Source organism: Halopolyspora algeriensis, assembly GCF_003337235.1.
GTDB lineage: Bacteria > Actinomycetota > Actinomycetes > Mycobacteriales > Pseudonocardiaceae > Haloactinomyces > Haloactinomyces algeriensis.
Genome location: NZ_QPJC01000013.1, coordinates 56,607 through 112,613 on the forward strand (window position 1 = coordinate 56,607; position 56,007 = coordinate 112,613).

Consider the following 56,007-nt stretch of genomic DNA (forward strand, 5'->3'; position numbering starts at 1 on the left):
CCCTGCACGATGCCGGGGCGCAGTGGGTCGGCTCCGCCGCCCCGACCGGGGTGGAACTGCTGGATGCGGTCACGGTGATGGACCGGTTGCGTTCCCCGGGAGGGTGCCCGTGGGACGCCGAGCAGACGCACGATTCGCTGCGCCAGTATCTCGTGGAGGAGACCTACGAGTTGCTGGACGCCCTGGAGCGCCGTGACCGCACGGCGCTGCGGGAGGAGTTGGGTGACGTGCTGCTGCAGGTGCTCTTCCACGCGCGGGTCGCCACCGAGGACGAGGCGGACCCGTTCACTGTGGACGAGGTGGCCGCGGAGCTGGTCAGCAAGCTCGTTTCGCGGCATCCCAACGTGTTCGCCGACGCGGAGGCCATCCACGATGCCGAGTCGCAGCACCTGCGTTGGGAGGAGCTCAAGCAGCAGCAGAAACGCCGCGAATCCAGTGTGGATGGTGTCGCCCTGGGGCAACCCGCCGTGGCACTGGCCGCCAAGCTCGCCCAGCGAGCCGGGCGCGCAGGAGTGCCCGCCGACCTGCTGCCGCGGCGCGAGGACACGGGTGGCGAGCTGTTCTCCACCGCAGCCCGGGCGAAGCTGGCCGGGCAGGATCCCGAGGACGCGCTGCGTGCCGTGGCGCTGCGCTTCGCCGAGCGGGTGCGCTCGGCCGAGTCCCGGGCGCGGCGAGCGGGCCGGAATCCCTCGAAGCTGTCGGAGGACGAGTGGCGCCGGTTCTGGGACGGATCCGGCGGCGAATCGGTCGATTCGGGCGTCCCGCCGGAGGTCGCTTCCGATGCGTGATCCACACTGATCTCCCGGTATGCACCGGTACTCGACAGTGCCGCCGGGTGTGGCGCGTGCGCGTGGGTGAATACCGCCCGCTCGACCGCAGCACGACGAGGATGCGGGCACACTGGGCGGTATCGAGGGTTTCGGGAACGGGGGATGCTCGTGTCACAGCAACCGGCAGGGCCGGGGCTTCGGCCGGGGCCGGTACTGGGCCTGGTGGCTCTGGTCGTACTGGTGCTCGTGGTGTGGAGTGCTGTCACCGGGCCGGTCGACGAATCCCCGTCGGGCGTCCCGGCCGACCTCCCGACGGCGGCGGCTCCGCCGGATCCCGGCGCCGAGCCGCCGAACATCCGGGTGTTCCCACCCGAGCAGGCGGAGGACAGCCCCGAGGGCAGGCCGCAGCGACAGCTGGAAGGGTGGGCCGCTCCGCTCTCCGAGGAGCTCGACATCCCGGAACCCGCGTTGGAGGCCTACGGATACGCCGCGAGCGTCCTGGAGACCACCCGTCCGGACTGCGGCCTGAGCTGGTCGGTCCTGGCCGGGATCGGTGCCGTCGAATCCCGGCACGGCCGCTACGGCGGTGCCGAACTCGACCGGACGGGACGGCCCAGCACTCCGATTCGGGGACTGCCCCTGGACGGCCGGGACGGTGTGAAGCTCATCCGGGACACCGACAACGGCACCCTCGACGGGGACACGACCTACGATCGAGCTGTCGGGCCCCTGCAGTTCATCCCGACGACCTGGGAGAAGTGGGGCGTCGACGCCGATGGCGACGGGGTCGCCGACCCCGACGACATCGACGACGCGGCGATGGCCGCCGGGGATTACCTGTGCGCCTCGGGGGGACATCTCCGCGATGCCGACCGGTTCTGGGACGCGCTGCTGACCTACAACGCGAGTCGCAGCTACGGCCAGGACGTTCTCGACCGCGCCGACCACTACGGTCGCAAGAGCCACCGGCTGTCCGCCAAGCGGTGACCCGCCGGGCAGCAGGTGCGTGACCGAGCGGTGATCCGTGACTCTTCGGCACCAGCGGGACGAACACGTAACCTGTTCGGGTGACGCAGCACACGCCGACGGAGTCCACCCCGACGGAATCCGCCCCGCCGACCGAGCCGGCCGCACGGAACACGCCGAAGCAGCTCCCCCCGCGCCTCACCGCAGTGCTGGCTGCCCTGGGACGTCTCGGGATCGCCGTGAGCCTGCTGGCGACGATGGTCGCCGCGGCCGGGGCCGTTTCCGTGCTCGGGCGTCCGGACGCGGCTCCGGTTGCCGGTCCACCTGCCAAGCAGGCACTCGAGCCCGCCCCGGTGCAACCCGGTTCCGCCGCGCCACCCGTGCAGAAACCCGTTCCCGCTCCCGAACCGCAGCAGCAGGACGACGTCGGGATCGGCCCGGTCCGGGAGTGGGCCAACAAGGTGGCCTCGGTGGTGGACATCCCCGCGCGGGCTCTCGTGTCCTACGTGCATGCCGATCTGGCCCTGAGCGAGCACCAGCCGGACTGCCGGATCTCCTGGGCGACGTTGGCCGGGATCGGCCGGGTCGAATCGGATCACGGTCGCTACGGGGGCAGGACGTTGGGGGAGGACGCCGTCCCGTCCCGGCCGATCATCGGGATCCCCCTGGACGGCGGGCCGAATGTGCGCGCCATCCGGGACACCGACGACGGTGCGCTCGACGGCGACCCGGTCTACGACCGTGCCGTGGGCCCGATGCAGTTCATCCCGTCGACCTGGGACAAGTGGGCCACCGACGGCAACGGGGACGGGGTGGGCGACCCGCAGAACCTGGACGATGCCGCCACGGCCGCCGCCCGTTACCTGTGCGCGGGCGAGCGCGACATGAGCACCGGACAGGGCTGGTGGTCCGGAGTGATGTCCTACAACAACTCCGTGGAGTACGCGCAGAAGGTGTACGCGCTGGCCGAGAGTTACGCCCGAGCCGGCAACCGCCGCCGGTAAGGGGGTGTGCGGGTTGGCTTGCGGAAGCGGTGCCGGTGGCGGAACCACGCTGTCGGCTCACTCGTGGGCGTTGGCCACTGCCAGGTGGGCGTTGATCTCCCCGAGTGCCTCCTGGTACGCGGGGTCGGGATACATCGTCGCGGCGAGCCGCACCTGCGTCTGCGCCTCGCTGAGCCTTCCCTGCCGCTGCAGGGTGCGCCCCAGCACCAGGCGCGCGTAGTGATCGGACGGGTCGAGTTCGATCACTCGGAGGAACGCGAGTTCGGCCCGCTGGAACTGGGCCGAGAACAGGTATGCCCGGCCCGCGAGCAACTGGACGCTCGGCTTGTCGGAGGCGATGTCGAGCACCGGCTCCAGGATTTGAAGAGCTTCCAGTGGTCGCCGCTGTGCTACCAACGATTCCGCTTTGCGGAACGCTTCCACGGTGCCTTCAGTGGTCATGGTCACCCCAACGTTACGTTCCGCCGCGGCGTTTCTCCACCGGCAACCGGGTGGTTCGCGGACCCGTGTGCGGCGTGGCGCGCAGTGCTCGGGAGATGAGGACCACGGAAAATCTCCGGTGAGCCCGGCGCGCGCGATGCCGGCCTCCCGTTAGGCTCGGAGACTGTCGTCGGGCGTGCGACCCGCTTTACCCGTTCCCGCCTGCCGGGCAGTCGGGACGGTTGCCGCGCCCGTAGTTCAAACGCTGGTTAGGAGCACACGTGGCGATCATCGAGCAGGTCGGCGCGCGCGAGGTGCTGGACTCGCGCGGCAACCCCACCGTCGAAGTCGAGGTGGCATTGGACGATGGCACGCTGACCCGCGCCGCGGTTCCTTCGGGCGCCTCGACCGGCGAGCACGAGGCCGTCGAACTGCGCGACGGTGATGCCGGCCGCTACGGCGGTAAGGGCGTGGAGAAGGCCGTCGCGGGAGTCCTGGACGAGATCGGCCCCGAGCTGACCGGTGTCGAGGCGATCGAGCAGCGCGTGGTGGATCAGAAACTCGTCGATCTCGACGGCACCCCGGACAAGTCCCGGCTCGGCGCGAACGCCGTCCTCGGTGTCTCCCTGGCGGTGGCCAAGGCCGCTGCCGAATCGACCGGTCTGGAGCTGTTCCGCTACGTGGGCGGGCCGAACGCGCACGTGCTGCCGGTGCCGATGATGAACATCCTCAACGGTGGTGCCCACGCCGACACCGGTGTGGACATCCAGGAGTTCATGATCGCCCCGGTGGGTGCCGACTCCTTCTCCGACGCGCTGCGCTGGGGTGCGGAGACCTACCAGGCCCTCAAGTCGGTGCTGAAGTCGAAGGGACTGCCGACCGGGCTCGGCGACGAGGGCGGCTTCGCCCCCGATCTGCCGAACAACCGGGAAGCGCTGGACCTGATCTCCACGGCGATCGACAAGGCCGGCTTCAAGCTGGGGCGCGACATCGTCTTCGCCCTGGACGCGGCCGCGACCGAGTTCTACTCCGACGGTGCCTACCACTTCGAGAAGTCCAAGCGCAGTGCCGAGCAGATGGTGGGCTACTACACGGAACTGCTCGACTCCTACCCGCTGGTGTCCTTGGAGGACCCGCTGTCCGAGAACGACTGGGACGGCTGGGTGCGGATGACCTCCGAGCTCGGCGAGCGGGTGCAGCTGGTCGGTGACGACCTGTTCGTGACCAACCCGGACCGGCTCGAAGAGGGCATCAACCGCCGTGCCGGAAACGCCCTGCTGGTCAAGGTCAACCAGATCGGCACGCTGTCGGAGACCCTGGATGCGGTGAGCCTGGCCACCTCCTGCGGTTACCGCAGTATGATGAGTCACCGTTCCGGGGAAACCGAGGACACCACGATCGCCGACCTGGCGGTGGCCACCAGCTGCGGCCAGATCAAGACCGGTGCTCCGGCCCGCAGCGAGCGGGTCGCCAAGTACAACCAGCTGCTGCGCATCGAGGAAACCCTCGGTGACGCGGCCCGCTACGCGGGGGAGCTGGCGTTCCCGAGGTTCACGTCGGAGGCCTGAAACCATGCCCAGCGGGCGCTCCGGTGATCGGCGCCGCCGCGCCGGCGCCGCACGGGGAAGGGGCAAGCGGCCGGGCGGGCAGGGTTCCGCCCGGCCGCGCTCCCTGCCCGGCACCGGCGGCGCGTTCAAGCTGTCGTCGACACGCCGTGCGGCGGTGCTGGCGCTCGTGGTGTGCGCGATGGCGTTGAGCGTGTCGGTGCCGTTGCGGACCTATCTCAGCCAGCAGGAGGAGTTGGCCATGCGGCAACAGCAGCAGGCCGAGCTCTCCCGCGATGTGCGGGAGCTGGTCGAGCGCAAGCAGCGGCTCTCCGACCCGGCGCGGATCGAGGCGGAGGCCCGCAAGCGTCTGGGGTACGTGCGCCCGGGGGAGACGCCGTACAAGGTGCACCTGCCCGAGCAGCAGGAGCGGCAGAATTCGAAGTCCGCACCGGAAACCGTGGAGAAACCCTGGTATCAGCAGCTCTGGCAGTCCCTGATCGGGAAGGGGTCGTGACGGTGTCCAGTGACGCGTGCACGGTTGGCGAGGCCGACCGGGCTGTGATCGAGCGCCAGCTGGGGCGGCCGCCGCGGGGACTGCGCGCGGTCGCGGCCCGCGACGCGGCCGGGGAACCGACCGTGGTGCAGACCAACCCGAAGCTGGAGGACGGCACCCCGTTCCCGACGCTGTACTACCTGACGTCGCCGCGCCTGGTCGCGCTGGTGTCCAGGTTGGAGTCCGAGGGACTCATGCGGGAGATGACCGACCGGCTCGCCGAGGACCCGGAACTGGCCGAGCGGTACCGCCGCGCGCACGAGGCCTACCTCGCAGAGCGGGATGCGATCGAGCCGCTCGGCACCGACGTGAGCGCGGGTGGAATGCCCGACCGCGTGAAGTGCCTGCACGTACACGTCGCGCACGCACTGGCGGCCGGGCCGGGCGTCAATCCCTTCGGCGACGAGGCGTTGGAGCTCATCGAGCACCGCCGACCTCCCGAGGCCGAGGCCTGAGCGGCGCGGACGGGCTCGCGTAGCCGCGCACGGCGGTTCACGCCCCGGGTGTCACCCGCCGGACCAGTGCCGCGGTGTCGACCCCGTCCGGGGCGGTGCCGAAGGTGTGCCCGGAGGAGTCGAGCCGTGTCGCGAGGAAGCCGTCGGCGACCTCGCCCGGTGCGTGCCGCAGCAGCAGGGACGCCTGCAGGGTGTGCGCGAGCAGCTCGGCCAGTTTCCGTGCCCGGTCGGGCCGGGGTGCCGACAGCTCCTCGCGCAGGCCCCGCACCGCCCGGTCGTAGCGGGCGTCGGCCCCGGCAGTGCTGTCCAGCTCCGCGAACAGGGCCTGCACGGAGGAAGGCTGCTTGTCGACGGCCCGCAGCGTGTCCAGCGCGGTGACGTTGCCCGAGCCCTCCCAGATCGACAGCAGCGGCGCTTCCCGGTACAGCCGCGGCATGCCGGACTCCTCGACGTAGCCGTTACCGCCGAGGCACTCGAGCGCTTCGGCGATGGCGGTCGGGGTGCGCTTGCAGACGGAGAACTTCGCGGCGGGCAGCGCCAGGCGCAGCAGCTCCAGCTCGGCGGTCTCGCCCCGTTGCCCCCGGTCCACGGCGGCGGCCAGCCGCATTCCCAGGGCGGTGGCGCCCTCGGACTCCAGCGCGAGGTCGGCGAGCACCGCCTGCATCAGCGGGGTGTCGGCGAGCACCTCGCCGAAGGCGCTGCGGTGGCCCACGTGGTGGGCGGCCTCGGACAGGGCGATGCGCAGGTTGGCCGACGAGCCGAGCACGCAGTCCATCCGGGTCATCGACACCATCTCGATGATGCTGCGCACGCCGCGGCCCTCTTCGCCGACCAGCCACCCGATCGCCCCGGTGTATTCGAGCTCGGCCGAGGCGTTGGACCTGTTGCCCAGCTTGTCCTTGAGCCGCTGCAGCCGGATCTCGTTGCGGGTGCCGTCGGGCAGCACGCGCGGCACCGCGAGGCAGCTCAAGCCCCCCGGTGTCTGCGCCAGCGTCAGGAACAGGTCGTTCATCGGTGCCGAGGTGAACCACTTGTGGCCGGTGATGCGGTAACTGCCGTCGCCGAGAGGTTCGCCCGTGGTGCTGTTGGCGCGCACGTCGGAACCGCCCTGCTTCTCGGTCATCGACATGCCCGCCAGCAGTCCCGCTTTGTCCGCGGGGGAGCGCAACCCGAAGTCGTAGGTTCCCGACAGCAGTCCCGGCTCGTAGTGCGCGGCGAGTTCGGGGCTGTTGCGCAGGGCCGGTACGGCGGCGAAGGTCATCGAGATCGGGCAGGCGTGCCCCGCCTCGGCCTGGGACCACAGGTAGAACCCGGCGGCGCGCCGCACGTGCGCTCCGGGCCCGGCGGTGGGGTCCCACGGTGCGGCGTGCAGACCGTGGGCGACCGCGCGTTCCATGAGCCAGTGCCAGGAGGGGTGGAACTCGACCTCGTCGATGCGGTGGCCGTAGCGGTCGTGGCTGTGCAGCACCGGTGGGTGCTCGTTGGCCAGCCTGCCGTGCTCGCGTGCCTGCGCGGACCCGGCCTGTCTGCCGAGTTCCGACAGCGCCGGGAGATGCCCGGACTCGCCGTGGTGGGCGAGGGCCTCCCGCAGTGCCGGGTCGCAGGCCACCGGATCGAAACCGTCCAGCGGTGGCGGCTGGTTGAACACCTCGTGCGTCCGTGCCGGGTGCCGGTCGGTCTCGGGCGAGTCGCCCGGTGCGTGGCGGGAATCCTCGGTGACCGTCATGCCCGCAGCGTAGGACATCTGGTTACCGAACAGTAGTGATGAGTTCCGGTCGCTTGCCGCAAGCGCCGTGAGAGCGGCTTCACCGGGCGAATCGACTCGCAGTGCGGTGCAATCCGGATACATCCGGTGTTCGCCGATGATCTGGGGGAGGGGCAGTGTCGGGACGAAGGCAAGCACGGCGGCTGCGGCGCGCGGCGATGCTGGCGCTCGCGTTGTGGCTGCCGGTGAGCCTGGCCGGTGCGGCTGGCACGGTGAACGGCTCGCTGACCCAGCAAAGCCTCGCCACCCGGATCCCGAACACGCTCGATGCCCTCGCCTCGAAGTTCGACCCGGAGGACCTCGGTGCCACCGGCACGCTGCCGGGTGCTGAGGCGCCCAGTCCCGAACTGCTTCGCGATGCCGCGAAGCCCCGGAAACTGGCCGGCGGCGCCGACGTGCTCGGGGAGTTGCCGTCCGGTTCGCTCGATATCCCGCGCCCCATGCTGCGGGCCTACAAAAGCGCGGCGGAGCGCCTTTCGACGACCCATCCCGGCTGCAGGCTGCACTGGTCGCTGGTCGCCTCGATCGGGCGGATCGAATCGGGACACGCCCGCTCCGGCCGGATCGACGCCCGGGGCACGACGGTGACGGCGATTCTCGGGCCACGCCTGTCCGGTGGTCCCGACGTCGCGGCGATCCCGGACACCGACGGCGGGATGCTCGACGGGGACCCGGTGTGGGATCGCGCGGTGGGGGCGATGCAGTTCATCCCGTCCACCTGGGCCCGGTACGGCGTCGATGGCAACGGCGACGGCGAGGCAGACCCGCACAACGTGCACGACGCGATCCGGACGGCGGGGCGCTATCTCTGCGCGGGCGGAGTGAACCTGCGGAACCCGGCCGACCGTGCCGGGGCCGTGTTTCGCTACAACCACTCCGATCGCTACGTGCGCACGGTGCTGATCTGGGCGGATGCCTACGCGGCCGGGGTGACCCCGTCCCCCGGCGCACTCGCGCCGGAAGTGGACCGGACCGAGGTGCTGGCCGGACATCGCCTGCCGGAACGGGAGCCGGTGCGGACGTTCGATCCGGAACCCGTGCCCTCACCGGGGTCGTCTGCCGCATCCCCGGAGCCGTCCGCGGCGGCTGCGCCGCTGCCGGAACCGCCTTCGACACCGCCGACTCCGGTACCGCCCACTGCGTCTCCCGTGCTGCCTGCAGCGCCTTCCTCGTCGAACGGGACGCCCGCTGCGCAGGCAACACCGCAGCGCTCGGCCGCGCACGGCTCGAAGCCGTCCGATCCGGCCATGCCCGGCCCGGTCACGCCGAGCGCTCCGGCTCCGTCCGGGTCAACCCCACCGAGCCCGAGCCCGTCCATGCCGCCGAGCACACCGAAGCTCCCGGCCGGCCCGGAACCATCGGGCAACTCGGAACCACCGAGCGGTCCGGAACCATCGACCAAACCACCGGCGTCGACCGGCCCGCCACCGACCGGATCGTCGGCGCCGAGCAGCAGCGCCCCGCCGAGTACCACGCCGTCCGCCGGTGAGTCCGGTTCCGATGCTTCGCCGCCCGCGGTGCCGTCGAGGACACCGGTGCCGCCGAACGACACCAGCGTGCCGTCGTCGAGTAACCCGCCGCCGTCGAGCACTGCGCCGGAGACAGGCGCACCATCCGGCGCACCGCCCGGCAGCAGCACATCGCCCAGCGATTCGTCCTCCGGCAGCGCACCGCCCACGTCCTCGACATCCGAGGTGTCGGTGCCGCCCTGCGCACCGGAGGTGCTGGCCGAAGGGGCGTTCGTCACCCCGGAACGGTCGTCCGGGATCGGCGACACCCTCGAGTCGGGGACGACCTCGCCGGAGGAGGCGGAGCCCGGCGAGACGGTGTACGTCGAGCCGGCCGAGCCGGGCTCGCTCGAACTGTGTCGCGTGCCTCCCGACTACGTGCCGCCCGCCGGATCCCCCGGGCACGGCGGCTAGCGTGTCCGTGATCCGGGAAACGGCAGCGAGGAGGACGTTGATGCCACGGGTGGCGGCGATTGACTGCGGGACGAACTCGATCCGGCTGCTGGTTGCCGACGTGACGGTGCACGACGACGGCGCCCGCACGTTGCACGACGTCCACCGCGAGATGCGCATCGTGCGGCTCGGTCAGGGTGTGGACGCCACCGGGCGCCTGGACGACGAGGCGTTGCGCAGGACCCGCGAGGCACTCGCCGACTACGCCGAGACCGCGCGCCGGGAAGGTGCTCGATCCACGCGGATGGTCGCGACCTCGGCCACCCGGGACGCCGCCAACCGCGAGGACTTCTTCGCGATGGTGCGCGACACGCTCGGTGTGGACGCGGAGGTCATCACCGGCGAGGAGGAGGCGCACCTGTCCTTCGTCGGGGCGGTCGGCGACGTCGACCCGGCACAGGGCCCCTTCCTCGTCACCGATGTGGGTGGTGGCTCCACCGAACTCGTTCTCGGAAACTGGGACGGGGCGCACGCCGACATCCTCGCTGCCCGATCGGTGGACATCGGCTCCGTTCGACTCACGGAGCGTTGCCTGCACAGCGACCCGCCTCACTCGAACGAGCGGCAGGAGGCGGAGAAGGTCGCGCGCCGGGTTCTGGACGAGACTCTCGCCGATGTCGACGCTTCCCGGGCGCGGACCTGGGTCGGGGTGGCGGGCACGGTCACCACGCTGTCCGCCATAGCTCAGGAGTTGCCCGAATACGATCCGGGCGCGATCCACCTCTCGTGGCTCTCGCGTGCTCGGGTGGCCGAAACCGCCCGGTCGCTGCTGACCATGACGCGCGATCAGCGCGCCGCGCTCGGGCCGATGCATCCCGGCCGGGCCGACGTCATCGGTGGCGGGGCCTTGGTCGTCGAGATCCTGGCGGAGGAATTGGCCGAGCGCGCCGGGATCACCGGGATCACGGTCAGTGAGCACGACATACTCGACGGTATTGCCCTCTCCATCAGCTAGTTCTCGCCATGTGGGCACATATGCCCACCAAATGGGTGAAAAAGCTGCTGTATCGATACAGAATATGACGGATTTGTGACAGTCCATTGCCGTGAACTGGGTCTCCCTTATGTTTACGCCCGGCTGATTCGGCGGTGAACGAAGACCGTCGGCCTGGTGACCCCTGCGCTTCCCCGGCGGGGATCACGTGGAAAGCGGGAGGAAATTGATGCGCAAACGACGCATGGTCGCGCCTGTCGCGGCCACGCTCGCGGTTGGTCTGCTGGCCAGCGCCTGTGGTGGTGGCGGCGGTACCACCGAGGCAACCGGGACCCTCGAGGACCCGATCACGATGGAGTGGGGCAAGCCGGAGAACCCGCTCGTTCCCGGCAACACCACCGAGGTCAACGGCGGCAACGTCGTCGACGCCATATTCACGGGCCTGGTCCAGTACGACCCGAATACCTATGAGCCCGAGAACGCGATGGCGAAGTCCATCACTGCCTCGGACGACAAGAAGACCTACACGATCAAGCTCAAGCAGGGCTGGACCTTCCACAACGGTGAGGAAGTCACCGCCGACAACTTCGTCCGTGCGTGGAACTACACCGCCTACGCGCCGAACGGGCAGAAGACGGCCAGCTTCTTCGACAAGATCCAGGGCTACGACGAGGTGCATCCGGCCGATCCGGATGGCAACGGCCCGAAGGAAGCACCGAAGCCCACGACCAAGAAGATGTCCGGGCTCGAGGTCGTCGACCCGTACACCATGAAGGTCACCCTCAAGCAGCCGTTCACGATCTTCCCGTCGACCATCGGCTACAGCGCCTTCTCGCCGCTGCCGGACATGTTCTTCGAGAACAAGGAGAAGTTCGAGAAGAACCCGATCGGTAACGGCCCGTACAAGTTCGAGAAGCGCACTCCCAACGAGAGCCTCACGCTGACCAAGTACGACAAGTACAAGGGCGAGCGCAAGGGCACAGTCGAGGCGTTCCAGTTCAAGGTCTACAACAAGCTGAGCACGGCTTACCAGGATCTCAAGTCGGGCAACCTGGACTTCATGCGGCAGATGCCGGTCTCGGCGCTGACCGACGGCCGCTGGAAGCAGGAACTCGGTGACAACGCCATCACGGCCGAGGCCATGAAGGTCACTCCGCTGTCGTTCCCGCTGTACCAGGAGAAGTTCCAGGACCCGAACCTGCGCAAGGCCATCTCGATGGCCATCGACCGGAAGTCGATCGTCGAGAACGTCTTCTCGGGCACCCGCAAGCCGCTGCGTGGCTGGGTCTCCCCCTCGGTGGATGGCTTCGTACCGAACCAGTGCGGGCAGTGGTGCCAGTACGACCCGGCCAAGGCCAAGGAGTACCTGAAGAAGGCAGGCGGCTTCGAGGGCACCCTGACCATCGCCAGCAATGCCGACGGCGGCCACGAGGAGTGGGTCAAGGCCGTGGCGGGCAGCATCCGCGACACGCTGGGCATCAAAGCGGTTTACAAGCCGATTCCGACCTTCAGCGAGTTCCGCTCGAAGATCGTCGCCAACGAGATGACCGGGATGTTCCGCTCCGGTTGGGTGGCCGACTATCCGAGCATCCAGAACTTCCTGGCGCCGATCTTCACCAAGGGCGCGTCCTCGAACGACAGCACGTACTTCAACCCGGAGTTCGAGAAGCTGATGAGCCAGGCCAACCAGGCGCCGACCGTCGAGGAGGCCAACAAGCTCTACGCTCAGGCGGAGAAGCTGCTGGCCGAGGACATGCCGAGCGTGCCGGTCTACACGCAGGGCATCCAGGCAGGCAAGTCGGACCGCCTCGCGGAAGCCGTGGTCACGCCGCGCCGTTCGCTCGCCCTGACCACCGTCAGGGTTGCGGACTCGCAGCAGTGAGCTAAGTGACACCGGCCCGGTCCGCCGTCGCCACAAGTGACGGCGGACCGGGCGTGTCCTTGTCGAAGGAGGTTCGGTGGGTCGTTACATACTGCGGCGACTGCTGCAGTTGATCCCCGTGTTCATCGGAACAACGTTCATCATCTATGCGCTCGTGTGGGCGCTGCCCGGTAATCCTTTCGCGGGCAAGTGTGGCGCTCGTAGTTGCCCACAGGCCTACATCGACAAGATGACCGAGCAGTACAACCTCAACGAGCCGGTCATCGTGCAGTACTTCTTGTACCTCGGAAAGCTGCTCACCGGGAACTTCGGTGAAACCTACTCCGGCACCGAGGTCGGTACGCTGATCCAGAACGCCTACCCGGTGACGGTCAAACTGGCGCTGGTCGCGCTGATCATCGAGGGTGTCATCGGCATCGCGGCCGGCGTGTTGACCGCACTGCGCGGCAAGGGGTTCCTGGACAATCTGGTCCTGGCTTCCACGCTGGTTCTGATCTCGGTACCGGTCTTCGTGACCGGCTTCATCTTGCAGATCGTGCTGGGGGTACAGCTCGAATGGATCCAGCCCTCGGTCGGTTCGGATCCCACCATCGGCGAGCTGTTCGTGCCCGGGTTCGTGCTCGGCAGCCTGTCCATGGCCTACATCGCGCGCTTGAGCCGGACGGCCATGATGGAGAACAAGCGAGCGGACTACATCCGCACGGCCACGGCCAAGGGACTCGCCCCGCGGCGTGTGGTCGGAATTCACATGCTGCGCAACTCGCTGATCCCGGTGATCACCTTCATCGGTACCGACTTCGGTGCCCTCATGGGCGGTGCGATCGTCACCGAGGGCGTGTTCAACATCCACGGCATCGGTGGACTGATCTTCGAAGCGATCATGCAGCAGGAAGGCACCACCGTCACCGGAGTGGTCACCCTGCTGGTGATCGTCTACCTGCTGATGAACCTGCTCGTGGACATCCTCTACGCGGCTCTCGACCCGAGGATTCGATATGACTGACACCGGCGAAGCACAACGGAGCATCGGCAGCGCCGGAGCAGCGGCGCAGGCCACGGTCGAAGCGCAGGACAAGGCATCGTCGACCAAGACGGAAAAGCAGCGCGGCCTGTGGGGCGATGCCTGGCGGGATCTGCGGCGCCGCCCCCTGTTCATCGTTGCGAGTGCCATCATCCTGTTCTTGCTGGTGATGTCGGTATTCCCCGGTCTGTTCGCCTCGACTGATCCGAATGTGCAGATTTTGGACAAGGCACGCGACGACCCTTCCGCGGAGGCCTGGTTCGGCTACGACCACCTGGGACGCGACATCTATGCCCGGGTCGTCTACGGCGCTCGCGCCTCGATCATCGTCGGGGTGCTGTCCACGGTGCTGGTCGTGCTGCTCGGTTCCGTCGTCGGAGTGATCACGGGCTATGCCGGGGGGAAGACCGACAGTTTCCTGTCCCGGTTCGCCGAGATCTTCCTCGGTCTGCCGTTCGTGCTCGGGGCCATCGTGATCCTGTCGGTGTTCAACGCCGGTGTGGCGGGGACCCCCAGCTCGACTCGGATCATGACTCAGGTGATCGTGACCATCGGGGTGCTGGCTTGGCCGATCTGCATGCGGATCATGCGGTCGGCGGCGATCGCGGCCAAGCAGCAGGACTACGTCAAGGCCGCCAAAGCTCTGGGTGCGAGCCACTCGCGCATCATCTTCAAGCACGTGCTGCCGAACTGTCTGGCCCCGGTGATGGTCTACGCCACGATCGCGCTGGGCGGCTTCATCGGGCTGGAGGCGACCCTGTCGTACCTCGGACTGGGGCTGAAGTACCCCGTCGTCTCCTGGGGAATGATGATTTCTGTATCGCAGCAGTACATCGTCAGCACCCCGCACATGCTTGTGTTCCCGGCGCTGTTTCTGATCGTGACGGTGCTGGCGTTCGTGATGCTCGGTGACGCCGTCCGCGATGCGCTGGACCCCAAGCAGAAGTAGAAGGAGGACCGCAATGTCCGCTGTGGACAACAGGGGTGGCGGCTCTCCGGAGTCGCGCCTGCTCGAGGTCGAGGACCTGCACGTGGAGTTCCGCTCCAAGGACGGCACGGCCAACGTGCTCAACGGCGTGAGCTACCACGTCGACGCGGGGGAGACGCTGGCCGTGCTCGGCGAGTCCGGCTCCGGCAAGAGCGTCACGGCCCAGACCGTGATGGGCATCCTGGACACCCCGCCCGGTTTCGTCACCGGAGGTTCGATCCGCTACCGGGGCGAGGAGATGCTCACCGCCGGCGAGGAGCGGCGCCGCGAGCTGCGCGGCGAGAACATGGCGATGATCTTCCAGGACGCGCTGTCGGCACTGAACCCGGTGTTCACCGTCGGTTTCCAGATCGCCGAGCAGTTCCGGTTCCGCCGGGGCATGTCGCGCAAGGACGCCATGGCCAAGGCGGCCGAGATGCTCGACATGGTCAAGATCCCCAACGCCAAGCAGCGCGTGAAGGAGTTCCCGCACCAGTTCTCCGGTGGCATGCGCCAGCGCGTGATGATCGCGATGTCGCTGGCCCTGGACCCGGACCTGCTCATCGCCGACGAGCCCACCACGGCCCTCGACGTCACCGTGCAGGCCCAGATCATGGATCTGCTCGACGAGTTGCGCCGCGAACGCGGGATGGGGCTCATCCTCATCACCCACGACCTCGGCGTCGTCGCCGAGGTCGCCGACCGCATCTCGGTGATGTACGCGGGCCGAGTCGTGGAGAAGGCCGACGCCCACTCGCTGTACAAGCAGCCGGGCCACCCCTACACCGAGGGGCTGATGGAGTCCATCCCGCGACTGGACATGAAGGGGCACGAGCTGGCCAGCATCCAGGGCCTGCCGCCGACCCTGACGAACATCCCGCCGGGATGCCCGTTCCACCCCCGCTGCCACCGGGCCGAGGACGCGTGCCGGGAGAAGGTGCCCGAGTTCCACGATCTGGGGCTGGGACGTGCCAGCGCCTGCCACTTCGCCGAGGAGCTGATCAGCCGTGACTGAAGCGAGCGCAGAACCGATCCTGCAGGTGCGCGATCTCGTCAAGCACTTCCCGGTGACTCAGGGCGTGGTGTTCAAACGCACCATCGGCCACGTCCGGGCGGTCGACGGGGTGTCGTTCGACCTCCACAAGGGCGAGACCCTCGGTGTGGTCGGCGAGTCCGGTTGCGGCAAGTCGACGCTGGCTCAGGTGCTGATGCGGCTGGAGCAGCCGACCAGCGGCACGGCGCTGTTCGAGGGCGAGGACATGTTCGCCAAGAAGGGCGCCGATCTGCGCAGGCTGCGCCGCGACATGCAGATCGTGCTGCAGGACCCCTACACCTCGCTGAACCCGCGCAAGACCGTGGGCGACATCGTCGGGGAGCCCTTCGAGATCCACCCTGAGGTGGCGCCGAAGGGGGAGCGGCAGCGCAAGGTGCAGGAACTGCTCGACATCGTCGGGCTCAACCCCGAGCACGTCCACCGGTACCCGCACCAGTTCTCCGGCGGGCAGCGCCAGCGCATCGGCATCGCCCGGGCGCTGGCGCTGAAGCCGAAGGTGATCGTCTGCGACGAGCCGGTCTCCGCGCTGGACGTCTCGATCCAGGCGCAGGTGATGAACCTGCTGGGCGAGCTGCAGTCGGAGTTCGGGCTGTCCTACATCTTCATCGCCCACGACCTGGGTGTGGTGCGGCACCTGTCCGACCGGGTCGGGGTGATGTATCTGGGCAAGATGGTCGAGACCGGAACCGAGGACCAGATCTACGAGCACCCGCAGCACCCCTACACCCAGGCGCTGCTGTCCTCGGTGCCGGTGCCCGATCCGACCCTGCGGGACCGGCGCGAGATGATCCGGTTGTCCGGGGACGTGCCGAGCCCGGCGAACCCGCCGTCGGGGTGCCGGTTCCGCACCCGCTGCTGGAAGGCCACGGACCTCTGCGCCGAGCAGCAGCCGGCGCTGGAGATCCGCCGCGAAGGCGGGCAGGTCGTCGGTGACGAGTTGAGCACCGACGGGAACGCCCACCCGAGTGCCTGCCACTTCGCCGAGGAGCGCCCCCACGTCGTCGCGTGAGGTGCGGTGACAGCGCTGTGGCGTGACGACGCTGTGGCGCGCCGTGTCGAGCCAGCGGCCCGTTTGCCCGTCGAGAACGGGCGAACGGGCCGCTTCTCGCGCGCCCCGCGGCTTCACACGAACAATCTATTTGACTCTTGGGCACAGCGAGAGATAATGGAACCGTCAGCACCAGAAGTTGACACGGCCCGGGCAGCAAGAACCCGGATAGCCAGCCGGAGCCTCCAAGGGGTTGCGAGGATGCGCCGGAACCGGGAAACCGGATCCCTCCGCCTGTGAGGTGGTTGTGGCCCCTCGAGCCCACTTGGGGGTTTCGTCTGTGTTCAGCAAGCCTGATGCAGAGCGCGCCACCAGCATCGGTTCGTGATGTAATCCTCTTCGCCGATCACCTTGATCCCCCTACCGAGTAGGGTGCCATTGTGTCGGCGAAGCTGGTGACCGCACTGGACCAGCAGTTTGGCGCAATCGTGGTCATTCGGGGCGCCTGTTAGCGCGAGGTTGAGCATGCCCGCGTAGATGTCGGCAAGCTGGATGCCATCGTAAGACGATGTGCCGTACCACTTGGGTGGCCAAGCCACATGTTCCCGGGGCACAGTCAACGATGATGACTGCGCTCGGACCAGGTTGAGGTAGTTGATCGTCGCTTTGTGATCCATGTGCCTGACCGAGCCGAGTCGCATGACGGCCAGCCGGGAACCGCTCGGCCAGTCGCGTGCCGCCCAAGCGATTCGTTCCATCAAAAGCCGTGTCGTATAGTTGTAGAATTTCGGCGCATCGCTGCGTAGGGCAGCTTCAAATGTGATGGTTTCTTTGTGCGCGATGACGTGAATGACTTTCACGTCTGCGATATTGGCGAGCATGCCGGCAGCAAGTTCGCGACGGTCGGAATGCTTGGCCTTGAAGTGCTCGGTCCAGTGCAGCGGCCGCGATGTTCCCACGACATAGCGTAATCCTCCGGCGACGGCCCGAGCTTGCGGTATTCGCTCCTGTGGAATGATGAGAGCGGTCATGGCGGGGAACGGAGAGGATGTCTTGCTGAAGCCGCGATCGCCGGTTTCGTCGACGTAGACCTCCAGTTTGGGTAATTTGCCGGCCCATGAGGGAGTTTGCGGCACCGGAGGCCAGGTGTTGCCCTCGAAGGTCGATAATTACACACCAGCTCCTTCCGGCTCGCCCAATGTGTCACCGAGAAATGATCATAGCTCACGCTGAGTGCGTGCTACGTACCCAGGACAAATCTGTTTGGGTGCAGGGGCACCGAGATTCCCCGGGGCTCGGCGAGGCGAGGCAAGTCACCGAGGCCCGAGGTGACGACAGGAGCCACGAGTTGGCGCGCGGTAACCACGGCGAGTGCCTCCGCGACGTCCGAGGCCCCCGCCTTGCCACAGGCCGTGCCCACCGGACGGGGTCGGATTCGGTGTTCTCGGCGTTTCCGTCGCCGACTGTTTCCGCGCCTGTGTTCGGTTGTTCGCCGGCCGGTGCGATTTCCGAGTGATCCCCCGAGGACATCGGGAAGGTGTTGAGCAGGAAAAATCACTCAACGGGCGGATGTGCTCCGGTGATCAGGGCTGCCAGCATTTCCGGTACCGAGGCAATACTGCATTCGGCGGCGGGTATGCGGGTCCGATCGGAGGAGGACGCCCATGGCCGAGCAGCACCCGGACCACATCGACGCCCCGCGCGGAGCACTGCGCGACGCGGAACCGACCGAACAATCAGAACTGGACCGGTTGTCCACCGAGTACCGCGAGGTGGACTGATGGGACAGTGGTTCAACCGACCCGGCTCCAATCTGGCCACCGTGGCGCGCGACACCGGGTACCCCGTCGTCGAGGTGCCCGGATGGACCACCAGAGGGCACGGCCCGCTCGGCAACCACGTCGGCGTGGTGGTGGCTCACCACACCGCAGGGCCCGAGCCGGAGCAGACCAGCAGCAATTATCCCAGTCTCGACGTCGTCACCCACGGCCGTCCGGGGCTTCCCGGGCCGCTGTCGCACTTCGGGATCGGCTACGACGGCACCGTGTACGTCATCGCAGCCGGATTGGCCTACCACGCCGGGCGCGGCGGTTGGGCCGGTTTCAGCGGCAACTCCACGGCGCTGGGAATCGAGGCCGAGGATTCCGGTGACGGGGACTGGACTCCGCAGCAGCTCGACGTCTACCCGCGGCTGGTGGCCCGCACCTGCCGGTTCCTCGGCATCAGCGCTGCGGGCGTCTGCGCGCACCGCGAATGGGCGCCGAACCGCAAGATCGACCCTGCCGGCATCGACATGGACGCCTTCCGCCGCCGGGTCGCCGACTATCTCGCGCATCCCGAGACCATTCCCAAGGAGGACGACGTGAGCGCCGACGAAGTCTGGAACAAGGAACTCCTGCTGTGGCACGCGTCCAACCCTGACCGGGAGACCATGCCCGCCTGGCAGCAGCTGCACCAGGCACGGGCCTACTCGATGCTGGCGTTCCACCGCTCCCAGGCCACACTGGACGCGGTGAACCGGTTCCCGCAGATGCTGGAGGCGGCCGGGCACACCGACCCGCAGGCCGTGGCCGAAGCGCTGCGCCCCGTCATCGCCGAGGCGGTCGGTCCTGTCATCGAGGGCGCGGTGGCCGATGCACTCGGGCAGGACAACGCCGCCACGGCCGAGACCATCGTCGACCGCATCGCCCAGCGTCTCGCCGGTGAGCAGACCTCCGGTGCCTGATGAATTCCCTCAACCGAGCGGCGGCCGTGTCGATCACCATGGCGGTGGCCCCGGCCGCCGGGGCACCGAGCATCGGACCGGTACCCCGGCCGGGTCCGTTCGGGCTTGCTTACCGCCGGATCACCGGGCCAGGAACTCGGCGAGGTCGGCGGACTGCTTGATGCGCGAGGGCTCGTGCACGTACATCATGTGCCCCGCCGGGTAGTAGCGGACGTCGATGTTGTCCCGCAGCTCGCGGGGGATCGTCAGCCGCGCGAGCGTGTGCTCGGCCGCGAAGTACGGCGTGGCACCGTCGGTGTGTCCGCAGCTCACCTGCAGCCGCAGGTACGGGTTCGCCCGCATCGCGGCGGAGAGCTTGTCGGTCACGGCCACCGCACTGCCCTCGAACTCCTTGTACGACCACGGGTGCACCCGGGTGCTGATCACCTCGTACGGCAGGTCGTTGGCGTAGCCCAGCTCCGCGCGCAGGTAGTGATTGATCGCCGCGGAGTAGGCGCCGATGATGCCGGAGACGCTCGGGTCGTCGGTGAAGTGCTCGCCGCCGGCGTCCGGTTCCCACCCGGTGAACCGCCCGTCCATCCGGCCCACGGTCCGGCGCCGGTCGCGCAGCAGTTCGGTGAAGAACCGGATGTGCTCGATGCGCAGGTCGACGCGGTCCACGTAGTCCTCGGACAACCCGGTCAGTGCCGCCGTCCGGCGCACCATGTCCCCGCGCTCGGAATCCGACAGCCGCGCGCCGCGCGCGAGCGCCCACGGGTAGTCGCGCGCGGCGAACTCCTCGGCCTCGTCGAGGACCTCCCGCAGCGGGCGGTCGCCGTGCTTGCCGTGGTGATGCGCGATCGCGGCGTAGGTCGGCAGGAACAGCGAGTAGGGCAGGTCGTTGCCCTCGGTGAACCGGATGGTGCCCATGTCCAGCACCGCCGAGATCAGCAGCAGCCCGTTGAGATACATCCCGTAGCGGGTCTGCAGGTGCTCGGCCAGGGCGGCCGCGCGCAGCGTGCCGTAGGACTCGCCGGCCAGGTACTTCGGCGACATCCAGCGGTCGTGGCGCGTCGTCCACAGCCGGATCAGCTCGCCGACGGACTCGATGTCGCGCTGGTAGCCGTGGAAGTCGCCGGGGTCGCCGCCCTTGATCGCGCGCGAGTAGCCGGTGGAGATGGGATCGATGAACACCAGGTCGCTGTGTGCCAGCAGTGTCTCGGGGTTGTCGGCCAGCCCGTACGGCGGTGGCGCGAGCTGACCGGCGTCGCCGGAAAGCACCCGGCGCGGCCCCAGCAGGCCCAGGTGCAGCCAGGTGCTCGAAGCGCCGGGGCCGCCGTTGAACGCGAAGGTGACCGGGCGGCTGCCGGGTTCGGCGGTGTCGACCGTGTAGGCGGTCACGAACATCTCGGCCTTGGCCACGTGGCCGTCGAACGTGCCGTCGGTGTGCGCCTCCTCGCGGAGAACGACGCGGCCCGTGGTGGCCGTGTAGGACAGTTCGGTGCCCTTCGCGGTGATGGTGTGATGCGTGGTGACCAGGTCGTCGGCCGGTTCGGCCGGGGTCGTGGTCTGCTTCTTCTCGGACTCGTCGGTTTTGCCTTGTTCCGCACTGGCTGACATGGCCCGAACCTTACTGTTCCCGGGCACGAGGATTCGATGGCTTGATGCGGACGATCCCGCGTCTGTCAGGGTGGAAGCCGTGACTGAGGTGATTTCCGAGTTGGTCGCCGAGCCGATCGAGGCCCCTGCGCAGGCTGCGGCCACCGCCCGCGACCTCGGCGAACTGGACTCCCTGGTCGCGCACTGCACCGCCTGCCCGCGTCTGGTGGCCTGGCGCGAGGGAGTCGCGCGGGAGAAGCGTGCGGCGTTTCGCGGCGAGCAGTACTGGGGCAGGCCGGTTCCGGGGTTCGGGCCGACGGACGCCTCGATCGCCGTGGTGGGCTTGGCCCCGGCCGCGCACGGCGCGAACCGCACCGGCCGGATGTTCACCGGTGATCGTTCGGGAACCGTGCTCTACCAGGCGCTGTACGACGTGGGGCTGGCTTCGCAGCCGGACTCCCACAGCATCGGCGACGGTCTGGAACTGTACGACACGCGGATCACCGCGCCCGTGCGCTGCGCGCCCCCGGCGAACAAGCCGACCCCCGACGAGCGCGACGCGTGCCGCCCCTGGCTGGCTCGTGAGCTGGAGCTGCTGCGCCCGACCCTGCGGGTCGTCGTGGTCCTCGGTGGCTACGGGTGGCAGGCGCTGCTTCCGGTGCTCGGTGCCTCGGAGTGGCGGGTGCCCCGTCCGCGCCCGAAGTTCGGACACGGCGTGCACGCGCGGATTCCCGCCACCGACGGAGGCGCCGATCTGGACCTGCTCGGCTGTTACCACGTCAGCCAGCAGAACACCTTCACCGGCAGGCTCACCCCGCCGATGTTGCGGGAGGTGTTTCAGCAGGCCAAGGAGTTGGCGGGGGTGGCGTGAGGTCCGGCAGCGCCAGCGCATAACGCTTGCCGTTATTAACGTGGTACGTTAAACTCATGCTGCGATCTTTCGCCGACAAGGAGACCGAGCGTGTATGGCAACGACGCCGTTCACGGGTCCTCGATCCGAATGTTCAGCGGGCTGCTCTGCGCAAGCTCGTCATCCTTGATGCTGCGGAGGCAGTGGAGGATCTGCGGACTCCCCCTGGTAACCGGTTGGAGAAGCTGAATGGAGATCGAGTCGGCCAGTACAGCATTCGGATCAATCAGCAGTGGCGCATCTGCTTCGAGTGGACACCGGCTGGTCCCGAGAACATCGAGATCGTGGACTACCACTGAAGGGAACGAGGATGTCTGACGAGTACGTCATGCCTCCGATTCATCCGGGGGAGGTCCTGGCCGAGGAGTACCTGGAACCGTTCGGCGTGACCCAGCACCGTCTCGCCGTCGCGATCGGTGTTCCGCCGCGACGGATCAACGAGATCGTGCACGGCAAACGCGGTGTCTCGGCCGACACCGCACTGCGGCTCGCGCGCTTCTTCGGCACGTCCGAGCGGTTCTGGCTCAATATGCAGTCGCGCTACGACTTGGAACGTGAGCGGGACTCCCTCGCGGACACATTGGGCCGCATCCAACCGCTGTTCGCGTGACGGAGGGTGTATACAGCATCCGTGATGCCTGCGCGAAGTTTCGAGATCTGTATCGATGCCAACGATCCCGACTCGCTGCGTCGGTTCTGGAGCGTGGTGCTGGGTTACGTTGAGCAGGTCACGGCCGAGGAGGCTGTGGATCTGGTCGATCCTTCCGGGCGGGGGCCGACGGTGTGGTTTCAGCGGGCCGCCGAACCCAAGACCATGAAGGACCGCGTTCACTTGGACCTTCGGGTCTCGAACGCGGACCGCCAGACGTTACACCTTCACCGGCAGGCTCACCCCGCCGATGTTGCGGGAGGTGTTTCAGCAGGCCAAGGAGACGGCGGGACTCGATATGTGACTGTGTGAGGGCACAGTTACTCGCCGTGGATTCTGCTGTGAGCCACTTTCGACTCACTCGAGGTCGAAGGCGGAGCGGATGGCGGCGGAGAGTGCGGCCTCCTGCGCCGGGAACAGGTAGCCGAGATGGCGGCCCAGCGCCGACTTGGGCACGGTGACGATGCTGTCGCAGCTGACCACGCTGTCGTGGTCGAGCCCGTTCGCGGAATTGACCGGAACCTCCGTGGACAGGCCCCGGATGGTGCTCGTGATGGGCGCGACGGAGACCCGTGTGAGATGGGGAAGGACCAACTCACGAGTCAGGAGCAGCACCGGGCGAGTCTTGTCGAGACGTGCGCTGTGGATCGGCCGCATCAGTCGAGGTCGTCCATGGGGACACGTGCGGCGTGGTCGGCGAGGCTGTCGAGATCGGTGTCACTGTTCGCCTGGGCGAGGATGGCAGCGTCCCGTGCGGCGACTTCTCGCCTGCGCTGACGCTCCAGCGCGTGCGCGACGAAGTCCGCTCTGCTGGTGGCTTCGCCATGTTCGACGTGCTCGTCGATGAACTCGACGAGGGCATCCGGAAGCCGGACGGCAATCTGCTTGGTCATACCAAAATGGTACCAGTGTGGGATGCATCCCAGTGGGATTTCGGTCGGGGTCAATCGGCCGGAACCGGCTCGAGACCGCGCGGTGCCGATCATCGGACGTCGCCGTCGCGCCGGTCGCCGGTGAACTCGCCGAAGAGAGCCGGCGGGACCGTGCGGGGAAGGACGTGGATGCTCTCGTCGTTCCTCTCGGTGCACGCGATACCGGCCGGGGCGAGCACCGACGATGGTCCCCGCTGCAGGATTTCGCCATCGAAACCCGCTGTGTCCGAAAGGCCGGAAAGGAGATTCCGTCGCCGAGTGGAAAGCGGTGCTTTCTGTGCGGGTGCGGAACGGGACCGCGCGGCCACCCGTTGTTTCGAACCGGACGCAACAAGGAGAAGTGAGCAACGACACCAGCGACGAGTATCACAGTAAGGGGGTCTGTGCGGTGATCGCCGAAATACCGGTGCGAGCATGGAGATATGGCTGATAAATCCGATCCCACCCGGATTCTCATCATCGGTGGCGGCTACGTCGGTATGTACACCGCGTTGCAGCTCCAGTCCAAGCTGGGCCGCCGTGAGGCTTCGGTGACGGTCGTCGATCCTCAGCCGCACATGACCTACCAGCCCTTTCTACCGGAAGCGGCGGCGGGCAATGTCGAGCCCCGTCACGTGGTGGCACCACTGCGTCGGGTCCTGAAGCGGTGCCATGTGCTGACCGCACGTGTCACCGCGGTCGACCAGGCGGAGCAGCTCGTCACCATCGAGGGCTCGGAGGGCACCGTGGACACCCTCGGCTATGACGTGCTCGTCGTCGCGCTCGGCTCGGTTTCGCGGCTGCTTCCGATACCGGGGCTGGCCGAGCAGGGTATCGGCCTCAAGACCGTGGGCGAGGCGATCTACCTGCGCAACCATGTGTTGGCGAAGATGGACGCCGCCGCGAACACATCCGATCCCCAACTGCGCGAGCGGTTGCTCAACTTCACCTTCGTCGGTGGGGGCTATGCGGGGACCGAGGCGCTCGCCGAGCTGGAGGACATGGCTCGCTACGCCACCCGCTACTACGACAACATCTCCCCGGACGACATTCACTTCACCCTCATCGAGGCCGCCGGGCGGATCATGCCCGAGGTCAGCGAGAAGATGGGTGTCTACACCGTCAAGGCTCTCGAAGAGCGGGGCATCAAGGTCTACCTGAACACCTTCCTGAAGTCGATCGAAAACGGGCATGCCGTCCTTTCGGACGGAACCGAGTTCGACACCGACACCCTCGTGTGGAACGCGGGTGTGAAGGCCAACCCGGTGCTGAAGAACACCGATCTGCCGCTGGACGAGCGCGGTCGGGTCAAGGCGACCTCGCACCTGCGGGTCGAGGGCCTGCCGAACGTGTGGGCAGCGGGAGACTGCGCGGCGGTGCCCGACCTGTCCAAGACCGAGCAGGACCCGAACGCGACCTGTGCTCCTTCCGCCCAGCACGCGGTGCGCCAGGCCCACCAGCTCGCCAAGAACGTGCTCGCGAGCCTGCGCGGGAAGAAGACTCACGAGTACCGGCACGCCAATGCGGGCTCGGTGGCCGGGCTCGGCCTCTACAAGGGTGTGGCCGACGTCTACGGGTTCAAGGCCAAGGGCTTCCTGGCGTGGTTCATGCACCGCACGTACCACGTGAGCAAGATGCCGACCTTCAACCGCAAGGCACGGGTACTGATCGACTGGACCCTGGCGCTCCTGTTCCGCCGCGACGTGGTGTCGATGGGGCAGATCCAGGATCCGAAGGCGGATTTCGAGCGCGCCGCTTCCAGCTGAGTTGCTTCGGGCGGGGGCACCGTCGCGGGTTGGTCCGGTGAGGGTGCCCCACGCAGGACCGGGATGCCGGTTGCTCCGCTCGGCGGTTTCCCTTCGGACGCAACCGCGGGCATGCTCGATACGTCCGAAGGGAGACCGGCGGCCGTTGCCGTGGGCGGCCGAACCGGTCGGCCACCGCAGCTCCGTGCAGCGGGCCCCGCAGGTGGTGGAGTGCAGCGCCCCCGTAGCCCAACCGGCAGAGGCGGACGACTTAAAATCGTCGTAGTGTGAGTTCGAATCTCACCGGGGGCACCGAGCCAACCAGGAAAAACAGCGGCCACCCGAGGGGGTGGTCGCTGCTTCGTCTCAGTTCTCGTTTCAGCACGTGGCAGCGTATCGCCGAGGCATTGCGGATCGATGCCGAGACCGGTGAACCGGTGGAGATTACGACGGTGGGGATCGACTCCAACAGTGTGCGCGCCCATCAGCACGCGGCCGGTGCTCCGCACGAGGCCCCGGCCGAGCAGGATCAAAGGGGGGCCGCTGAGCAGGGTCGACCGCGAGGGGCGGGAGGCGCCGTGGCCACTCGCTACGACTGACTACCTCTACCAAGGCACCCTGGCCGTAGCCAGCATCCGCACCTGGCTCCGCGACCTCTCCACAAGTCGAGAGCGCCTTCGGCAGGGACCCGGTTGCACGGCGTGACGCGGTTGGGATCCCTTCCGGACGTACGGCCAGGGTTCCCGCAAGTCATAGTCAGTTGACGGCGTCAGTACCGACGCCGGGCTCGGAAGACGGTGTCGTGGGTGTGCTGTGTGCCAGCGGGGGTGGGGGTGGTTCGCAGCCGGGTCTCGTTGGCCTGGACGGACCAGTTGTGGTCGAGGAGCTTGGCGATGTCGTCGGGTTGGTAGTAGTCGTTGGGGTCGAACCCCTCTTCCGGGTGTGGGGAGAGGTCGGCGGGGTCGTGGCTGGCGAACAGCAGGGTGCCGCCGGGGGCGACGGCGTCCAGCAGGCCACGCAGCGCGGTGTGGTTCGGCTGGTGCCTGAGCGGGAAGTACTGGACGGAGACCAAGTCGAACGCGCCGGCCTCGGGCGGGGTGGTGGTCAGGTCGGCGCGTGTCCACACCACGCAGCCTTCCATGTCTACGTCATGTTGCGCGTCAGCAGCGCGTTGCAGCGCGGTCGGAGAGATGTCGACCGCGGTGACCTGCCAACCGTGTCGGGCCAGCCAGAGCGCGTCGGCGCCCTCACCGCATCCCACATCAAGTGCTCGTCCTGGCTGCAGGTCGGTGACCTCGGTGACGAGCACTCCGTTGGGGGAACCGCTGAAGACCTGGCCACGGCTGCGATACCGGTCATCCCAGAACTGGGCGTCCATCGTTCTCTCCTCGGGCTCGGTTGCGTTCGCACCCAGGTTGCGAGTTCATGTCGACATGAAGTCAAACGCTACGTCCTGGTCCATCGGTGAGATCGCCGACCGTTTCGGACTCGGTACCCATGTGCTCCGCCACTGGGAAGACGTCGGGCTACTCAATCCCGTCCGCAGCGGTGCCGGACGGCGACGATTCGACGAGTCCGACGTGGTCCGTGTCGCGGTCATCATCCGCAGCAAGGCAGCCGGGATGAGCCTGGGACAGATCCACGCTCTCCTCGATGGTCAGGTCGCCGATCGTCGCGAGGTGCTCACCGCGCACGTCCAGGATCTCGACCGCCGGATGGATGAGATGGCTCACTCCCGACAAATGACGCTGCACGCCCTGGACTGCCGCGCCCACGACATCGCCACCTGCCCCAACTTCGCGGCAGGTGTCGCCGACATCCTCGCCCGCACAACCCCGCCATCGGCCTGAGTTGGCCCGCGCTCTCAAAGCCACGGCCGGTGTCCATCGCTGACGCTGTAGCTGGTTATGACCTTTCCGTAAGACGATCGGTTGCGGACAGAACCGAACTCTCGACCGAAAACGACGTGCCAGCGGAGTCTCTGGGTTGGCAGGATTTGTCGCGTGGAGTGCCTGGTCGAGCTACAGCCCGACGACGCGGGGGAGGTGCTGACGCTGCAGCGGGCCGCGTACGTCACCGAGGCGCAGGTGTATCGAGATCCGGATCTTCCGCCGTTGCTGCAGTCGCTTGAGCAGGTCACTGCTGAGCTCGCCGCCGAGGCCGAGCACGCCGAATCGACCCGCGATGCCGAGCTGGCTTACCAGCGGCGCCGCCCCAGTGGTGGGCAAGCGGTCTACGGTCTGCGGCTGCCCACCGAGCGCATCGCTCAACTGCGTCGACTGGCCGAGGCGCGCGGCATCGAACCCAGCGTGCTCGCCCGAGGATGGGTGATCGAGCAACTGGACCGCGCCGAAGCCGGCAACCGCGATCCCGGCGCGGACCGCTGGGAACATGACCTCCGCGCCACCGCCGAGCACCTCCGCGAACTACTCGACGAACGCCCCGGAGCATGAGCCAACCACCGCATGAATCCGTGGATCCTCTTGCGGACGTACGACCCACTACCTGCTGGACTCCGTCGCAGCGACCGGAGGCAGGGAGACAGCGGACCGCTCATCGCGCGTTGAGATCGCCATAGAAGCGCAGGCAGACGGCTTCCAGGGTATCCCTCGACGGCGGCGAGCACGTCGATGACCGCCGCACTGTCGACGACGATCACGCGTCGTCCCGGTGTTGCAGCTGCTCGTCCCGCTCCGTGCGGGCCGTGTTGAGGCTTTCGAGCGCCGACGCACCGGCGCTTTCGGCTCGCCGGGCGGCACGCTCCAACACTTCAACCGACCGTTGTCCGCTCCGTCTCCCGAGCGATGAGCTCGAGCATGTAGGCGTTGAGTGACTCACCTCGTGCCGCCGCCCGCGCCTTGAGTGTGCGCCGCGCCTCATCCGGAACGTTCCTGATCTGCAATAACGAACTCATGTATACATAGTGCATTACTGTCAATACAGCATGCACGTATGAGTGGGGGTCACGGATGGACGGCCTGAACACCGCCGATCGCTTCTTCGTGGTCACCGGCGGGCCTGGCGCAGGCAAGACCGTCCTGCTGGACCGTCTGCGGCAAGGCGGCTTCGCCGCCACCGGCGAAGTCGGCCGCGGCATCACCCGAGACCAAGTCGCAATCGGTGGCCGGGCTCTGCCCTGGGGGATCGGACATAGCCTGCGGACCCGCCGAGGCGGAACCGCTTCCGTGCACGGATCCGCTCCCTTGTGGGCTCGTCCGCAGTGGCGGAAGCTCGGTAGGCGGAGAGCCGCTCACGGCGCTGTGAGATCGCCGTTGACGAGTCCGCAGGCAATGTCCGGATGGAGGCCGCTACGGTGCTGCCACAACCGGGGTGTCGGTCTCCTCGAGGTCGGCACGGCAGGTCAGCATGCTGCGGGTGTCGGTGATCTCGAGGAGGCGCAGCACCTCGGCGGAGGCGCCACCGGTGAGCAGAACCAGCTCCTGCTGCCGGGCACGCGCCTGCTCGTTCACCTCGAGAAGGACCCGCAGCCCCGAGGTGGCCAGGAAATCCAGTCCGGCGAGGTCACAGACCACGGTCCCGCTCGAGGTGTTCAGGCATTCCCGGAACACGCGGGCCGCCTTCGGCGCCCCGAGCAGATCGAGTTCGCCGCTCAGGTGCAGCAGCACCCGATCGGTGCCCTCCTGGACGCGGCACGACAGGCGCTCCGTCTCATCGGCGAGATGCTCGCGTACGTGGTCGACTGCGGACAGGTGGGTGTGTGGCGCCTTCGGCATCGAAAAAACTCCCATCCAGCTTCGTTGGAGCCGTCCGGTCGGGGCGGCTCGGTAGCGGAAACTTGATGGGCTGTGTGCTCAACCCGCTCCCCACAGTAGTCGACGATCACAAATCGGCAACGAATGGCGTGTCGCACGGCTCGAGTGGTGACCGATCACCCCGATGTGGTAGGCCATGGCGCTGCCGGTGCGTAGACTGGACGGGGCGATGGGCAGCGGCGGCGTCTGCGTGGCCCCGTTTCGCCGTGTCGATGTGCCGCTGCTGCAGTTCCTTGCTCCACCACGGCGTGCCCAGCCCGGTTGTGGCCGCGTGGGTGCCCGGCCGTGGCCACCGCTCGTGTCGCACGGCCGCTCCTCGGTCGTCTCCGTGTGCGGAGGCGACCCGTGCTTGGCGGCGAAACGCCTCGTGGCACCCTGGTGGGGCTGCCGTGCCCACAGGATCGGGACGGCTGTGCAGGTGCGGCCCGGAAGTGGATTCCGGGCGATGACCAGGAGTGGTTGAGTGTTCGACTTTATCCTCTATCCCGTGTCGGCCATTCTGTGGTTCTGGCACAAGGTGTTCGGCTTCATGCTCGGGCCGGACAACGGCTTCGCCTGGGCGCTGTCGGTGTTCTTCCTGGTGTTCTCCCTGCGCCTGCTGCTGCTCAAGCCCGCGCTCAGCCAGATCCGAGCCGGCCGCCAGATGCAGAAGTTCGCCCCGCAGATCCAGAAGCTGCGGGAGAAGTACAAGAACGACCGCCAGAAGATGGCGCAGGAGATGCAGAAGCTGCAGTCCGAGCAGGGGGTCAACCCGCTCGGCGGCTGCCTGCCCGCGCTGGTGCAGATCCCGGTCTTTCTGAGCCTGTTCTACGTGCTGCGCGGCTTCAAACCGGGCAAGGACAGCAACTACATCTTCGGCCAGAGCGGCGTCGACTCGTTCCTCAACGCCGACATCTTCGGTGCCAAGCTGGGGAACTGGATCACCCAGCCGACGGCGGAATTGCAGGAGTTCGGCACCAGTCGCCCGGAGATGATCACCGTCGGCATCCCGCTGATGATCGTCGCCTCGGCCGCGACCTACTTCACCATGCGGATGTCGGTCAAGCGGCAGAACGATGCCACGATGGCCAACCCGCAGGGCGCCATGATCGGCAAGGTCATGATGTACCTGGCGCCGATCGGTACGTTGATCTCGCCGTGGTTCCTGCCCATGGCGGTGGTGCTGTACTTCATGGCCAACAACCTCTGGACTCTGGGCCAGCAGCACTTCCTGACCAACAAGGTCGACCGCGAGGAGCAGCGGGAGAAGGAGCGCGAGCTCGCGGCGAAGAAGGAAGCTCCCCGCCCCAAGCCCGGCCAGAAGCCGGGGCAGCCTGTCGGCGACCAGGCCTCCGCCGTCAGCGGCGACGAGGCCACGCAGGTCGAGGGGAAGGGTGCCACGGAGGTTGCCGGTGCGCCCTCGGCCAACGGCAGCGCCGGCGGTGGTCAGGGTTCCGACGGTCAGTCCGGGGGCAAGGCGAACGGCAAGGCCGCCGGCGCAGGCAAGGCGAACGGCAAGCCCACCGGGAGCCCGGCGGGAAAGCAGGGCGGAAAGCCGAGCGGCAAGAAGGGGCAGCAGAAGAACCGGCCCGGCAAGCAGACCGCGGCCAGGAAGAGCCAGAAGAAACGGCGCTGACGCCGGCCGTGGAGCCGGTGGGACAAGGTTCCGGTAGCGGCGGGGATTGACCGGCAGTTGGGGTAAAATCCTTTTTACGCGATACGGGAACCGACCGGCGGGTTCGGTCGTTGTTACCGGTGACGGCGCACGCACGCCCAGGAGGATGAGTTGCGCACAACGAGCAACCCTGCGTTCAAGAACCTGCCGAGCGGTGGGTACGCGAACTTCAACGCAGGTCAAACCCAAAGTGCCGGTTTCGGCACCGGCTTCGGTCAGGCGCCCGCTGCCCCGCAGCAGACCGGGCGTCCGATGACCATCGACGACGTGGTCACCAAGACGGCGACGACTCTGGCCGTCACCGTCGGCACCGGTGCCGCGACCTATGTCGTGGGTGGTGCGGCCGCGATGGCGCTGGCGCTGCCCGCCGCACTGATCGGGTTCGTGCTGGCCATGGTCGTCATCTTCAAGAAGAAGGTGAGCCCGGCGCTGGTCATCGCCTATGCGGCTGTCGAGGGCGTGTTCCTCGGCGGGATCAGCTACCTGTTCGGCAACGTGGTGACCGACAACCCCGGCATCATCATGCAGGCGATCGCGGGCACGGTGGGTGTCTTCGCGGCCATGCTGGTCGTCTACAAGACCGGTGCGATCCGGGTCACGCCGAAGTTGACCAAGTGGATCATCGGCGCGCTGGCCGGTGCTGTCGTGCTGATGCTGCTCAACCTGATCTCGGGTTTCTTCGTGTCGGGTGGCTTGGGGCTGCGTGAGCCCACTCCGCTCGGCATCGGCTTCAGCCTGCTGGTCATCGGTATCGCCGCGTTCAGCTTCCTGCTGGACTTCGACGCCGCCGACAAGGCCATCAAGGGTGGGGTGGACGCCAAGTTCGCCTGGTACGTCGCCTTCGGCCTGATGGTCACCCTGGTCTGGCTGTACCTGGAGATCCTGCGGCTGCTGTCCTACTTCCAGAACGAGTAGTCCACCGGCCCTCGCGGCTCCGGCGAGACGAACGAAGGGCGCCTGCTCCCCACGGGGAACAGGCGCCCTTTCTCGTCTCGTCGGCTTGGTCGAGTCGCTCCTGTGTACTCGAAGGCCACGCTCAAGCAATCAGCCCGAGCGGCTGCCCTGCCACGCACGCAACCGGCACCGCCGCACAAATCAGCCCGAACATTTTCAGGAAAGCCGCTCCAGCACCATGGCCATGCCCTGGCCACCACCGACGCACATGGTCTCCAGCCCGAACTGCTTGTCGTGGAACTGCAGGGAATTGATCAGGGTGGTGGTGATGCGCGCACCGGTCATGCCGAACGGGTGGCCGACGGCGATCGCGCCGCCGTTGACGTTGAGCCGCTCCAGGGGGATTCCCAGCTCCTGGTAGGAGGGGATGACCTGGGCGGCGAAGGCCTCGTTGATCTCCACCAGGTCCATGTCACCGGCGCTCATGCCCGCCCGGCCCAGTGCCTGCTGGGAGGCCTCCACCGGGCCGAGCCCCATGATCTCCGGGGACAGTGCCGATACGCCGGTCGACACGATCCGGGCCAGCGGGGTCAGACCGAGCTGCTTGGCCTTCTTGTCGCTCATGACGACCACGGCAGCCGCACCGTCGTTGAGCGGGCAGGCGTTGGCCGCCGTGACCCGGCCATCCGGGCGGAACACCGGCTTGAGCCCGGACACGCCCTCCTTGGTCACGCCCGCGCGCGGGCCGTCATCGGTGTCGGCGACGGTGCCCGACGGGGTGGTGACCGGGGTGATCTCGCGGGACCAGAAGCCGTTGGCGATGGCCTTCTCGGCGAGGTTCTGCGACCGCACGCCGAAGTCGTCCATCTCGTCGCGGCTGATGCCCTTGGCTCGGGCCAGGTTCTCGGCGGTCTGACCCATCGGCAGGTAGACATCGGGCAGCTTGTCGAACTCGCGCGGGTCGGTCCAGTTCTCGGCGCCTTCCTCGGCGACCTGCTTGGTGCGGGCCTGCGCCTCGTCGAAGGCCGGGTTCTGGGTCTCCGGCAGCGAGTCGGAGTTGCCCTTGGCGAACCGCGAGACCATCTCGACGCCGGCGCTGATGAACACGTCTCCCTCACCGGCCTTGATCGCGTGCATGGCCATGCGGGTGGTCTGCAGGCTCGACGAGCAGTATCGGGTGATGGTGGTGCCGGGCAGGTGGTCGTACCCGAGCAGCACGGAGACCACGCGGGCCATGTTGAAGCCCTGCTCTCCGCCGGGCAGGCCGCAGCCCAGCATCAGGTCGTCGATCTCCTGCGGATCGAGTTCGGGCACCTTGTCCAGTGCCGCCCGCACGATCTGGGCGGTGAGGTCGTCCGGCCGGCTGTCCACCAGCGATCCCTTGCCCGCCCGGCCGATGGGCGAGCGGGCGGTGGCCACGATGACTGCTTCGGTCATGGGGAGCTCCTTCGGTTCTCCTGCTCTCGGACAAGTTCGCCGCCGGGGGAAGCTTCCCGTGTGAGAGGCGAGCCTGTGCGACCGGGCAGGTCCGGACGCACCTCGGAATATCCCGCACTCCAGGGGCTTCCTGTCGCTGTTCGGTGACGGCAATCACCCTACTTCATGGTAACCGACCAGTTGGTACGCCAGGTCATGCGTCTGCACGGCGGCGCAGGTGCCGGTTCAGGCGCGCGATGAGCCTGCGCGTGGGCCGCCGCGCCTCGGCTGCCGAGGACCGCGTGGGAGCACTCGGCACCGGTGCGCCTTCCCACGCCCCGATCGCATGGCACAGGGTGGGCAGCAGCATGGTCGCGGCCGCTTCGTATCCGGCTGCCGACGGGTGGAAACGGTCGTGGCTGAAGAACTCGGCGGGACGGGTGAGGAACTCCGGCGACAGCAGGTCGGCCAGCGGGACAGCGTGCCCCCCGGCCTGCTCGACAGCCCGGCGCTGGGCTTTGGCCAGGGCAAGGCTGACCGAGCGGACGACGGCACGCAGCGGCTGCGGAATCGGCCGGATCGCACCGAGGTCCGGACAGGTGCCCACGACCACGGCGACCCCCTCGGCGGTCAACCGCTCCACGGCCTGGCCGAGAAGCAGGGCACTCGCCCGGATCGGCAGCCGTGAGGTGACGTCGTTGGCGCCGATGAGGATCAGAGCCAGGCGGGGTGGCTTGCTGAGCACACTGTCCACCTGCAGGGACAGTTCCCGGCTCGTGGTGCCCACGATCGCGTACGTGGTCAGCGCGACCGGCCGTTCGAGTTCCTCGGCCATACCCCGGGCGATGAGCACGCCCGGTAGCTGATCCGGGAGGTCGACGCCGAGGCCGGCAGCCGAGGAGTCCCCGAGTATCGCCAGTTCCAGCGGCTCCGCGTCGCCGTGCGATGCCGGGACGCGCGTCTCGTGCCCCTCCGGGTAGTGCACGCGGTCGGCGCGCAGGGGGCCCGAAGTCGGAGGACCGATGACTCGCCGTGCTCGCCGGGACTGCTCGTTGAGCAGCCCGTAGGCAGCGCCGGACAACCCCCCCACCGTGCCTGCCGCAAAGACGGCGAGCCGCAGCATCCTCGGCCCGATCATCGTCCCTCCTGTGCGATGGTCCGCGATACGCGCGCCAGTCACTGCACAGCGTGCTCCGCATTTCGGTGATCCGCTCGGTTTCGGTGCCCGTTCAGGTGGTAATGAGCGGTGTGCACCCGAGAGAACAGTGTGACCCGGAGAGGTACTGTGGGCGCGATTCGTCCCTGCTCGTGTCGGCCTTCCGGGTTAACCGTGCGGGAGACGATCAAGCCCCCGCCTCACAGGCTCGTAACGAGGGAGAGGACTCGCGCGGTGGAGTACGTCGAGCATGTGACCGACCTGGTCGGTAATACCCCGCTGGTACAACTGAACACGTTGAGTGCGGAGCTGGAGACGCCGGTCCTGGCCAAGGTCGAATACCTCAATCCGGGCGGGAGCGTGAAGGATCGCATCGCGCTGCGGATGATCGAAGCCGCCGAAGCTTCGGGGGAGCTGCGGCCGGGCGGCACGATCGTCGAACCGACCTCCGGCAACACCGGCGTCGGGCTGGCCATGGTGGCCCAGCGCAAGGGGTACCGCTGCGTGTTCGTCTGTCCCGACAAGGTCAGCGAGGACAAGCGCAACGTGCTGGAGGCCTACGGCGCCGAGGTCGTCGTCTGCCCGACGGCGGTGCCGCCCGAGCATCCCGACTCCTACTACAGCGTCTCCGACCGGCTCGCCGAGCAGGACGGTTACTGGAAGCCGAACCAGTACGACAATCAGTCCAACCCCGAGTCGCACTACCACTCCACCGGCCCGGAAATCTGGGAGCAGACGCAGGGCCGCATCACCCATTTCGTCGCCGGGATCGGCACCGGCGGCACCATTTCGGGTGTCGGACGCTACCTCAAGGAAGTCTCCGGGGGGCAGGTGCGGATCGTCGGAGCCGATCCGGAGGGTTCGGTGTACTCGGGCGGCAAGGGCAGGCCGTATCTGGTGGAAGGGGTCGGCGAGGATTTCTGGCCGAACACCTACGACAGGGAGATCTGCGACGAGATCGTGTCGGTCACCGATGCGAACTCGTTCCTCATGACCCGCGAACTCGCCCGGCAGGAGGCACTGCTGGTGGGCGGTTCGTGCGGGATGGCCGTGGCGGCGGCTCTGAGTGTCGCGGAACGCGCGGACCCGGACGATGTCGTCGTCGTGCTCCTGCCCGATGGTGGCCGCGGATATCTGACCAAGGTGTTCAACGATTCCTGGATGGCCTCCTACGGTTTTCTGTCGCCCGATCACACCGGTGGTTCGGTCGGCGATGTGCTGCGCCGCAAGGACGGCACCATCCCGGAACTGGTGCACGTGCATCCGAAGGAGACCGTCGCCGAGGCGGTGGCGATCCTGCGCGAGTTCAGTGTTTCCCAGATGCCGGTGGTCAACGCGGAACCGCCCGTCATGGCCGCCGAGGTGGCCGGCGCCATCAACGAGCGCGACCTGCTGGATGCGCTGTTCGCCGGGCGAGCCAATCTCGCCGACCGGGTGGAAGAGCACATGTCCCCGCCGCTGCCCACCATCGGTGCGGGCGAGGAGATCAGCGCCGCGATGTCGGCACTGACCAATGCGGACGGTGCGATGGTGCTCATCGACGGCAAACCGGCCGGTGTGGTCACACGGCAGGATGTTCTCGCTTTTATTGCCGGTCGATGAACGGTCGTACTGATCGATGACTACGCTGGCGCGCAATCGGATAACGTGTGCGCGACGTACAGCCCAGGTTTATGCCAAGGGGGTCGGAAAACCCGATGAGCTCTCCGCAGCCGCCGGATGGCGGTCAGCAGGAAAAGCAGCCGCAGGAATCCGGCGAGCAGCCGGACGGCAATCCCGCCAACGCGGGCGAGTCCTCTCCGGACTCCACCCAGACGGTCTCTTCGCGGATGGATCCCCAGGAGCAGGAACAGCATCAGGACGAGGCACAGCAGGGCGCGGAAGTCTCCAGTGCGGGTTCGACGCAGGTCGTGCAGCCCGTGCAGCCGCCGCAGGGGCAGTCCGTCGAGCAGTCGCAGTCTGCTCAGGATTCCGGGGGTTCGACGCAGGTCGTGCAGCCCGTGCAGCCGCCGCAGGGGCAGTCCGCCGAGCAGTCGCAGTCTGCTCAGGACTCCGGCGGTTCGACGCAGGTCGTGCCGCCGGCGATGCAGCCACCGCAGCCCATGTACGAGCAGCCCGGCCTGTCCGGTCAGCAGCAGCCCGGGGCCTATCCCGCGCAGTCGCCACAGCAACCGCAGCAACCCGGGATGCCCGGCCAGACGGGGCAGCCTCCGATGGGAGGTGTGCCCGCATCGCCGAGCGGTGGTTTCCCGGCACAGTCCCAGGCCGGGCAGCCCCACCAGCCCCACCAACCTCAGCAGCCCCAGCAGCCCGGCGGCTTCGGCGCCCCGTCGCCTCAGGCAGGCTACGGTCAGGCCGGCTATGGCCAGCACGGCTACGGTCAGCCTGCATACGGTCGGCCCGGCATGGCCGGCTACGGCAGGCAGGATGATGACAGCAACAAGCCCGTCGCGATGGCCGCGGCCTGGACAGCGGTCGGCCTCGGTGCGCTGAGTGTCCTGTTCCTGGTCATCAACCTGTTCAGGATCATCGGTGCGTACAACGAGCTCAAGCAGGTCCAGGATCAGCTCGGCGGTATGGCCGAGCAGTACGGGATCACGCCCCCCGAGCCCTCGCTGCCTCCGCTCGGGTTGCTCGTGACGATATCGATCATTCAGCTCCTCGTCGCCGTCGTGATGATCGTCGGAGGGATCCTGATCCATGGCCGCAAGACCAAGGGTCCGATCTTCGTCGCCGCTGCTTCGGGGGTCTTCGTCCTCGCGGGGATCATCAGTCTGATCGCCTACGGCAGTACGATCGGCTTCATCTCGCTGGTGCTGGCCGCGGCACCGGGAGTGCTCGCGATGCTCCCGCAGACCCGGGCGTATGTCTCCGGCGGCGCACCCCGGGCCGCTGCGGGTGTCTATGGTCAGCAGTTCGGTGGTCCGCAGGCGGGCGGCTTCGGTCAGCCGCATCCCGGCCAGCCGCAGCCGCAGCCGTACGGCCAACCTCAGCAGTTCGGCCAGCCGCAGCCGTACGGGCAACCGCCGCAGTACGGCCAACCTCAGCAGTTCGGTCAGCCGCATCCCGGCCAGCCGCAGCAGCAGCCGTACGGCCAGCCGCAGCCGTACGGCCAACCTCAGCAGTACGGCCAGCCGCAGCCGTACGGGCAGCCTCGGCAGCCCGGCGGGTACCCGCCGCAGCAGCCGGGACAGCCGCCCCAGTGGTGATGCTGCGATGACCGCCCGAGTGGCACACGTGGCCCCCGACCTCTCGGTCGGGGGCCGGCGTTGCTCGGCCGGCCTCGTACAGCAACACCTCCAGCAGCCGTGCCCTCAGCAGCAGTACCGAGGGTGATGTGTCCGCCTCCGGGTGCCAGCCGGGAGAGAAGTGAGCGGGCAAGGGTCGTACGCTGCTGTACATGAGCGACGGCTTCGCCACCCGCGCGATCCATGCGGGCCAGGAACCAGACCCCACGACCGGCTCCGTCATCACGCCGATCCACGCGACGTCGACCTACGTCCAGGACGGCGTCGGCAACCAGCGCCAGGGTTACGAGTACTCGCGCACGGGCAACCCCACGCGCTCGGTGCTGGAGGAGTGCCTGGCGTCCCTGGAAGGTGGTACGTACGGGCGCGCGTTCGCTTCCGGCATGTCGGCCACCGACGCGGTGCTCCGGGCGACCCTGCGTCCCGGGGACCACATCGTCATTCCGGATGATGCCTATGGCGGAACCTTCCGGCTCGTCGACAAGGTGCTGACCGGGTGGGGAGTGGAATACACCCCGGCACCGGTGACCGATGTGGATGCGGTGCGCGCGGCGATCCGGTCGAACACCAAGGTGATCTGGACCGAGACGCCGACCAACCCGCTGCTCAACATCGCCGACCTGCCTGCGATGGCGCAGCTCGCCCACGACACCGGCATCCGGCTGGTCGTGGACAACACCTTCGCCTCACCGCATCTGCAGCAGCCGCTGGAGCACGGCGCGAGCATCGTCGTGCACTCCACGACGAAGTATCTCGGCGGGCACTCCGATGTGGTCGGGGGCGCGGTGATCACCTCGGACGAGGAAATCGCGAGCCAGGTCGCGTTCCTGCAGAACACCGCCGGTGCCGTTCCGGGGCCGTTCGATGCGTGGCTGACCCTGCGCGGCTTGAAGACCCTGGCGGTGCGCATGGAACGGCACAGCCGGAATGCCGAACATCTGGTGGCCGCACTCCGGGAGCACCCGAAGGTCGCGAAGGTCTTCTATCCGGGGATGGAGGAACACCCGGGGCACCAGGTCGCGGCCAAGCAGATGCGTCATTTCGGGGGCATGGTCTCGTTCACCCATGCCGACGGTGAGCAGGCCGCGATCGACGCCTGCGCGCGTACGCGCCTGTTCACGCTGGCCGAGTCGCTCGGTGGCGTGGAATCGTTGATCGAGCATCCCGGCCGGATGACCCATGCGAGCACTGCGGGTTCCCTGTTGCAGGTTCCCGCCGATCTGATCCGCGTGTCCGTGGGGATCGAGGAGTCGGAGGATCTGGTGGCGGACCTCCTTGCCGCCTTGGAGTGACCTGGAGGGATGCCGGGCCGGTGAGGTGGAGCAGCGCGTGACCGGCTCTCGCCCGCCCTTCAAGGGCGGAGGGGGGAGTCGGTGACGGCTGCCTCACCCAGGGGGCGGGGAGCGGGCTGCGGGGGATCATCCGGTGTGACCGGGATGTCCTCCGGGGTGATACAGCCTCCGACCAGTTCGACGACGCCGTCGTGAACCCGGTAGATGCCGGGGTTGTCGCATCCGGCGTGGACCACGGCGAATACCGCGGCCCCGGACAGCACAGTTGCCATGGCAATGCCTGTGGCCAGGGGAATCGCGCCCGGGGTGGGGGTCAACCGTGCCATGGGTCCTCCCGGGAACAACGGTGCCGTGACGCGGCGCCACGCGAACACCCGGTGAAGCATGAGCACCGGGTGACGGCCGATGACGTCGTTGTTGAGAATACCCAACATTCTGCCCGGTAAATCTCTCCTCGCTCCGCCCTCGAGCGCGGCCGTGGCCGTGCGTACCGGGTCGAGCGGAGTTCGGGTGGCAGGATGGGCTCATGTCTCTGGTCGATGTGCAACGAGTCCGCGCGGCCGGTGAGCGATTGGCCGGGGTCGTGCGCCGAACACCGCTGGAACATTCCCGGGTGCTCGGTGAGCAGTGCGGTGGCGCAGTCCACTTGAAATGCGAGAATCTTCAGCGCACCGGCTCGTTCAAGTTACGCGGCGCCTATGTGCGGCTGTCCGGGCTGAGCGCCGAACAACGTGCGGCCGGGGTGGTTGCCGCCAGTGCGGGGAACCACGCGCAGGGGGTCGCGCTGGCAGCCACCCTGCTCGGTATTCACTCGACCGTGTTCATGCCCGAGCAGGTGCCGCTGCCCAAGTTGGCCGCCACGCAGTCGTACGGTGCCGAGGTCCTGCTGCGGGGATCGGCGTTGGAGGAAACGCTCGGTGCGGCGCGCGAGTACGCCGAGCGCACCGGTGCGGAGTTCATCCACCCTTTCGACCACGATGACATCATCGCAGGGCAGGCCACTGTCGGGGTGGAAATCCTGGAGCAGTTGCCCGAAGTGCGCACGATTGTGGTGGCAGCGGGCGGGGGCGGTCTGGTCGGTGGCATCGCGGCGGCGGTCAAAGCGCTGCGACCGGAGGTGCGGGTGATCGCGGTTCAGGCCGAGCAGGCCGCCGCATGGCCCGGCTCGCTCGCGGCGGGCAAGCCTGTCCGGATCACCGGTACGCAGACGATGGCCGACGGTATCGCCGTCGCCGAGCCCGGGCCGGTGACGTATGCACACGTGTCCGAACTCGTCGACGATGTGATCACCGTCAGCGAGGAATCGCTGTCGCAAGCGTTGCTCCTGTGCTTGGAGCGCGCCAAACTCGTGGTCGAGCCCGCCGGCGGTGCCGCTGTCGCCGGGCTGCTCGAACATCCGGAACGGCTCACCGGGCCGAGCGTCGCGGTGCTGTCCGGGGGCAACATCGATCCGTTGCTGTTGCTCCAGGTGATTCGGCACGGTATGACCTCGGCCGGTCGCTACCTGTCGCTGTGGGTGCGGTTGCCGGATCAGCCGGGAGCGCTGGCCGCCTTGCTGGCCGAGATCGGCGGGCTTTCGGCCAATGTCGTCGACGTCGAGCACTCGCGTATCTCCGGTGCTCTGGGGATCGGCGAGGTCGAGGTCGAGATCAGTCTGGAGACGCGCGGCCCCGAGCACCGTGAGCATGTCGTCACGCAGCTCGAGGCCGCCGGCTTCACCGTCGTCGCCAAACGCTGAAGGGGCAACGGTTCTCCTTTGACTTGTACTTTTTCCTCTTTCGCTTGTTTTTCTTCGCGCGGGTGGCCAGCCCGGGCAAGGTGACCACCTCCGGCGCCTCAGGTGGATGCATTGCAAGGCAGGGTCTCTCGCCGCGTATCGACATACTCAAGAGAGGCCCAACGCCGCAAGGCGCCATCTGAGGCGTCGGTTCGGTGACCACCTACTCAGATGGCGATCCCATCCTTAAAGGTTGCCGCGGAGTTCCTGTTCCCGCTCGATCGCCTCGAACAGCGCCTTGAAGTTGCCGATGCCGAAGCCGAGTGAACCGTGGCGTTCGATGAGCTCGTAGAACACGGTGGGCCGGTCGCCGATGGGTTTGGTGAAGATCTGCAGCAGATACCCGTCCTCGTCGCGGTCGACCAGGATGCCGTGCTCCTTGAGCGTCTCGATCGGCAGGCGTACCTCGCCGATCCGTGCCCGCAGCTGCGGGTCGTCGTAGTAGGAGTCCGGGGTGGACAGGAATTCGACTCCGGCGGCGCGCATTTCGGTGACCGTGCGCACGATGTCCCCGGTCGCCAGCGCGATGTGCTGGCAGCCCGAGCCGCCGAAGAATTCCAGGAACTCGTCGATCTGTGATTTCTTCTTGCCCAGGGCGGGTTCGTTGAGCGGGAACTTCACCCGGTGATTGCCGTTGGCGACGACCTTGCTCATCAGCGCCGAGTAGTCGGTCATGATGTCGTCGCCGACGAACTCGGCCATGTTCACGAAGCCCATCACCCGGTTGTAGAAGTCGACCCACTGGTCCATCTCGCCCATGGCGACGTTGCCGACGCAGTGGTCGATGGCCTGGAACAGCCGCTTCGGTGCGTCGGCGGGTTTGCGGTAGCTGCCGTGCCGGGTGACATAGCCCGGAAGGTAGGGCCCGGAGTAGCCGGATCGGTCGATCAGCGTGTGCTTGGTTTCACCGTAGGTGGCGATGGCGCCCCTGCGTACCGTGCCGTGCTCGTCGGATACGTCGTGGGGCTCTTCGAGCACGGTCGCCCCCTGGGACCGGGCGTGCTCGATGCACTGGTCGACGTCGGCGACCTCCAGGGACAGGTCGATCACGCCGTCACCGTGCCTGCGGTGGTGGTCGGCGGCCGGGCTGGCGGGGTCGACGGCGCCGATGAGGACGAAGCGTGCGGACCCGGACTTGAGCACATAGGCGCGGTGATCGCGGTTGCCGTGCTCGGGACCGGAGTAGGCCACCAGGTCCATTCCGAAGGCGACCTGGTAGAACAGCGCGCTCTGGGTGGCGTTTCCGACGATGAACACGACCGCGTCCATCGCCTTCACCGGGAACGGATCCTGGGAGGCGTCGTGGTCGACCAGGCCGACGAGCTGCTGCATCTGATCGAAGGTGACGTCGTCGATCTCTCCGGTCCGGCTGCCGTGGTGGACGGTGTCGGTCACGGTGTCCTCCTGTGCTGTGGAAAACCTGTGCGGATCAGCGTGTGACGGCTTTGCATCCTGAGCAACAGGAGGAAGAATTGCTGTGCAACATGGTCAGTATTGTCGGCAATCGGGTGTGCTCCACTGCACATCCTGCACAGCTCTGTGCGATCCGAGCACTCCGGGACGGAAAGGTGCGGTATGGCAGGCGCGGGCGAGGATGCCTTGGACGGACTGGATGCCCGGTTGCTGCTGTTGCTGTCCGATGAACCACGGCTGGGGGTGCTGGAGTGCTCGCGGCGGCTCGGTGTGGCGCGCGGCACGGTACAGGCACGCATGGATCGTATGGCCCGCCGCGGGATCCTGCGGGGATTCCCACCCGAGCTGGACCTGGCGGCGATGGGTTACGGCCTGACGGCTTTCGCCGTGCTGGAGATCTCGCAGGGGCAGCGTGCCGCGGTCTCCGAGCGGCTCGCGGCGATCGACGAAGTGTGCGAGGTGCACGCGACGACCGGGCAGGGGGATCTCTTCGTGCGCATGGTGGCCCGGTCGAACGCGGACCTGCAGCGGGTGATCGACACGGTGGTCGCCGTGCCCGAAGTGCGACGGACCTCGACCTCGATAGCGCTGTCCACGCCCGTGGCGCCGCGGGTGCGGCCCTTGCTGGAGCGATTGGCTGCGGAGTCGGCACCCGAGTGAGAGGGGCCGGGTGAATGCACTTCGGCCGGGCCCGAGCGCACTCGAACCCGGCCGAAGTACCGAGTTTGCCTCAGCCCGTGAAAGGTTCGGCCTTGATCAGGGTCACCTGCATCGTGCCCCCGTTGGGCAGGTCGTACTCCACGGTCTCGCCCTCCTCGGCGTCCAGCAACGCCTGTCCCAGGGGAGAGCTCGGGGAGTACACCTCGAGCTCGCCGTGGGCGCCTTCCTCCCGGTTGGCCAGCAGGAACTGCTCGTGTTCGTCCTCACCGTCGTAACGGACGGTCAGCACCGATCCGGGGCGCGCGACTCCCGACTCCGTGGGCACATCGCCGACCTTGGCCGTGCGCAGGAGTTCCTGAATCTGACGGATGCGGGACTCCATCTGTCCCTGTTCCTCGCGCGCCGCGTGGTAACCGCCGTTCTCCTTGAGGTCGCCTTCCTCCCGCGCCTCGTTGATCTTCTGGGCGATCACCGGGCGGTCGGCCACGAGCGCATCGAGCTCGTTCTTGAGCCGATCGTAAGCATCCTGCGTCAGCCAGGTCGCCTGCATCTCGCTCACGGTCACCACTCCTCGTCGACGACGGCTCCGCGCTCCGCGGGCCGGAACCTCCCGAACCTGGAAAGGCACGGATATGGAAAAACACGGCCCGTGCTGGGGCCGTGCTGTCTCCGACGATAACACGGCCACGGGCCGTTGGGGGTGAATTTTCCCAGTTGCAGTGGTTGTCCGGCGTTCTTCACCCACTTGGACGCGTCGGGGTGGACAGATATTCCGGGACGGTGTAAGAGCAGCCGTGGACGTTGCCGGACACCGGAGGTGCGGAGGTGGTCACGACCGTGACCGGATGGGCCGTGCCCTCGGAGGGCGGCACCAGAATTTCCTTGCGGCCGGTCTCCGTGCCGTCCAGTGATCTGGCGCGTACGACACACACCGCGGGACGCTGCGGAAAGTCCCGGCGCACCTCGAGGGTGATCCGCAACGAGTTGTCGTCGAGGGCCTGGTAGGTGAGCCGGTTGGCCTCGATCGGCGCGCTGCCCAGGTTGCTGTAGGCCACGAGCGCGACGCCCACCGACACGACGAGCGCGACGGCGCTCAGGGACCACCGCAGCAGGCGGTTCGAGCGCTTGCGAGCGCGCGAGCCGTACCGCCCTTCCGGGAGCTGCGGGTCTGCCACGTGTCCGGAACCTTTCGGATCTCGCCGTGTGCGTCGGTGCCCCACGCGGGGATTTCCTGTTACGGATCTTCCCGGAATCCGCCGCGAGGATCCGCCGCTGCCTGCCCGGTGCGCTGCCGGGAACGAGCAACCCCTGCCGACGCGAGTGTCGGACCCGCGGGAACAATGGAGGAAGACTTCCACGTTGAGTATCCCCGGAGTGCTCCGGTCACTGTCAGCGGGGGCCGGTGGTGAGGCGAAACAGGAGGGATTACCGGGCGATGGCCGAGAAGCTGCGTCTGATGACCGTGCATGCGCATCCGGACGACGAGTCCAGCAAGGGTGCCGCCACAACCGCGCGCTACGTGGCCGAGGGGCACGATGTGATGATCGTCACCTGCACCGGGGGTGAGGCCGGCAGCATTCTCAATCCGGCCATGGAACGGCCCGATGTGCTCGAGAACATGCCCGAGATCCGCCGCGAGGAGATGGCCCGCGCAGCGGAGATCCTCGGGGTGCAACACCGCTGGCTGGGATTCGTCGACTCCGGGTTGCCGGAAGGCGATCCGCCGCCGCCACTGCCCGAAGGGTGCTTCGCCCTGGAGCCGCTGGAAAACATCACTCCCGAGTTGGTCACGGTGATCCGCGAGTTCCGGCCGCACGTTCTCGTCACCTATGACGAGAACGGGGGATACCCGCACCCGGACCACGTGCGCTGCCACGAGGTGTCGATGGCGGCGTTCGACGCCGCGGGTGATCCGGAGCTGTACCCGGAGAGCGGAGAACCGTGGCAGCCGCTGAAGCTGTACTACTCCCACGGCTTCTCCCGTAAGCGCATGCAGCTTTTTCACGACGCGCTGCTCGAACGTGGACTCGAATCCCCGTATCATGAGTGGTTGCAGAAGTGGGACGCCGCCGCCCGCCCGGATCCACACGACCGGGTGACCACGCGGGTCGAGTGCAGCGAATACTTCGAGGTACGCGACGATGCGCTCCGCGCGCACGCCACGCAGATCGATCCGAACAGCCGCTGGTTCGCGACTCCGCTGGATATCCAGCGTGCGGTGTGGCCGACCGAGGACTACGAACTCGTCCGTTCACTGGTGGACACCACGTTGCCGGAGGACGACCTGTTCGCCGGAGTACAGGAGAGAGTGGGCGCTTGAGCGGCATCGAGACACTGAGTGGCATCGAGACACTGGCCACCGTCCTGGCGCAGCCGGACTTCCCGGGGGGCGAGCCTTCCGGAGGACAGGGCGAGGGATTCGGCAAGTCCACACCGCTGGGCTTGTTCCTGCTGCTCGCCCTGTTCATCGCCGTGGCGTTCCTGGCCCGCTCCATGACCACGCATCTCAAGCGGGTGCCGACCCGGTTCGACCAGGACAGGGCCGCTGCGGCGGCACCGGCGCGGGTCAAGCGTGCCGAAGCGGCCAGGGCCGCACAGGCCGCGGAGAACGCCGAGCAGGGCGAGGGTTCCGAGGACAACGCTGCAGGTGAGGACGATGCGGCCGCAGCCGAGGGGGACGGGTCCGATCCGGTGAGCCGGCCCGGCGGTGGGCAGGAGACCACCTGAGGTCTCGGCCGGTCCCCACCCGGCTCCTCGGGCAGCCCTCGCCACGGTGCTCCGACTCCTGCTCGAGGAGCACACCTGTTCACAGGCGGGGGTCGACGGCGGCGGATTCGAGGGCGAGGACGGCGAAGACGCATTCGTGGAGACGCCAGAGCGGTTCACCCTCGGCCAGGCGGTCGAGGGCTTCCAGCCCCAGGGCGTGCTCGCGCAGCGCCAGGGAGCGTTTCCGGCCGAGTTGACGCTGCCGGAGCCGGTCGAGATGGCGGGGCTCGGTGTATTCGGGCCCGTAGACCAGCCGCAGGTACTCCCGTCCGCGTACCTTGACGCCGGGCTGCACGAGTCCTTTCCGCCCGCGCACACGGTTGGTGCGGGGTTTGACCACCATGCCCTCACCGCCGGCGGTGGTGAGTTCCTCCCACCACCGGGTGGCGGCGGCTGTGGATGCGGTGTCCTCGGTGTCGACGATGCGACGGCGGGTGGTGGTGAAGGTCTCCGGCGCGGCCTCGGCGAGCCGGTCGGCCACCGACAGGTGCCAGTCGTGGTCGACGTCGTGGTAGCTGCGGCCCTCGGTGGCCAGCATCTGGAAGGGGGCGAGCCGGATGCCCTCGAGTCCTTCGGTGGGCCGGCAGTACTGCTGGTAGGCCGCACGGAACCGCTCGACGTCGGCATACCGCTTCTCGGTGCGAGCGGCCAGTTCACCGACGTCCAGCCCGCGCGCTCGGGCCTGCCGCAACGCGCTGGTCGCGCTGCTCAGGGCCGACTCGGCGGCGGCGCCGGTACCGGCGTACCGGTCGCGGATGAGCTCACCGGCTTTGGCGTTCCACGGCAGGAGCTCGGTGTCGAGCAGCAGCCAGTCGCTGTCCAGCTCCTCCCACAGGTTCAGTTCGGTCACCGCCGCGTGCACGTTCTCCAGCAGGGCGGCGGTCAGTTCGGGCCCGAAGAACGACCGCCCGGTCCTGGTGTGCACCGCACCGCGAATCGCCTCGTGCGGGTCGAAGCCGAATCTGTTCGCGGCGGTGCCTGCATCCCGGCAGAGCAGCACGACAGCGCGTGAGCCCATGTGCTTTTCCTGGCAGATCAGCTCCGTCACGCCCCAGCGCCGGTAGTCGGCGAACGCCCGTTCCGGATGCTCCAGCAGGTCACCGCTGTTCGCAGTGCTGCACGGCGGCATGGTCGGCGGCAGGTACAGCAGGCGGCGCGGATCGAGGGCGAACCGGCTCATCACCTCCAGAGCGGCAGCCGACTGCTCGGCCTCGGCGGTGATTCGCCCGTGGTGGCGGGTCCGCAGGATGCGGCGTCCCGTCACGTCGCCGAGATCGAGCGTGCCGGGTTCGCGCCTCGGTGTCTGTCCGGATGTCTCGGTGTGTGCATCGCCGGGTGAGGGGTCGCCGGCTGCGGAGGAACCGGCGGCAGGGGAACCGGCGGTCCGCGCCGGTCGGACGGGCTCGCTCCAGACCTGCTGCGCGGGCATCGAGACCACCTCGTGCTCCGGGTAGCGCAGGGCGGTCAGCCTGCCTCCGAACACGCAGCCCGTGTCCAGGCACATCGTCCTGTTGATCCACTCGGGCTCGGGCACCGGCGTGTGCCCGTACAGCACGACCGCCTTCCCCCGGTAGTCCTGAGCCCACGGATACCGCACCGGCAGGCCGAACTCGTCGGTTTCACCGGTCGTATCACCGTAGAGCGCGAAGCTGCGCACGCGCCCGGAGGCGCGACCGTGGTAGCGCTCGGGCAGTCCGGCGTGGGCCACCACCAGGTTGCCGTGGTCGAGCACATAGTGCGCCACGAGGCCGTCACAGAACTCCTGTGCCCGCCGCTGGAACTCCTCGTCCTCGCCGGAGAGCTGTTCCAACGACTCCGCCAGGCCGTGCGAGACCGTGACCTTGCGGCCACGCAGTGCTTTGACCAGCTTGTTCTCGTGATTTCCCGCCACGGCCAGCGCGTTGCCGGAGGCGACCATGCCCATGGCCAGCCGGAGCACGCCCGGTGTGTCGGGTCCGCGATCGACGAGGTCGCCCAGCAGCAGCGCCCGACGCCCCTCGGGATGTTCGGCGTCGATCGCCCGCCCCGCCTCGTCGCGGTGCAGCCGGTAACCGAGTTGGCCCAGCAATGTTTCCAGCTCGCTGCGGCAGCCGTGGACATCGCCGATGACGTCGAACGGGCCGGTCTCTGCGCGCCGGTCGTTGAACAGCCGGTCCCACCGGATTTCGGCGGTGTGCACCTCGGACTCGTCCCGCAGCACGTGCACCCGCCGGAACCCTTCGCGCTGCAAGGACTTCAGCGACCGATGCAGGTCCTTGCGCTGCCGCCGGACGACCTCCGCGCCGAACGTCCGGTCGGTACGGCCCGCGTTGCGCCGAATGCACACCGACTCCGGCGGGTCGAGCACGATCGCGACCGGAAGCACGTCGTGCTCGCGCGCCAGCCGGATCAGCGCGTCCCTGCCGTGCTTGTGCACGTTCGTGGCGTCGACGACGGTGACCAGTCCGGCGGCGAGCCGTTTGCCCGCGATGTAGTGCAGGACGTCGAAGGCGTCGTCGGTGGCGTTCTGGTCGTTCTCGTCGTCGGAGACCATGCCCCGGCAGCGGTCGCTGGAGAGCACCTGCGTTGCGCGGAAGTGCTCGGCGGCGAAGGTGGACTTGCCCGAACCCGACGCCCCGATCAGCACCACCAGCGACAGGTCCGGCAGATCGAGGATGCGGTTGTCGTTCATGATCGGGCGTCCTCGCTGTTCGCATCGGTACGGGCGGACTCGGCACGGGTGAACACCGCCAGCTGGGTCGGGTGGCCGAGTTCGGGATCGTGTTCGCCGACGCCGTCGAGCTCCGGCACATAGCCGAACCGTTCCGCGACTCGCTCGACCCATGCCGCGAACTGTGCACGGTCCCACTCGAACCGGTGGTCCGGATGCCGGTAAGCACCTGCCGCCAGATTCGGGTACCGGACGTTGTACTCCGCGTTGGGGGTGGTGACCAGCACCGTTTCCGGGCGGGCGTGGCCGAACACGGCATGTTCCATCGCGGGCAGACGCGCGAGATCGAGGTGTTCGACGACCTCCATGAGCACCGCCGCGTCGTGCCCGATCAGGGTGGAGTCGGTGTAGGTCAGGGCCGACTGGCGAAGCCGCACGCACCGACGTTTGCGTTCGGGCATCCGCTCCAGTCCGAGCTTGCGCTCGGCGGCGCCGAGACCGCCCGTGGACACGTCGACGCCGAGGATTTCGGTGAACGCCGGATCCTCGAGCAGATCACCCACCAAGCGGCCGTCCCCGCACCCGAGATCGACCACGCTGCGCGCCCCTGCTGCCCGGAGACGTTCCAGGACGGCCGATCGGCGCTGCGCTGCCAGCGGCCGGCCGGAGTCCTGGTGTGGTTCGGGCCCGGAATCGGGATCGGCCAGTTGCGCGAGCGCACTGTCGACCAGGGTGCGTGCGTGGGCGAGGTAGCGACGGCTGATCAGCTCCCGTTCGGGGTGCGAGACCAACCAGTCACCTCCGGCCCGCAGCAGCTTGTCGACCTCCTCCTCGGCGACCCAGTAGTGTTTCGCGTCGTCCAGCACCGGCAGGAGGACGTAGAGCTGGTTGAGTGCCTCGGCCAGCGGTAGGTCTCCGCTCAGGTTCAGCTCGACGCAATCGACCCGTCCCCACTCCGGATCGGTCAGGGGTCGAGTTTCGACGTGCCAGCCGAGGGGGGCGAACAGCCGCTCCGGCAGTTCCGGATCGCCCCCGTCGGGCACGGCGGGCAGGTGGATGCGCAACGGGATCGGCTGTCGCACCAGCTCCGGGCGTGCGTCACAGCGACCGTTCAGTGCCGTCCGGAACACCTTGCCCAGCGCCACGGCCAGCAACGAGGAGGCGACATAGGGCCGATCGTTGACGTAGGCACCGAGGGCCCAACCGCTCGAGCGGCGGGCGTGTCGGGCGAGATCGATCGGGTCGATCTCGAGCAGGAGCGCCGCCGTGCACTCCGCGGCATCGGCACGTGGATAGAAAACATGCGCCGTACCGGCCGTGACCTCGAAGCACTGGAGTCGTTCGGGATGTTTGTGCAGCAGGAATCCGAGGTCGGTCGCGGGAAGCGATCCCAGGGTGGTGCTCAGTGTCAACAGCACGGCGACCAGGATGCCTCGAATGGTCCACCGGACGCAGCCGGTTTCCCGCATCCGCTCGTGGTCGGGCACTCGGCAGGACGTGGCGCAGGCCGGAGTGGGACGCTTGTGGGTATGGCACAGCGGCTTGCAGAGGCAACCAGCCCGTACCTGCTCCAGCACGCCGACAACCCCGTCGACTGGTTTCCCTGGTCACAGGAGGCGTTCGACGAGGCTCGGCGCCGTGACGTGCCGGTGCTGCTGTCGGTCGGTTATGCCGCCTGCCACTGGTGCCACGTCATGGCGCACGAGTCCTTCGAGGACCCCGAGATCGCTGCCGTGATGAACGAGCACTTCGTCAACATCAAGGTCGATCGGGAGGAACGTCCCGACGTCGACGCGGTCTACCTCGAAGCCACGCAGGCCATGACGGGCCAGGCGGGCTGGCCCATGACCTGCATCCTGACCCCGGAGGGCGAACCGTTCCACTGCGGGACCTACTACCCGTCGGCGCCGCTGCACGGTATGCCCTCGTTCCGGCAGCTGCTCGACGCCGTCGTACGTGCGTGGTCCGAACGCGGTGACGAGGTCCGGCAGGGTGCGGCCAAGGTGGTCGAGCAGCTTGCCGGACAGCGCGGCGCGCTGCCGGAATCCGTGCTCGACGCCGAGGTCATCGCATCGGCCGTGCAGACCCTGCACGGGGAGTTCGACTCCCGGACGGGTGGCTTCGGCGACTCGCCCAAGTTCCCCCCGTCGATGGTCCTGGAGTTCCTGCTGCGCCACGACGAACGCCTCGCTGCCGGGGACGGCGACCGGGACACCACCGCCTGGGACATGGCCGTGGCGACGTGCGAGGCGATGGCCCGGGGTGGCATCTACGATCAGCTCGCGGGCGGATTCGCGCGCTACAGCGTCGACGCCGACTGGGTCGTGCCGCACTTCGAGAAGATGCTCTACGACAACGCGTTGCTGCTTCGTGCCTATGCCCATCTGGCGCGGCGGCAGTCGCAGGCCGTCTCCTCGTCCGAGGAAGAAGCCCCGCCCGGGAGCGAGTCCTCCGAGCGTGTGCCGGTACTGGCCGAACGGGTGACCCGCGAAACCGCCGAGTTCCTGCTGCGTGAACTACGCACTCCCGAAGGCGGATTCGCGGCCTCGCTCGATGCCGACACCGACGGTGTCGAGGGGCTCACCTACGTCTGGACACCGGCTCAGCTGCGCGAGGTACTCGGCGAGGCCGATGCCGAGTGGGCCGCCGAGCTGCTCGCGGTGACCGAGGCCGGAACGTTCGAGCGTGGTGCTTCGACCCTGCAACTTCGCCACGATCCGGACGACTGGCAACGCTGGCTCCGGGTGCGCGAGAGCTTGCATGCGGCACGGTTGCAGCGCCCGCAGCCCGCCAGGGACGACAAGGTCGTCACCGCGTGGAACGGCATGGCGATCACCGCTCTGGTCGAGGCTTCCTCGGTGCTGGACGAGCCGGAATGGCTGCGGGCCGCCGAGCAGGCCGCCACTCTGCTGCTCGAGGAGCACTACAGTGGTGGGCGGCTGCGCAGGAACTCCCGTGCGGGCACGGCCGGGCCCGCGGTAGGGGTGCTGGAGGACTACGGCTGCCTGGCCGAGGGGTTGCTCAGCCTGCACCAGGCCACTTCCGCGCAGCGGTGGCTCGAGGTCGCCTGCGAGCTGCTGGACACCGCGCTGGAGCAGTTCGCCGACACCGACAATCCCGGCGCCTTCCACGACACCGCCGCCGACGCCGAGACGCTGGTGCGCCGGCCGTCGGACCCCACCGACAACGCCAGCCCCTCCGGGGCGTCGTCGTTGACCTCGGCGCTCGTCACGGCCTCCGCCCTGGCGGGCGAGGGACGGGCACTGCACTACCGCCAGGTCGCCGAGCGGGCTTTCGCGCGTGCGGGCTTGATCGCACAGCGAGCACCACGCTTCGCGGGGCACTGGCTGGCCGCCGCCGAGGCGCTGCAGCACGGGCCGCTGCAGATCGCCGTTGCCGGCGACGCGGACAGCGATCGCGCGTCCCTGCTGCGCGCCACCCGGCGATACGCCCCGGGCGGGGCGGTGGCGGTGGCCGGGCAACCGGAGGAGACCGGTGTGCCGCTGCTGAAGGGCAGGCCGCTGGTCGACGGGGCCGCTGCGGCGTACGTGTGCCGTGGCTATGTCTGTGACCGTCCGGTCACCACTGCCGGGGAGCTCGTCGCGGCCCTGCGGTGAGGCCCCCCACATTGAATGAGCCGGCTGGCTTGTCCAGGGGGTGTGCTGGTGACCCCGCGTTCACGAGTACAGGGCGAGCCAGATCGCGACGTGATGGCAGATCGCGGCCAGGGACACCGCGGAGTGGAAGAACTCGTGGTAACCGAAGGTGGCGGGCCAGGGATCGGGTCTGCGCACCGCGTAGAAGATCGCACCGGCGGTGTAGAGCGCTCCGCCGGCAAGCAGCAGCACGAGAGCCGCCACCCCGGCGTTGGCCAGCAGGTCGGGCAGGACGAATACGGCCACCCAGCCGAGCGCGATGTAGACCGGCACGCCGACCCAGCGCGGCCCGTTCGGCCAGGCCAGCTTGAGCACGACACCCGCCAGCGCGCCGCCCCAGACCACCGCGAGCACGAGTGCGCCGGTCGTCGGCTGCATGGCCACCATCGCCAGTGGTGTGTACGTGCCGGCGATGAACAGGAAGATCATCGAGTGATCGAGCCTGCGCATCCATGTTCGCGCACCGAGGGTTGCCCAGGTCTTGCGGTGATACAGCGCGCTGACCCCGAACAGCCCCAGCACCGTGGCGACGTAGACCGAGGTTCCGAGCGCGGCCCGAGCGGACACCGTGGTGGCGGCCAGTGCGATGAGCGTGGCTCCTGCCGCGCACGCGACGACCAGGGACCAGAAGTGAATCCAACCCCGCAGCCGGGGCTTGCTCGGGGCCTCGGGCCGGTCGGAGGAGATCACCGTAGTCACGCCTCGAGACTACGGGAGCGCCGATCGGTCGGCACGCACCCTGCGGTGATATGCGTGTCACTGCTACAGATCCCAGGGAGTCGCTGCGCCTCGTCGGAGCCCGCGTACTCTCGTGGGGCGTGGCGCTCAAGGTCCGGTTGCGGGAACTGATCTACGATCTCTACGAGCGGCGGCTGCGTCGCCAGCTCGCTGGTGCCCCGCGTCCCAAACATGTCGGGGTGATCCTCGACGGCAACCGCCGGTGGGCCAAGGAAGCCGGATTCGATGCCGACTACGGCCACCGCGCCGGTGCGCGCAAGATCGCCGACTTCCTCGGCTGGTGCCGGGAGGCCGATGTCGATGTGGTCACGCTCTGGCTGCTGTCCACGGACAACCTGAGCCGTTCCAGCAGGGAGGTCGACTCCTTGCTGGAGATCATCGCCGGGGTGGTCGAGGAAATCACCCAGCCGAGCAAGCCGTGGCAGGTCCGGATCGTCGGCGCACTGGACCTGCTTCCGACGGAGATCGCCGCTCGGGTCTCGGCCGCGGCGCTGCGCACGGAAGGGCGTACGGGGATGCAGGTCAACGTGGCGGTCGGATACGGCGGACGCCGCGAGATCGCCGATGCCGTGCGCAAGTTGCTGCAGCAGCATGCCGAGGCGGGCACGACCATCGAGGAACTGGCCGAGGTCCTCGATGTCGACCACATCGCCGAACACCTGTACACCTCCGGTCAGCCGGATCCCGAACTGCTCATCCGGACCTCCGGGGAGCAGCGGCTGTCCGGTTTCATGCTCTGGCAATCCGCGCACTCGGAGTTCTGGTTTTGCGAGACGTACTGGCCGGCATTCCGGCGCGTGGACTTCTTGCGCGCCCTGCGCAACTTCGCCACGCGGCATCGGCGCTTCGGGTCCTGATCGAGTGAAAGTGGCCGGATCCGGATTTTGTCCGGTCGGCCGCGCTGTCGGCTCCGGGAACGGCAAAAGACCACGGGGAGTTTCCGAATTGTTCGAGTCCTTTCACGCTGCTGCGTGATCGTCGACGGTTCTCCGGCGCCGTGTATCGGGAAGGATTCCGCATTGCGCATCGGATCCTCGAAGAGATTTCCCGAATGGATGAACAGGGGCGCCGGAAGTGCGGTTCCGGCGCCCCTGGCGCGCTCTGTCGGGCCGTGTCGTCACAATTCCCCGACGCCCGGCCCGTTCGGGTCAGCCCTTGGCGGAGGGGTGGTCCACGATCGGGGCGTTGACGCACTGATTCGCCTGACCCGAGAAGATCGGCACGACGGCACCCAGCACGGCAATGTTGTTTCCGCAGGCCTGCACCGGCAGGACACTGAGGTTGTTGTCGTTGAGGATGTTGATGCCGTCGTTGTCGTGGGTGTCGGCGTTGGCGACGGGAGCCAGCGCGAGCAGGCCGGCGACGGTGCCACCGAGGACAGCTGACTTCTTCAGCACTTGTTCGCTCCTTGTTGGTACGGGTGATGCGAATTCGGTGTTCCTTCAGATGAGTAACCCCAGTGAAGACACCATGATCGCACTTGACGCGAAACCTACACATGTCCATGCCGAAGAGAAAGCTGCCTAACACCATTGTGTGGTTTGCGGATTATTCCCTCAAGCTTCTTGCCGGAGTTTCCCGGCGATCGTCGTTCTGTCGCCGCCTTTCGAGTGCGTTGCGCAAGACAGAACAACTGGGGCCCGGCGGCGCGGCGTCGTATCGTCCGGGGTATGGACGCGCGCACGCTCGTCACCGAGTACTTGCTGCTCGGTCTGCGCTTCGACCGGCTCGCTGCGGGATTCGTCGACTGCTACACCGGGGATCCCGAACTGCGCCGGAGAGTGCGCGACGAACCACGGCCCGACCCGGCACGGCTGGTGACGGCAGCGGAACGGTTACGTGCGGCCCTGGCCGAGACCGACCTGGCCGAGACCGACCCCTGCCCCGGGGTGCTGCCCCGGCAGCGCCGGACATTCCTGGATGCGCAACTGGCCGCCCTGGAATGCTCCGGTCGGATCCTGGCAGGGGAGCGCATTTCCTTCCGCGCGGAGGTGGAGGCCTACTTCCAGATCCCCATCGAACCCGGTGACCGGGACTCCTACCGGCAGGCACACGCCGAACTCGCCGAGGCTCTCCCCGGTCGCGGCCCGCTGCACGAACGGCTCGCCGCCGCCCGCGAGGCCGAGTGTGTGCCCGCCGAGAAGCTCGACCCCTGTGTGCGGGCTCTGTCCGAGGCGCTGCGCACCCGGGTGCGCGGGAGCTTCGCTCTTCCCGCGCAGGAGCACGTCGAGTACCGCGTCGTGACCGGTCGGCCGTGGAGCGGGTTGCACAGCTACCTCGGTGACTACCGGTCGCGGGTCGCCGTCAACGCCGACTCGCCGCACCGGGTGGCGAGCCTGACCCAGTTGATCGCGCACGAGGCCTACCCCGGGCATCACACGCAGCATTGCCGCAGGGACGGTCGCTCCCCGGATGGGACGTCACCGGGCCGGGGGAGCGAGGAACGGACCCTGTCCCTGGTGAACACGCCGCAGTGCCTGATCTCCGAAGGGCTTGCCGATCTCGGACTGCACGTGGCGCTCGGTCCCGGGTGGGGGGAGTGGGCGGCGGAGGTCCTCGGCGACCAGGGCCTGCATCCGCAAGGAGCACAGGTCGAACGGCTGGTGGAGATACTCGATCGGCTCCGGCCGGTGCGGCAGGATGCGGCGTTGATGCTGCACGAGCAGGCAGCGGACGAGTCCGAGGTCACCGACTACTTGCAGCGCTGGCTGCTGATCCCGCGAGAGCGAGCCCGTCGGATGGTCGATTTCCTGGCACATCCCCTGTGGCGGGCCTACACCAGCACCTACGTGGAGGGCTACCGGCTGCTGCGCTCCTGGTTGCACGCCCGAATGCCTGCGGCTGCGCCGGAGGAGCGGTACCGGCGGTTGCTGGACGAGCCTCTCGTGCCGCAGAGCCTGCGTGCGGAGCTGGCAGGCGGGAGGCATGCGTGACACCGCCACGGGTGCTGTGCGCCGGACTCGCCACGCTCGATCTCGTCCAGCGTGTCGAGGAGTTTCCCGGCCCGGACGAGAAGGTCACCGCACTGGACGCGGGCCTGCTCGCGGGTGGTCCCGCCACCGGGGCGGCACTGGCAGCGGCCGCGCTGGGCGCGCGGACGAGACTGCTCACCTCGCTGGGGCGGCACCCCCTGGCCGAGGTGGTCCGCGAAGAGCTCGCCGACCACGGCGTGGAACTCGCCGACACCGACCCGCACAGCGAGGTGCCACCGCCGGTGTCGGCCGTATCCGTCCGGGACGGCACCGGCGAACGCCGCGTCGTCGCCCGGAACGCCGCGGGACGCCGGACCGGACCGGCGGAACCGCTGCTGGACGCGCCGGTGGCCGACGTCGTGCTGCTCGACGGTCACCATCCGGAACTCGCCGTGGCCGCCGCGACGTATGCACGCAGACACCGGATCCCGGTCCTGCTGGATGCCGGAAGCTGGAAACCCGTGCTCGACGAACTGCTTCCCGACGTCGATGTGGTGATCTGCTCGGCGGATTTCCGTGCTCCTGCGACCACCGGGACCACCGAGCAGGGGCCGGTGCTGATGGATCGAGGTGTCCGGGCCGTCGCCGTCACACGAGGCGGTGATCCGGTGCTGTGGTGGCGCGACGATGCGGGCCGTGCGGGTGAGATCCCGGTTCCGCCCGTGACGCCCGTGGACACCACGGGTGCGGGGGATGTCTTCCACGGTGCGTTCGCTCGCGCGATGGCGTCGATGTCCTGGTTCGAGCGATTCCCCGACGCCCTCGACTTCGCCGCGCGGGTGGCGGCGAGCCGGGTCGCTTCACCCGATCGGCGGAGTTGGTTCGCTTCGCTGCGGGAGCGCAGTGACCTGCTGTTGTGGGAATGAATTCCGTTGCCCACCCGGTTTCGCCGATACCCTGCCCGCCGGAAGCGAGCATGCGTGGGCTACGTGGCGTGCAGGTGACGATCTGTTGAATCACCTGTGTGGCTGCCTGTTCGCAGTGCTGTGTCACGGGTAGCGTCCGCAGGTGACGGGCCGTGCCCTATGCGGTCCGTCCGGGGAGGCCCTGACCGTGGCTGCAGGCAGGATCGGACGGTTCCCCGGCACCGGTCCGGCCTCAGGCGGTGAGGGCGGCCCGGCCCGCCGACGAGCGGAC

Annotated in this window: 53 protein-coding genes, 1 tRNA gene and 1 pseudogene (1 of these 55 cut by a window edge); 36 read left to right on the forward strand and 19 right to left on the reverse strand. The window is 68.1% G+C overall.

Annotation, left to right across the window (positions count from 1 at the left end; translation table 11 throughout):
• The 3 genes from DFQ14_RS17715 to DFQ14_RS17725 all read left to right on the forward strand — a co-directional run.
• Positions 1 to 788, forward strand: the 3' portion of a protein-coding gene (locus DFQ14_RS17715; protein ID WP_114454436.1) for a nucleoside triphosphate pyrophosphohydrolase. It extends 259 nt beyond the left edge of the window; 788 of the gene's 1,047 nt are visible here — the last part of the coding sequence; its start codon lies off the left edge, out of view; it ends in the stop codon at positions 786 to 788.
• Between the two features lie 144 nt (positions 789 to 932).
• Positions 933 to 1,757, forward strand: a complete 825-nt coding sequence (locus tag DFQ14_RS17720; RefSeq protein WP_114454437.1) for a lytic murein transglycosylase — start codon at positions 933 to 935, stop codon at positions 1,755 to 1,757.
• Positions 1,758 to 1,837: 80 nt separating this feature from the next.
• Positions 1,838 to 2,740 (forward strand): lytic transglycosylase domain-containing protein, encoded by a 903-nt coding sequence (locus DFQ14_RS17725; protein ID WP_420810192.1) that lies wholly within the window; start codon positions 1,838 to 1,840, stop codon positions 2,738 to 2,740.
• Between the two features lie 57 nt (positions 2,741 to 2,797).
• Here the strand turns inward: DFQ14_RS17725 and DFQ14_RS17730 are convergent, their stop codons facing one another.
• The gene (locus tag DFQ14_RS17730) at positions 2,798 to 3,181 is read right to left on the reverse strand and encodes a tetratricopeptide repeat protein (protein ID WP_114454516.1); all 384 of its coding nucleotides are present in this window, start codon (positions 3,179 to 3,181) and stop codon (positions 2,798 to 2,800) included.
• Between the two features lie 260 nt (positions 3,182 to 3,441).
• Between DFQ14_RS17730 and eno the strand changes: the two genes are divergently transcribed.
• From eno to DFQ14_RS17745, 3 genes are read left to right on the forward strand one after another with little or no spacing between them, the layout of a single operon-like run.
• Entirely contained in the window at positions 3,442 to 4,728 is a 1,287-nt protein-coding gene (gene eno, locus DFQ14_RS17735; protein WP_114454438.1) for a phosphopyruvate hydratase, read from the forward strand.
• Positions 4,729 to 4,732: 4 nt separating this feature from the next.
• Complete coding sequence (locus DFQ14_RS17740; RefSeq protein WP_114454439.1) at positions 4,733 to 5,221, forward strand: FtsB family cell division protein; 489 nt, start codon at positions 4,733 to 4,735, stop codon at positions 5,219 to 5,221.
• Positions 5,218 to 5,715, forward strand: coding sequence for a DUF501 domain-containing protein (locus tag DFQ14_RS17745; RefSeq protein WP_420810193.1), 498 nt, complete (start codon positions 5,218 to 5,220; stop codon positions 5,713 to 5,715). Before DFQ14_RS17740 ends, DFQ14_RS17745 begins: the two co-directional genes overlap by 4 nt.
• A gap of 37 nt (positions 5,716 to 5,752) precedes the next feature.
• Here the strand turns inward: DFQ14_RS17745 and DFQ14_RS17750 are convergent, their stop codons facing one another.
• On the reverse strand, positions 5,753 to 7,441 hold the full coding sequence (locus DFQ14_RS17750) for an isovaleryl-CoA dehydrogenase (RefSeq protein ID WP_114454518.1): 1,689 nt from the start codon (positions 7,439 to 7,441) through the stop codon (positions 5,753 to 5,755).
• A gap of 155 nt (positions 7,442 to 7,596) precedes the next feature.
• On the opposite strand from DFQ14_RS17750, the gene DFQ14_RS17755 reads away from it, so the two are divergent.
• From DFQ14_RS17755 to DFQ14_RS17785, 7 genes are all read left to right on the forward strand, one after another.
• Complete coding sequence (locus DFQ14_RS17755) at positions 7,597 to 9,402, forward strand: lytic transglycosylase domain-containing protein (RefSeq protein WP_141921396.1); 1,806 nt, start codon at positions 7,597 to 7,599, stop codon at positions 9,400 to 9,402.
• Between the two features lie 40 nt (positions 9,403 to 9,442).
• Positions 9,443 to 10,396 (forward strand): Ppx/GppA phosphatase family protein, encoded by a 954-nt coding sequence (locus tag DFQ14_RS17760; RefSeq protein WP_114454441.1) that lies wholly within the window; start codon positions 9,443 to 9,445, stop codon positions 10,394 to 10,396.
• Positions 10,397 to 10,604: 208 nt separating this feature from the next.
• Positions 10,605 to 12,257 carry a peptide ABC transporter substrate-binding protein gene (locus tag DFQ14_RS17765; RefSeq protein WP_179951607.1) on the forward strand — a complete coding sequence of 551 codons (1,653 nt, stop codon included), beginning with the start codon at positions 10,605 to 10,607 and terminating at the stop codon, positions 12,255 to 12,257.
• 76 nt (positions 12,258 to 12,333) lie between these two features.
• Positions 12,334 to 13,260 (forward strand): ABC transporter permease, encoded by a 927-nt coding sequence (locus DFQ14_RS17770; protein WP_114454443.1) that lies wholly within the window; start codon positions 12,334 to 12,336, stop codon positions 13,258 to 13,260.
• The gene (locus tag DFQ14_RS17775) at positions 13,253 to 14,227 is read left to right on the forward strand and encodes an ABC transporter permease (protein WP_114454444.1); all 975 of its coding nucleotides are present in this window, start codon (positions 13,253 to 13,255) and stop codon (positions 14,225 to 14,227) included. The genes DFQ14_RS17770 and DFQ14_RS17775 overlap by 8 nt, the downstream gene beginning before the upstream one ends.
• 13 nt (positions 14,228 to 14,240) lie before the next feature.
• The gene (locus DFQ14_RS17780) at positions 14,241 to 15,260 is read left to right on the forward strand and encodes an ABC transporter ATP-binding protein (protein ID WP_114454445.1); all 1,020 of its coding nucleotides are present in this window, start codon (positions 14,241 to 14,243) and stop codon (positions 15,258 to 15,260) included.
• Positions 15,253 to 16,308 (forward strand): ABC transporter ATP-binding protein, encoded by a 1,056-nt coding sequence (locus tag DFQ14_RS17785; protein ID WP_114454446.1) that lies wholly within the window; start codon positions 15,253 to 15,255, stop codon positions 16,306 to 16,308. The genes DFQ14_RS17780 and DFQ14_RS17785 overlap by 8 nt, the downstream gene beginning before the upstream one ends.
• A 323-nt stretch (positions 16,309 to 16,631) precedes the next feature.
• On the opposite strand, the gene DFQ14_RS17790 is transcribed toward DFQ14_RS17785, so the two are convergent.
• Positions 16,632 to 17,423 carry a DUF3800 domain-containing protein gene (locus DFQ14_RS17790; protein WP_114454447.1) on the reverse strand — a complete coding sequence of 264 codons (792 nt, stop codon included), beginning with the start codon at positions 17,421 to 17,423 and terminating at the stop codon, positions 16,632 to 16,634.
• Positions 17,424 to 18,067: 644 nt separating this feature from the next.
• Here DFQ14_RS17790 and DFQ14_RS17795 point away from each other — a divergent pair.
• On the forward strand, positions 18,068 to 19,012 hold the full coding sequence (locus tag DFQ14_RS17795; RefSeq protein ID WP_158546718.1) for an N-acetylmuramoyl-L-alanine amidase: 945 nt from the start codon (positions 18,068 to 18,070) through the stop codon (positions 19,010 to 19,012).
• A 120-nt stretch (positions 19,013 to 19,132) separates the two neighbouring features.
• Here DFQ14_RS17795 and DFQ14_RS17800 read toward each other — a convergent pair whose 3' ends face one another.
• Positions 19,133 to 20,611 (reverse strand): S10 family peptidase, encoded by a 1,479-nt coding sequence (locus DFQ14_RS17800; protein ID WP_114454449.1) that lies wholly within the window; start codon positions 20,609 to 20,611, stop codon positions 19,133 to 19,135.
• A 79-nt stretch (positions 20,612 to 20,690) separates the two neighbouring features.
• On the opposite strand from DFQ14_RS17800, the gene DFQ14_RS17805 reads away from it, so the two are divergent.
• From DFQ14_RS17805 to DFQ14_RS17820, 4 genes are read left to right on the forward strand one after another with little or no spacing between them, the layout of a single operon-like run.
• Positions 20,691 to 21,461, forward strand: coding sequence for a uracil-DNA glycosylase (locus DFQ14_RS17805; protein WP_276513333.1), 771 nt, complete (start codon positions 20,691 to 20,693; stop codon positions 21,459 to 21,461).
• 56 nt (positions 21,462 to 21,517) lie between these two features.
• On the forward strand, positions 21,518 to 21,799 hold the full coding sequence (locus DFQ14_RS17810; protein WP_114454451.1) for a type II toxin-antitoxin system RelE/ParE family toxin: 282 nt from the start codon (positions 21,518 to 21,520) through the stop codon (positions 21,797 to 21,799).
• An 11-nt stretch (positions 21,800 to 21,810) separates the two neighbouring features.
• The gene (locus tag DFQ14_RS17815; RefSeq protein WP_114454452.1) at positions 21,811 to 22,110 is read left to right on the forward strand and encodes a HigA family addiction module antitoxin; all 300 of its coding nucleotides are present in this window, start codon (positions 21,811 to 21,813) and stop codon (positions 22,108 to 22,110) included.
• Between the two features lie 24 nt (positions 22,111 to 22,134).
• Entirely contained in the window at positions 22,135 to 22,461 is a 327-nt protein-coding gene (locus tag DFQ14_RS17820; protein WP_114454453.1) for a VOC family protein, read from the forward strand.
• A gap of 45 nt (positions 22,462 to 22,506) precedes the next feature.
• Here DFQ14_RS17820 and DFQ14_RS17825 read toward each other — a convergent pair whose 3' ends face one another.
• Both DFQ14_RS17825 and DFQ14_RS17830 read right to left on the reverse strand, forming a co-directional pair.
• Entirely contained in the window at positions 22,507 to 22,806 is a 300-nt protein-coding gene (locus tag DFQ14_RS17825) for a type II toxin-antitoxin system PemK/MazF family toxin (protein WP_114454454.1), read from the reverse strand.
• On the reverse strand, positions 22,806 to 23,042 hold the full coding sequence (locus DFQ14_RS17830; protein ID WP_114454455.1) for a ribbon-helix-helix domain-containing protein: 237 nt from the start codon (positions 23,040 to 23,042) through the stop codon (positions 22,806 to 22,808). Before DFQ14_RS17830 ends, DFQ14_RS17825 begins: the two co-directional genes overlap by 1 nt.
• A 461-nt stretch (positions 23,043 to 23,503) precedes the next feature.
• Here DFQ14_RS17830 and DFQ14_RS17835 point away from each other — a divergent pair, with 461 nt between their 5' ends.
• Both DFQ14_RS17835 and DFQ14_RS17840 read left to right on the forward strand, forming a co-directional pair.
• On the forward strand, positions 23,504 to 24,826 hold the full coding sequence (locus tag DFQ14_RS17835) for an NAD(P)/FAD-dependent oxidoreductase (RefSeq protein WP_114454456.1): 1,323 nt from the start codon (positions 23,504 to 23,506) through the stop codon (positions 24,824 to 24,826).
• A 217-nt stretch (positions 24,827 to 25,043) separates the two neighbouring features.
• Positions 25,044 to 25,117 (forward strand) — tRNA-Leu (locus DFQ14_RS17840).
• A 457-nt stretch (positions 25,118 to 25,574) separates the two neighbouring features.
• On the opposite strand, the gene DFQ14_RS17850 is transcribed toward DFQ14_RS17840, so the two are convergent.
• A complete protein-coding gene (locus DFQ14_RS17850; protein WP_114454458.1) occupies positions 25,575 to 26,183 on the reverse strand; it encodes a class I SAM-dependent methyltransferase in 609 nt (202 codons plus the stop codon).
• A gap of 55 nt (positions 26,184 to 26,238) precedes the next feature.
• Here DFQ14_RS17850 and DFQ14_RS17855 point away from each other — a divergent pair, with 55 nt between their 5' ends.
• Positions 26,239 to 26,655, forward strand: coding sequence for a MerR family transcriptional regulator (locus DFQ14_RS17855; RefSeq protein WP_114454459.1), 417 nt, complete (start codon positions 26,239 to 26,241; stop codon positions 26,653 to 26,655).
• 153 nt (positions 26,656 to 26,808) lie between these two features.
• Positions 26,809 to 27,258, forward strand: a complete 450-nt coding sequence (locus DFQ14_RS22085) for a GNAT family N-acetyltransferase (RefSeq protein ID WP_179951608.1) — start codon at positions 26,809 to 26,811, stop codon at positions 27,256 to 27,258.
• Between the two features lie 317 nt (positions 27,259 to 27,575).
• Here the strand turns inward: DFQ14_RS22085 and DFQ14_RS22435 are convergent, their stop codons facing one another.
• Positions 27,576 to 27,719 (reverse strand): FitA-like ribbon-helix-helix domain-containing protein, encoded by a 144-nt coding sequence (locus DFQ14_RS22435; protein WP_246195811.1) that lies wholly within the window; start codon positions 27,717 to 27,719, stop codon positions 27,576 to 27,578.
• A gap of 55 nt (positions 27,720 to 27,774) precedes the next feature.
• On the opposite strand from DFQ14_RS22435, the pseudogene DFQ14_RS17870 reads away from it, so the two are divergent.
• A pseudogene (locus tag DFQ14_RS17870) lies at positions 27,775 to 27,945 on the forward strand (AAA family ATPase); the annotation flags it as partial.
• Positions 27,946 to 28,113: 168 nt separating this feature from the next.
• Here DFQ14_RS17870 and DFQ14_RS17875 read toward each other — a convergent pair.
• Positions 28,114 to 28,539, reverse strand: coding sequence for an STAS domain-containing protein (locus DFQ14_RS17875; RefSeq protein WP_158546719.1), 426 nt, complete (start codon positions 28,537 to 28,539; stop codon positions 28,114 to 28,116).
• A gap of 502 nt (positions 28,540 to 29,041) precedes the next feature.
• On the opposite strand from DFQ14_RS17875, the gene yidC reads away from it, so the two are divergent.
• Both yidC and DFQ14_RS17885 read left to right on the forward strand, forming a co-directional pair.
• On the forward strand, positions 29,042 to 30,193 hold the full coding sequence (gene yidC / locus DFQ14_RS17880) for a membrane protein insertase YidC (RefSeq protein ID WP_114454461.1): 1,152 nt from the start codon (positions 29,042 to 29,044) through the stop codon (positions 30,191 to 30,193).
• Between the two features lie 150 nt (positions 30,194 to 30,343).
• Positions 30,344 to 31,147: a Bax inhibitor-1/YccA family protein gene (locus DFQ14_RS17885; protein WP_114454462.1), complete on the forward strand. Its 804-nt coding sequence runs from the start codon at positions 30,344 to 30,346 to the stop codon at positions 31,145 to 31,147.
• Positions 31,148 to 31,342: 195 nt separating this feature from the next.
• Here the strand turns inward: DFQ14_RS17885 and DFQ14_RS17890 are convergent, their stop codons facing one another.
• Together DFQ14_RS17890 and DFQ14_RS17895 are read right to left on the reverse strand one after the other, a co-directional pair.
• Positions 31,343 to 32,563 carry an acetyl-CoA C-acetyltransferase gene (locus DFQ14_RS17890; RefSeq protein ID WP_114454463.1) on the reverse strand — a complete coding sequence of 407 codons (1,221 nt, stop codon included), beginning with the start codon at positions 32,561 to 32,563 and terminating at the stop codon, positions 31,343 to 31,345.
• A 193-nt stretch (positions 32,564 to 32,756) separates the two neighbouring features.
• Complete coding sequence (locus DFQ14_RS17895) at positions 32,757 to 33,680, reverse strand: SGNH/GDSL hydrolase family protein (protein ID WP_114454464.1); 924 nt, start codon at positions 33,678 to 33,680, stop codon at positions 32,757 to 32,759.
• Positions 33,681 to 33,932: 252 nt separating this feature from the next.
• Here DFQ14_RS17895 and DFQ14_RS17900 point away from each other — a divergent pair, with 252 nt between their 5' ends.
• From DFQ14_RS17900 to DFQ14_RS17910, 3 genes are all read left to right on the forward strand, one after another.
• Entirely contained in the window at positions 33,933 to 35,300 is a 1,368-nt protein-coding gene (locus tag DFQ14_RS17900) for a cystathionine beta-synthase (protein WP_114454465.1), read from the forward strand.
• A gap of 95 nt (positions 35,301 to 35,395) precedes the next feature.
• Entirely contained in the window at positions 35,396 to 36,907 is a 1,512-nt protein-coding gene (locus DFQ14_RS17905) for a hypothetical protein (protein WP_114454466.1), read from the forward strand.
• A gap of 191 nt (positions 36,908 to 37,098) precedes the next feature.
• Entirely contained in the window at positions 37,099 to 38,238 is a 1,140-nt protein-coding gene (locus tag DFQ14_RS17910; RefSeq protein ID WP_114454467.1) for a cystathionine gamma-synthase, read from the forward strand.
• A 59-nt stretch (positions 38,239 to 38,297) separates the two neighbouring features.
• Here DFQ14_RS17910 and DFQ14_RS17915 read toward each other — a convergent pair whose 3' ends face one another.
• A complete protein-coding gene (locus DFQ14_RS17915) occupies positions 38,298 to 38,564 on the reverse strand; it encodes a hypothetical protein (protein WP_179951609.1) in 267 nt (88 codons plus the stop codon).
• 200 nt (positions 38,565 to 38,764) lie between these two features.
• Between DFQ14_RS17915 and ilvA the strand changes: the two genes are divergently transcribed.
• Positions 38,765 to 39,976, forward strand: a complete 1,212-nt coding sequence (ilvA, locus tag DFQ14_RS17920; protein ID WP_114454468.1) for a threonine ammonia-lyase — start codon at positions 38,765 to 38,767, stop codon at positions 39,974 to 39,976.
• Between the two features lie 225 nt (positions 39,977 to 40,201).
• On the opposite strand, the gene hppD is transcribed toward ilvA, so the two are convergent.
• Entirely contained in the window at positions 40,202 to 41,347 is a 1,146-nt protein-coding gene (gene hppD / locus DFQ14_RS17925; RefSeq protein WP_114454519.1) for a 4-hydroxyphenylpyruvate dioxygenase, read from the reverse strand.
• Positions 41,348 to 41,590: 243 nt separating this feature from the next.
• Here hppD and DFQ14_RS17930 point away from each other — a divergent pair, with 243 nt between their 5' ends.
• Entirely contained in the window at positions 41,591 to 42,088 is a 498-nt protein-coding gene (locus tag DFQ14_RS17930; protein WP_114454469.1) for an Lrp/AsnC family transcriptional regulator, read from the forward strand.
• 70 nt (positions 42,089 to 42,158) lie between these two features.
• Here DFQ14_RS17930 and greA read toward each other — a convergent pair whose 3' ends face one another.
• Together greA and DFQ14_RS17940 are read right to left on the reverse strand one after the other, a co-directional pair.
• A complete protein-coding gene (greA, locus tag DFQ14_RS17935) occupies positions 42,159 to 42,647 on the reverse strand; it encodes a transcription elongation factor GreA (protein WP_179951611.1) in 489 nt (162 codons plus the stop codon).
• A 178-nt stretch (positions 42,648 to 42,825) separates the two neighbouring features.
• Positions 42,826 to 43,263: a DUF4307 domain-containing protein gene (locus DFQ14_RS17940; RefSeq protein WP_257233754.1), complete on the reverse strand. Its 438-nt coding sequence runs from the start codon at positions 43,261 to 43,263 to the stop codon at positions 42,826 to 42,828.
• 260 nt (positions 43,264 to 43,523) lie between these two features.
• On the opposite strand from DFQ14_RS17940, the gene mca reads away from it, so the two are divergent.
• Both mca and DFQ14_RS17950 read left to right on the forward strand, forming a co-directional pair.
• On the forward strand, positions 43,524 to 44,408 hold the full coding sequence (mca, locus tag DFQ14_RS17945; RefSeq protein WP_114454471.1) for a mycothiol conjugate amidase Mca: 885 nt from the start codon (positions 43,524 to 43,526) through the stop codon (positions 44,406 to 44,408).
• The gene (locus tag DFQ14_RS17950; RefSeq protein ID WP_338072625.1) at positions 44,405 to 44,815 is read left to right on the forward strand and encodes a hypothetical protein; all 411 of its coding nucleotides are present in this window, start codon (positions 44,405 to 44,407) and stop codon (positions 44,813 to 44,815) included. Before mca ends, DFQ14_RS17950 begins: the two co-directional genes overlap by 4 nt.
• A gap of 79 nt (positions 44,816 to 44,894) precedes the next feature.
• Here DFQ14_RS17950 and DFQ14_RS17955 read toward each other — a convergent pair whose 3' ends face one another.
• Positions 44,895 to 47,525: a polynucleotide kinase-phosphatase gene (locus DFQ14_RS17955; RefSeq protein ID WP_114454472.1), complete on the reverse strand. Its 2,631-nt coding sequence runs from the start codon at positions 47,523 to 47,525 to the stop codon at positions 44,895 to 44,897.
• Positions 47,522 to 48,922: a 3' terminal RNA ribose 2'-O-methyltransferase Hen1 gene (locus tag DFQ14_RS17960; protein WP_114454522.1), complete on the reverse strand. Its 1,401-nt coding sequence runs from the start codon at positions 48,920 to 48,922 to the stop codon at positions 47,522 to 47,524. Before DFQ14_RS17960 ends, DFQ14_RS17955 begins: the two co-directional genes overlap by 4 nt.
• 111 nt (positions 48,923 to 49,033) lie before the next feature.
• Here DFQ14_RS17960 and DFQ14_RS17965 point away from each other — a divergent pair, with 111 nt between their 5' ends.
• Entirely contained in the window at positions 49,034 to 51,121 is a 2,088-nt protein-coding gene (locus DFQ14_RS17965) for a thioredoxin domain-containing protein (protein WP_114454473.1), read from the forward strand.
• A 60-nt stretch (positions 51,122 to 51,181) separates the two neighbouring features.
• Here the strand turns inward: DFQ14_RS17965 and trhA are convergent, their stop codons facing one another.
• Positions 51,182 to 51,859, reverse strand: coding sequence for a PAQR family membrane homeostasis protein TrhA (gene trhA / locus DFQ14_RS17970; protein ID WP_257233755.1), 678 nt, complete (start codon positions 51,857 to 51,859; stop codon positions 51,182 to 51,184).
• A gap of 119 nt (positions 51,860 to 51,978) precedes the next feature.
• Between trhA and DFQ14_RS17975 the strand changes: the two genes are divergently transcribed.
• Entirely contained in the window at positions 51,979 to 52,755 is a 777-nt protein-coding gene (locus tag DFQ14_RS17975; RefSeq protein ID WP_114454474.1) for an isoprenyl transferase, read from the forward strand.
• 291 nt (positions 52,756 to 53,046) lie between these two features.
• Here the strand turns inward: DFQ14_RS17975 and DFQ14_RS17980 are convergent, their stop codons facing one another.
• The gene (locus DFQ14_RS17980) at positions 53,047 to 53,295 is read right to left on the reverse strand and encodes a thiamine pyrophosphate-dependent enzyme (RefSeq protein WP_179951613.1); all 249 of its coding nucleotides are present in this window, start codon (positions 53,293 to 53,295) and stop codon (positions 53,047 to 53,049) included.
• A 273-nt stretch (positions 53,296 to 53,568) separates the two neighbouring features.
• Here DFQ14_RS17980 and DFQ14_RS17985 point away from each other — a divergent pair, with 273 nt between their 5' ends.
• Positions 53,569 to 54,831, forward strand: coding sequence for a DUF885 domain-containing protein (locus tag DFQ14_RS17985; RefSeq protein WP_114454475.1), 1,263 nt, complete (start codon positions 53,569 to 53,571; stop codon positions 54,829 to 54,831).
• On the forward strand, positions 54,828 to 55,736 hold the full coding sequence (locus tag DFQ14_RS17990) for a PfkB family carbohydrate kinase (RefSeq protein ID WP_257233756.1): 909 nt from the start codon (positions 54,828 to 54,830) through the stop codon (positions 55,734 to 55,736). The genes DFQ14_RS17985 and DFQ14_RS17990 overlap by 4 nt, the downstream gene beginning before the upstream one ends.
• Positions 55,737 to 56,007: the final 271 nt, after the last annotated feature.

What these genes read in the sequence shown, in the direction of transcription:
- DFQ14_RS17720 (WP_114454437.1), top strand. Translation starts at nt 933, where the DNA reads ATGCTCGTGTCACAGCAACCGGCAGGGCCGGGGCTTCGGCCGGGGCCG.
- DFQ14_RS17730 (WP_114454516.1), bottom strand. Translation starts at nt 3,181, where the DNA reads ATGACCACTGAAGGCACCGTGGAAGCGTTCCGCAAAGCGGAATCGTTG.
- DFQ14_RS17740 (WP_114454439.1), top strand. Translation starts at nt 4,733, where the DNA reads ATGCCCAGCGGGCGCTCCGGTGATCGGCGCCGCCGCGCCGGCGCCGCA.
- DFQ14_RS17750 (WP_114454518.1), bottom strand. Translation starts at nt 7,441, where the DNA reads ATGACGGTCACCGAGGATTCCCGCCACGCACCGGGCGACTCGCCCGAG.
- DFQ14_RS17760 (WP_114454441.1), top strand. Translation starts at nt 9,443, where the DNA reads ATGCCACGGGTGGCGGCGATTGACTGCGGGACGAACTCGATCCGGCTG.
- DFQ14_RS17765 (WP_179951607.1), top strand. Translation starts at nt 10,605, where the DNA reads ATGCGCAAACGACGCATGGTCGCGCCTGTCGCGGCCACGCTCGCGGTT.
- DFQ14_RS17775 (WP_114454444.1), top strand. Translation starts at nt 13,253, where the DNA reads ATGACTGACACCGGCGAAGCACAACGGAGCATCGGCAGCGCCGGAGCA.
- DFQ14_RS17780 (WP_114454445.1), top strand. Translation starts at nt 14,241, where the DNA reads ATGTCCGCTGTGGACAACAGGGGTGGCGGCTCTCCGGAGTCGCGCCTG.
- DFQ14_RS17795 (WP_158546718.1), top strand. Translation starts at nt 18,068, where the DNA reads ATGGGACAGTGGTTCAACCGACCCGGCTCCAATCTGGCCACCGTGGCG.
- DFQ14_RS17800 (WP_114454449.1), bottom strand. Translation starts at nt 20,611, where the DNA reads ATGTCAGCCAGTGCGGAACAAGGCAAAACCGACGAGTCCGAGAAGAAG.
- DFQ14_RS17810 (WP_114454451.1), top strand. Translation starts at nt 21,518, where the DNA reads ATGCTGCGATCTTTCGCCGACAAGGAGACCGAGCGTGTATGGCAACGA.
- DFQ14_RS17815 (WP_114454452.1), top strand. Translation starts at nt 21,811, where the DNA reads ATGTCTGACGAGTACGTCATGCCTCCGATTCATCCGGGGGAGGTCCTG.
- DFQ14_RS17820 (WP_114454453.1), top strand. Translation starts at nt 22,135, where the DNA reads ATGCCTGCGCGAAGTTTCGAGATCTGTATCGATGCCAACGATCCCGAC.
- DFQ14_RS17825 (WP_114454454.1), bottom strand. Translation starts at nt 22,806, where the DNA reads ATGCGGCCGATCCACAGCGCACGTCTCGACAAGACTCGCCCGGTGCTG.
- DFQ14_RS17830 (WP_114454455.1), bottom strand. Translation starts at nt 23,042, where the DNA reads ATGACCAAGCAGATTGCCGTCCGGCTTCCGGATGCCCTCGTCGAGTTC.
- DFQ14_RS17835 (WP_114454456.1), top strand. Translation starts at nt 23,504, where the DNA reads ATGGCTGATAAATCCGATCCCACCCGGATTCTCATCATCGGTGGCGGC.
- DFQ14_RS17850 (WP_114454458.1), bottom strand. Translation starts at nt 26,183, where the DNA reads ATGGACGCCCAGTTCTGGGATGACCGGTATCGCAGCCGTGGCCAGGTC.
- DFQ14_RS17855 (WP_114454459.1), top strand. Translation starts at nt 26,239, where the DNA reads ATGAAGTCAAACGCTACGTCCTGGTCCATCGGTGAGATCGCCGACCGT.
- DFQ14_RS22435 (WP_246195811.1), bottom strand. Translation starts at nt 27,719, where the DNA reads ATGAGTTCGTTATTGCAGATCAGGAACGTTCCGGATGAGGCGCGGCGC.
- DFQ14_RS17875 (WP_158546719.1), bottom strand. Translation starts at nt 28,539, where the DNA reads ATGCCGAAGGCGCCACACACCCACCTGTCCGCAGTCGACCACGTACGC.
- DFQ14_RS17890 (WP_114454463.1), bottom strand. Translation starts at nt 32,563, where the DNA reads ATGACCGAAGCAGTCATCGTGGCCACCGCCCGCTCGCCCATCGGCCGG.
- DFQ14_RS17895 (WP_114454464.1), bottom strand. Translation starts at nt 33,680, where the DNA reads ATGATCGGGCCGAGGATGCTGCGGCTCGCCGTCTTTGCGGCAGGCACG.
- DFQ14_RS17905 (WP_114454466.1), top strand. Translation starts at nt 35,396, where the DNA reads ATGAGCTCTCCGCAGCCGCCGGATGGCGGTCAGCAGGAAAAGCAGCCG.
- DFQ14_RS17910 (WP_114454467.1), top strand. Translation starts at nt 37,099, where the DNA reads ATGAGCGACGGCTTCGCCACCCGCGCGATCCATGCGGGCCAGGAACCA.
- DFQ14_RS17915 (WP_179951609.1), bottom strand. Translation starts at nt 38,564, where the DNA reads ATGGCACGGTTGACCCCCACCCCGGGCGCGATTCCCCTGGCCACAGGC.
- ilvA (WP_114454468.1), top strand. Translation starts at nt 38,765, where the DNA reads ATGTCTCTGGTCGATGTGCAACGAGTCCGCGCGGCCGGTGAGCGATTG.
- hppD (WP_114454519.1), bottom strand. Translation starts at nt 41,347, where the DNA reads ATGCAGCAGCTCGTCGGCCTGGTCGACCACGACGCCTCCCAGGATCCG.
- DFQ14_RS17930 (WP_114454469.1), top strand. Translation starts at nt 41,591, where the DNA reads ATGGCAGGCGCGGGCGAGGATGCCTTGGACGGACTGGATGCCCGGTTG.
- mca (WP_114454471.1), top strand. Translation starts at nt 43,524, where the DNA reads ATGGCCGAGAAGCTGCGTCTGATGACCGTGCATGCGCATCCGGACGAC.
- DFQ14_RS17955 (WP_114454472.1), bottom strand. Translation starts at nt 47,525, where the DNA reads ATGAACGACAACCGCATCCTCGATCTGCCGGACCTGTCGCTGGTGGTG.
- DFQ14_RS17965 (WP_114454473.1), top strand. Translation starts at nt 49,034, where the DNA reads ATGGCACAGCGGCTTGCAGAGGCAACCAGCCCGTACCTGCTCCAGCAC.
- DFQ14_RS17985 (WP_114454475.1), top strand. Translation starts at nt 53,569, where the DNA reads ATGGACGCGCGCACGCTCGTCACCGAGTACTTGCTGCTCGGTCTGCGC.